The 56,078-nt window shown below is 68.3% G+C and carries 53 protein-coding genes and 2 riboswitches (1 of these 55 running past the window's edge); of the genes, 26 read left to right on the top strand and 27 right to left on the bottom strand.

Annotation, left to right across the window (positions count from 1 at the left end; all coding sequences use genetic code 11):
* Nucleotides 1–793, top strand: the final stretch of a protein-coding gene (locus tag ACWETB_RS09860) for an error-prone DNA polymerase (protein WP_348808560.1). The gene continues 2,474 nt to the left of window position 1, outside the view; only the last 793 of its 3,267 coding nucleotides appear in the window; its start codon lies off the left edge, out of view; the stop codon is at nt 791–793.
* A gap of 174 nt (nt 794–967) precedes the next feature.
* Nucleotides 968–1,195 carry a DUF167 domain-containing protein gene (locus ACWETB_RS09855; RefSeq protein WP_348802631.1) on the top strand — a complete coding sequence of 76 codons (228 nt, stop codon included), beginning with the start codon at nt 968–970 and terminating at the stop codon, nt 1,193–1,195.
* A 232-nt stretch (nt 1,196–1,427) separates the two neighbouring features.
* Here ACWETB_RS09855 and ACWETB_RS09850 read toward each other — a convergent pair whose 3' ends face one another.
* Together ACWETB_RS09850 and ACWETB_RS09845 are read right to left on the bottom strand one after the other, a co-directional pair.
* On the bottom strand, nt 1,428–1,892 hold the full coding sequence (locus ACWETB_RS09850; RefSeq protein WP_348808559.1) for a tRNA (cytidine(34)-2'-O)-methyltransferase: 465 nt from the start codon (nt 1,890–1,892) through the stop codon (nt 1,428–1,430).
* A 39-nt stretch (nt 1,893–1,931) separates the two neighbouring features.
* Nucleotides 1,932–2,888: a serine/threonine dehydratase gene (locus ACWETB_RS09845; protein WP_452210867.1), complete on the bottom strand. Its 957-nt coding sequence runs from the start codon at nt 2,886–2,888 to the stop codon at nt 1,932–1,934.
* 56 nt (nt 2,889–2,944) lie between these two features.
* On the opposite strand from ACWETB_RS09845, the gene ACWETB_RS09840 reads away from it, so the two are divergent.
* From ACWETB_RS09840 to ACWETB_RS09830, 3 genes are all read left to right on the top strand, one after another.
* Nucleotides 2,945–3,811 carry a bifunctional methylenetetrahydrofolate dehydrogenase/methenyltetrahydrofolate cyclohydrolase gene (locus ACWETB_RS09840; protein ID WP_348802627.1) on the top strand — a complete coding sequence of 289 codons (867 nt, stop codon included), beginning with the start codon at nt 2,945–2,947 and terminating at the stop codon, nt 3,809–3,811.
* Complete coding sequence (locus ACWETB_RS09835) at nt 3,808–4,131, top strand: DUF3017 domain-containing protein (RefSeq protein WP_348802626.1); 324 nt, start codon at nt 3,808–3,810, stop codon at nt 4,129–4,131. The genes ACWETB_RS09840 and ACWETB_RS09835 overlap by 4 nt, the downstream gene beginning before the upstream one ends.
* 107 nt (nt 4,132–4,238) lie before the next feature.
* Nucleotides 4,239–5,738, top strand: coding sequence for an Hsp70 family protein (locus ACWETB_RS09830; RefSeq protein WP_452210864.1), 1,500 nt, complete (start codon nt 4,239–4,241; stop codon nt 5,736–5,738).
* A gap of 38 nt (nt 5,739–5,776) precedes the next feature.
* Here the strand turns inward: ACWETB_RS09830 and metX are convergent, their stop codons facing one another.
* Both metX and ACWETB_RS09820 read right to left on the bottom strand, forming a co-directional pair.
* Nucleotides 5,777–6,925: a homoserine O-acetyltransferase MetX gene (gene metX, locus ACWETB_RS09825; protein ID WP_449743677.1), complete on the bottom strand. Its 1,149-nt coding sequence runs from the start codon at nt 6,923–6,925 to the stop codon at nt 5,777–5,779.
* A gap of 29 nt (nt 6,926–6,954) precedes the next feature.
* On the bottom strand, nt 6,955–8,283 hold the full coding sequence (locus ACWETB_RS09820; RefSeq protein WP_452210861.1) for a bifunctional o-acetylhomoserine/o-acetylserine sulfhydrylase: 1,329 nt from the start codon (nt 8,281–8,283) through the stop codon (nt 6,955–6,957).
* Nucleotides 8,284–8,345: 62 nt separating this feature from the next.
* Nucleotides 8,346–8,463: riboswitch (SAM riboswitch) on the bottom strand.
* Nucleotides 8,464–8,666: 203 nt separating this feature from the next.
* Here ACWETB_RS09820 and ACWETB_RS09815 point away from each other — a divergent pair.
* Both ACWETB_RS09815 and ACWETB_RS09810 read left to right on the top strand, forming a co-directional pair.
* Nucleotides 8,667–10,346, top strand: a complete 1,680-nt coding sequence (locus tag ACWETB_RS09815; RefSeq protein ID WP_452210859.1) for a cutinase family protein — start codon at nt 8,667–8,669, stop codon at nt 10,344–10,346.
* A gap of 116 nt (nt 10,347–10,462) precedes the next feature.
* The gene (locus tag ACWETB_RS09810) at nt 10,463–11,755 is read left to right on the top strand and encodes an MFS transporter (protein WP_348802621.1); all 1,293 of its coding nucleotides are present in this window, start codon (nt 10,463–10,465) and stop codon (nt 11,753–11,755) included.
* Between the two features lie 128 nt (nt 11,756–11,883).
* Here ACWETB_RS09810 and bfr read toward each other — a convergent pair whose 3' ends face one another.
* Together bfr and ACWETB_RS09800 are read right to left on the bottom strand one after the other, a co-directional pair.
* Entirely contained in the window at nt 11,884–12,369 is a 486-nt protein-coding gene (bfr, locus tag ACWETB_RS09805) for a bacterioferritin (RefSeq protein WP_348802620.1), read from the bottom strand.
* A gap of 97 nt (nt 12,370–12,466) precedes the next feature.
* On the bottom strand, nt 12,467–12,646 hold the full coding sequence (locus tag ACWETB_RS09800; protein ID WP_348802619.1) for a (2Fe-2S)-binding protein: 180 nt from the start codon (nt 12,644–12,646) through the stop codon (nt 12,467–12,469).
* Nucleotides 12,647–12,769: 123 nt separating this feature from the next.
* On the opposite strand from ACWETB_RS09800, the gene ACWETB_RS09795 reads away from it, so the two are divergent.
* From ACWETB_RS09795 to ACWETB_RS09785, 3 genes are all read left to right on the top strand, one after another.
* A complete protein-coding gene (locus tag ACWETB_RS09795; RefSeq protein WP_449744865.1) occupies nt 12,770–13,627 on the top strand; it encodes an exodeoxyribonuclease III in 858 nt (285 codons plus the stop codon).
* Between the two features lie 24 nt (nt 13,628–13,651).
* A complete protein-coding gene (trpS, locus tag ACWETB_RS09790; RefSeq protein ID WP_449744864.1) occupies nt 13,652–14,689 on the top strand; it encodes a tryptophan--tRNA ligase in 1,038 nt (345 codons plus the stop codon).
* Between the two features lie 82 nt (nt 14,690–14,771).
* Nucleotides 14,772–15,827 carry a YhjD/YihY/BrkB family envelope integrity protein gene (locus ACWETB_RS09785; protein ID WP_449744863.1) on the top strand — a complete coding sequence of 352 codons (1,056 nt, stop codon included), beginning with the start codon at nt 14,772–14,774 and terminating at the stop codon, nt 15,825–15,827.
* Between the two features lie 13 nt (nt 15,828–15,840).
* Here ACWETB_RS09785 and ACWETB_RS09780 read toward each other — a convergent pair whose 3' ends face one another.
* The 3 genes from ACWETB_RS09780 to ACWETB_RS09770 all read right to left on the bottom strand — a co-directional run bounded on the left by ACWETB_RS09780 (nt 15,841) and on the right by ACWETB_RS09770 (nt 19,007).
* Complete coding sequence (locus ACWETB_RS09780; protein WP_452210855.1) at nt 15,841–17,091, bottom strand: D-alanyl-D-alanine carboxypeptidase family protein; 1,251 nt, start codon at nt 17,089–17,091, stop codon at nt 15,841–15,843.
* Nucleotides 17,092–17,157: 66 nt separating this feature from the next.
* The gene (locus ACWETB_RS09775) at nt 17,158–18,546 is read right to left on the bottom strand and encodes an aspartate aminotransferase family protein (protein ID WP_449744861.1); all 1,389 of its coding nucleotides are present in this window, start codon (nt 18,544–18,546) and stop codon (nt 17,158–17,160) included.
* Nucleotides 18,543–19,007: an Lrp/AsnC family transcriptional regulator gene (locus ACWETB_RS09770; RefSeq protein WP_348802613.1), complete on the bottom strand. Its 465-nt coding sequence runs from the start codon at nt 19,005–19,007 to the stop codon at nt 18,543–18,545. The genes ACWETB_RS09775 and ACWETB_RS09770 overlap by 4 nt, the downstream gene beginning before the upstream one ends.
* A 110-nt stretch (nt 19,008–19,117) precedes the next feature.
* On the opposite strand from ACWETB_RS09770, the gene ACWETB_RS09765 reads away from it, so the two are divergent.
* Both ACWETB_RS09765 and ACWETB_RS09760 read left to right on the top strand, forming a co-directional pair.
* On the top strand, nt 19,118–20,620 hold the full coding sequence (locus ACWETB_RS09765) for an aminobutyraldehyde dehydrogenase (RefSeq protein ID WP_452210852.1): 1,503 nt from the start codon (nt 19,118–19,120) through the stop codon (nt 20,618–20,620).
* Entirely contained in the window at nt 20,617–22,032 is a 1,416-nt protein-coding gene (locus ACWETB_RS09760; RefSeq protein ID WP_452210851.1) for an NAD(P)/FAD-dependent oxidoreductase, read from the top strand. Before ACWETB_RS09765 ends, ACWETB_RS09760 begins: the two co-directional genes overlap by 4 nt.
* Nucleotides 22,033–22,035: 3 nt before the next feature.
* Here ACWETB_RS09760 and ACWETB_RS09755 read toward each other — a convergent pair whose 3' ends face one another.
* The 4 genes from ACWETB_RS09755 to ACWETB_RS09740 all read right to left on the bottom strand — a co-directional run bounded on the left by ACWETB_RS09755 (nt 22,036) and on the right by ACWETB_RS09740 (nt 25,757).
* Complete coding sequence (locus ACWETB_RS09755; RefSeq protein ID WP_452210849.1) at nt 22,036–22,770, bottom strand: type 1 glutamine amidotransferase; 735 nt, start codon at nt 22,768–22,770, stop codon at nt 22,036–22,038.
* Nucleotides 22,767–23,735: a universal stress protein gene (locus tag ACWETB_RS09750; protein ID WP_449744857.1), complete on the bottom strand. Its 969-nt coding sequence runs from the start codon at nt 23,733–23,735 to the stop codon at nt 22,767–22,769. The genes ACWETB_RS09755 and ACWETB_RS09750 overlap by 4 nt, the downstream gene beginning before the upstream one ends.
* Nucleotides 23,725–25,230, bottom strand: a complete 1,506-nt coding sequence (locus ACWETB_RS09745) for an APC family permease (protein WP_449744856.1) — start codon at nt 25,228–25,230, stop codon at nt 23,725–23,727. Before ACWETB_RS09745 ends, ACWETB_RS09750 begins: the two co-directional genes overlap by 11 nt.
* A gap of 140 nt (nt 25,231–25,370) precedes the next feature.
* Nucleotides 25,371–25,757: a hypothetical protein gene (locus ACWETB_RS09740; protein WP_348802607.1), complete on the bottom strand. Its 387-nt coding sequence runs from the start codon at nt 25,755–25,757 to the stop codon at nt 25,371–25,373.
* A 130-nt stretch (nt 25,758–25,887) separates the two neighbouring features.
* On the opposite strand from ACWETB_RS09740, the gene ACWETB_RS09735 reads away from it, so the two are divergent.
* Entirely contained in the window at nt 25,888–26,448 is a 561-nt protein-coding gene (locus tag ACWETB_RS09735) for a Uma2 family endonuclease (RefSeq protein ID WP_348802606.1), read from the top strand.
* 87 nt (nt 26,449–26,535) lie between these two features.
* Here ACWETB_RS09735 and ACWETB_RS09730 read toward each other — a convergent pair whose 3' ends face one another.
* From ACWETB_RS09730 to sdhC, 4 genes are read right to left on the bottom strand one after another with little or no spacing between them, the layout of a single operon-like run.
* Nucleotides 26,536–27,324, bottom strand: coding sequence for a succinate dehydrogenase iron-sulfur subunit (locus tag ACWETB_RS09730; RefSeq protein ID WP_348802605.1), 789 nt, complete (start codon nt 27,322–27,324; stop codon nt 26,536–26,538).
* Nucleotides 27,324–29,078: a succinate dehydrogenase flavoprotein subunit gene (gene sdhA / locus ACWETB_RS09725; protein ID WP_348802603.1), complete on the bottom strand. Its 1,755-nt coding sequence runs from the start codon at nt 29,076–29,078 to the stop codon at nt 27,324–27,326. The genes ACWETB_RS09730 and sdhA overlap by 1 nt, the downstream gene beginning before the upstream one ends.
* Nucleotides 29,079–29,114: 36 nt before the next feature.
* Nucleotides 29,115–29,567 (bottom strand): succinate dehydrogenase hydrophobic membrane anchor subunit, encoded by a 453-nt coding sequence (locus ACWETB_RS09720; RefSeq protein ID WP_348802602.1) that lies wholly within the window; start codon nt 29,565–29,567, stop codon nt 29,115–29,117.
* 12 nt (nt 29,568–29,579) lie between these two features.
* Complete coding sequence (gene sdhC, locus ACWETB_RS09715) at nt 29,580–29,987, bottom strand: succinate dehydrogenase, cytochrome b556 subunit (RefSeq protein ID WP_348802601.1); 408 nt, start codon at nt 29,985–29,987, stop codon at nt 29,580–29,582.
* Between the two features lie 224 nt (nt 29,988–30,211).
* Between sdhC and ACWETB_RS09710 the strand changes: the two genes are divergently transcribed.
* The 3 genes from ACWETB_RS09710 to ACWETB_RS09700 are packed head-to-tail and all read left to right on the top strand — an operon-like array spanning nt 30,212 to nt 33,071.
* A complete protein-coding gene (locus ACWETB_RS09710; protein WP_449744867.1) occupies nt 30,212–30,631 on the top strand; it encodes a cytidine deaminase in 420 nt (139 codons plus the stop codon).
* Nucleotides 30,628–31,944: a thymidine phosphorylase gene (locus ACWETB_RS09705; protein ID WP_452210844.1), complete on the top strand. Its 1,317-nt coding sequence runs from the start codon at nt 30,628–30,630 to the stop codon at nt 31,942–31,944. Before ACWETB_RS09710 ends, ACWETB_RS09705 begins: the two co-directional genes overlap by 4 nt.
* Complete coding sequence (locus tag ACWETB_RS09700) at nt 31,941–33,071, top strand: adenosine deaminase (protein WP_348802599.1); 1,131 nt, start codon at nt 31,941–31,943, stop codon at nt 33,069–33,071. The genes ACWETB_RS09705 and ACWETB_RS09700 overlap by 4 nt, the downstream gene beginning before the upstream one ends.
* An 87-nt stretch (nt 33,072–33,158) precedes the next feature.
* Here ACWETB_RS09700 and ACWETB_RS09695 read toward each other — a convergent pair whose 3' ends face one another.
* From ACWETB_RS09695 to ACWETB_RS09685, 3 genes are all read right to left on the bottom strand, one after another.
* Entirely contained in the window at nt 33,159–34,466 is a 1,308-nt protein-coding gene (locus ACWETB_RS09695) for a primosomal protein (RefSeq protein ID WP_452210842.1), read from the bottom strand.
* 101 nt (nt 34,467–34,567) lie between these two features.
* Nucleotides 34,568–35,530, bottom strand: a complete 963-nt coding sequence (locus tag ACWETB_RS09690) for a C40 family peptidase (RefSeq protein WP_348802596.1) — start codon at nt 35,528–35,530, stop codon at nt 34,568–34,570.
* Entirely contained in the window at nt 35,530–35,928 is a 399-nt protein-coding gene (locus ACWETB_RS09685) for a type VII secretion target (RefSeq protein WP_348802594.1), read from the bottom strand. The genes ACWETB_RS09690 and ACWETB_RS09685 overlap by 1 nt, the downstream gene beginning before the upstream one ends.
* A 107-nt stretch (nt 35,929–36,035) precedes the next feature.
* Between ACWETB_RS09685 and upp the strand changes: the two genes are divergently transcribed.
* Complete coding sequence (upp, locus tag ACWETB_RS09680; RefSeq protein WP_348802593.1) at nt 36,036–36,659, top strand: uracil phosphoribosyltransferase; 624 nt, start codon at nt 36,036–36,038, stop codon at nt 36,657–36,659.
* A 36-nt stretch (nt 36,660–36,695) separates the two neighbouring features.
* Here upp and ACWETB_RS09675 read toward each other — a convergent pair whose 3' ends face one another.
* The 3 genes from ACWETB_RS09675 to ACWETB_RS09665 all read right to left on the bottom strand — a co-directional run bounded on the left by ACWETB_RS09675 (nt 36,696) and on the right by ACWETB_RS09665 (nt 39,093).
* The gene (locus tag ACWETB_RS09675; protein ID WP_449744851.1) at nt 36,696–37,475 is read right to left on the bottom strand and encodes an ABC transporter ATP-binding protein; all 780 of its coding nucleotides are present in this window, start codon (nt 37,473–37,475) and stop codon (nt 36,696–36,698) included.
* An 89-nt stretch (nt 37,476–37,564) separates the two neighbouring features.
* The gene (locus ACWETB_RS09670) at nt 37,565–38,218 is read right to left on the bottom strand and encodes a hypothetical protein (RefSeq protein WP_348808543.1); all 654 of its coding nucleotides are present in this window, start codon (nt 38,216–38,218) and stop codon (nt 37,565–37,567) included.
* A gap of 71 nt (nt 38,219–38,289) precedes the next feature.
* The gene (locus ACWETB_RS09665; protein ID WP_449744850.1) at nt 38,290–39,093 is read right to left on the bottom strand and encodes a purine-nucleoside phosphorylase; all 804 of its coding nucleotides are present in this window, start codon (nt 39,091–39,093) and stop codon (nt 38,290–38,292) included.
* 160 nt (nt 39,094–39,253) lie between these two features.
* Between ACWETB_RS09665 and ACWETB_RS09660 the strand changes: the two genes are divergently transcribed.
* Nucleotides 39,254–39,961 carry an enoyl-CoA hydratase/isomerase family protein gene (locus tag ACWETB_RS09660; protein ID WP_452210838.1) on the top strand — a complete coding sequence of 236 codons (708 nt, stop codon included), beginning with the start codon at nt 39,254–39,256 and terminating at the stop codon, nt 39,959–39,961.
* Nucleotides 39,962–40,010: 49 nt separating this feature from the next.
* Nucleotides 40,011–41,204 (top strand): amidohydrolase, encoded by a 1,194-nt coding sequence (locus tag ACWETB_RS09655; RefSeq protein ID WP_449744848.1) that lies wholly within the window; start codon nt 40,011–40,013, stop codon nt 41,202–41,204.
* Nucleotides 41,205–41,232: 28 nt separating this feature from the next.
* On the opposite strand, the gene ACWETB_RS09650 is transcribed toward ACWETB_RS09655, so the two are convergent.
* Nucleotides 41,233–41,718: a gamma-glutamylcyclotransferase gene (locus ACWETB_RS09650; protein WP_348802586.1), complete on the bottom strand. Its 486-nt coding sequence runs from the start codon at nt 41,716–41,718 to the stop codon at nt 41,233–41,235.
* 235 nt (nt 41,719–41,953) lie between these two features.
* Here ACWETB_RS09650 and ACWETB_RS09645 point away from each other — a divergent pair, with 235 nt between their 5' ends.
* The 3 genes from ACWETB_RS09645 (at nt 41,954) to ACWETB_RS09635 (ending at nt 45,325) form a co-directional block, all read left to right on the top strand.
* Nucleotides 41,954–43,357 (top strand): NAD(P)H-quinone dehydrogenase, encoded by a 1,404-nt coding sequence (locus ACWETB_RS09645; protein ID WP_348808539.1) that lies wholly within the window; start codon nt 41,954–41,956, stop codon nt 43,355–43,357.
* Nucleotides 43,358–43,503: 146 nt separating this feature from the next.
* Nucleotides 43,504–44,880 carry a hypothetical protein gene (locus ACWETB_RS09640; protein ID WP_452210836.1) on the top strand — a complete coding sequence of 459 codons (1,377 nt, stop codon included), beginning with the start codon at nt 43,504–43,506 and terminating at the stop codon, nt 44,878–44,880.
* Nucleotides 44,873–45,325 carry a hypothetical protein gene (locus ACWETB_RS09635; RefSeq protein ID WP_348808537.1) on the top strand — a complete coding sequence of 151 codons (453 nt, stop codon included), beginning with the start codon at nt 44,873–44,875 and terminating at the stop codon, nt 45,323–45,325. Before ACWETB_RS09640 ends, ACWETB_RS09635 begins: the two co-directional genes overlap by 8 nt.
* 44 nt (nt 45,326–45,369) lie before the next feature.
* Here ACWETB_RS09635 and glpK read toward each other — a convergent pair whose 3' ends face one another.
* Nucleotides 45,370–46,878 carry a glycerol kinase GlpK gene (gene glpK, locus ACWETB_RS09630; protein WP_449744846.1) on the bottom strand — a complete coding sequence of 503 codons (1,509 nt, stop codon included), beginning with the start codon at nt 46,876–46,878 and terminating at the stop codon, nt 45,370–45,372.
* A 68-nt stretch (nt 46,879–46,946) separates the two neighbouring features.
* Between glpK and glpD the strand changes: the two genes are divergently transcribed.
* On the top strand, nt 46,947–48,707 hold the full coding sequence (gene glpD, locus ACWETB_RS09625; protein WP_452210833.1) for a glycerol-3-phosphate dehydrogenase: 1,761 nt from the start codon (nt 46,947–46,949) through the stop codon (nt 48,705–48,707).
* Nucleotides 48,708–48,820: 113 nt separating this feature from the next.
* Nucleotides 48,821–49,243, top strand: coding sequence for a pyridoxamine 5'-phosphate oxidase family protein (locus tag ACWETB_RS09620; RefSeq protein ID WP_449744866.1), 423 nt, complete (start codon nt 48,821–48,823; stop codon nt 49,241–49,243).
* A gap of 10 nt (nt 49,244–49,253) precedes the next feature.
* Here ACWETB_RS09620 and ACWETB_RS09615 read toward each other — a convergent pair whose 3' ends face one another.
* Nucleotides 49,254–50,039 (bottom strand): DNA-formamidopyrimidine glycosylase family protein, encoded by a 786-nt coding sequence (locus ACWETB_RS09615; RefSeq protein WP_449744845.1) that lies wholly within the window; start codon nt 50,037–50,039, stop codon nt 49,254–49,256.
* A complete protein-coding gene (locus ACWETB_RS09610; protein WP_452210831.1) occupies nt 50,026–54,684 on the bottom strand; it encodes an ATP-dependent helicase in 4,659 nt (1,552 codons plus the stop codon). Before ACWETB_RS09610 ends, ACWETB_RS09615 begins: the two co-directional genes overlap by 14 nt.
* 120 nt (nt 54,685–54,804) lie before the next feature.
* Nucleotides 54,805–54,891, top strand: a riboswitch (cobalamin riboswitch).
* Between the two features lie 61 nt (nt 54,892–54,952).
* Here ACWETB_RS09610 and ACWETB_RS09605 point away from each other — a divergent pair.
* Together ACWETB_RS09605 and ACWETB_RS09600 are read left to right on the top strand one after the other, a co-directional pair.
* Complete coding sequence (locus tag ACWETB_RS09605; RefSeq protein ID WP_348802574.1) at nt 54,953–55,174, top strand: CbtB domain-containing protein; 222 nt, start codon at nt 54,953–54,955, stop codon at nt 55,172–55,174.
* A gap of 25 nt (nt 55,175–55,199) precedes the next feature.
* Nucleotides 55,200–56,021, top strand: a complete 822-nt coding sequence (locus ACWETB_RS09600) for a CbtA family protein (RefSeq protein WP_348808531.1) — start codon at nt 55,200–55,202, stop codon at nt 56,019–56,021.
* Nucleotides 56,022–56,078: the final 57 nt, after the last annotated feature.

Raw genomic sequence — 56,078 nt, 5'->3', positions numbered from 1 at the left:
GTCGCTGGTGGCCGATGCGCGCCGACACGGTGTGCGGGTTCACCGACCCGACATCAACCGTTCACGCGCCGAGGCGACCCTGGAAAATCATGGGGAGGAGGTCCGGCTGGGCTTGTCTGGGGTTCGTGGGGTGGGCGACGAGGTGGCCGAACGGATCATCGAGGCGCGTTGTGCCGACGGCGACTTCACCGGTCTCGCCGATCTGTCCCGACGAGCCGGGTTGACCACCCGGCAATTGGAGGGACTGGCCGGGGCGGGGGCCTTCGAGACGTTCGGACTCAGTCGGCGGCAGGCGTTGTGGGAGGCCGGTGCGGCGTCGACGGCGCGTCCGGAGCACCTCGATCTCCCTCAGGCATCAACGACCCCGATGCTGCCGGGACTCACCGATGTGGAGTTGGCCGCCACCGACGCGTGGGCCACCGGTATCACACCGGCGTCCTATCCGACCCAGTATCTGCGACCGCGATTGGCGGCGTTGGGGGTGATCCCCGCCGACGGTCTGTTGGCCGTCCCGGACGGTTCCCGGGTCCTGGTGGGCGGGGCGGTCACCCATCGTCAGCGCCCGGCCACGGCCTCGGGTGTGACATTCATCAACCTCGAGGACGAGACCGGCATGGTCAACGTCGTCTGTTCGGTGGGTTTGTGGTCGAAGTACCGGGAACTGGCGCATACGGCCACCGCACTGCTGGTCCGGGGTCGGGTGCAGAACGCCGAGGGCGCTGTCACGGTGGTCGCGGATCGCTTGCAGCGCATGGATCTTCGCGTGGGGTCTCGTTCGCGTGACTGGCACTGAGCGGAGAATCCGAGCGGATGGGGCACAATGTGTGCCACGAGTGAAATCACGCGTGCGACGACACGCGACTTCGTGGATCATGACCCGGGGTTCGTGGCATATCCGGCAGACGAGCCGTCCAGATATGACAGTGACAGTGTTTCTGTGTGAGAACGACGTGAGGGGAAGCGACGCATGCCGCAACAGGTGATCGTCACGGCCAAGCCGAGCAGCCGAAAGGGGCCGCTGGTCGAGACCGGACCCGATGGTGCGATCACCATTTTCGTGCGGGAGCCGGCCACCGAGGGCAAGGCCAACAAGGCCATCGCCGAGCTGCTCGCCAAGCACCTCGGAGTACCCAAGAGCCGTGTTGCCCTGGTCGGCGGTGCCACGTCCCGCACCAAGCGGTTCCGGGTGAGCTGAGCGGTGGACGCCACCCGGGGGCGGGCGATGGCCACCGACGAGATCCTTCATCGGCGCCGGGGCGAGGTGGCTTCGGCGACCTGACGACGAACGCGAAGCCCTCGCTCTGTGGTGGTCGGAGGCAGACACCCGACATCATCGCCGACAACGTCGACAATTTTCTGGAGACCGCGCTTCTCGAACTCGCCGACCGCTACGGCGTGTCCGTCGACTGACCGCTCGCCGCGAGGCCTCAGACCGAGCCGGCGAATCCCTGCTGACGCCACGCCTCATACACCGCGATGCTCGCTGCGTTGGCCAGATTGTGTGACCGCCGTCCGGCCAGCATCGGGATCCGGATGCGATCGGTGACCTCGGGTTCGTCCAGCACCTCGGCGGGAAGTCCGGTCGGCTCAGGCCCGAACAGCAACACATCGCTGGGCGCGTACTCGACGTCGGTGTGAAACCGCTCGGCGTGCGCGGTGAACGCGAACACCCGCTCCGGCTTGAGGGCGGTCCACGCGGTCTCGAGATTCGGGTGGACGGTCACCGTCGCCATCTCGTGGTAATCCAGCCCGGCACGTTTCACCTGCGCATCCGACATGGAGAACCCCAGCGGTTCGATCAGATGCAGTTCGCAGCCGGTGTTGGCGGCCAGCCGGATCGCGTTACCGGTGTTCGGTGGTATGCACGGCTGGTAGAACATGATGCGGAACATGGGATCCCATTGTGCCGGGCGCGTCGCACCCGGTGACCGTCAGAGCCCGGTCAACCCGGTGTTGGCCCCGCACAGGACCACACACAGGGTTGAATCATCATCGGCCGCAACAACTCCCGTGGTGACCGCGGCGACGGCGGTGGCGGTGCCGTGCTCCACGACGATCCGGAACCGTTCCCACAGCATCGTCCGAGCGCTGATGATCGCGGCGTCCGGCACGACGACGCTGTCCACGGCCCGCCCCGCGATACTCGCCCAGCAGATCTCGCCCACCCGGGTGGCGCCGAGCGAGTCGGCGGCCACGCTGTCGAGGTCGACGTCGACCGGGCCTCCGGCCGTGATCGCCTGATGCAGGCAGGAGGCACCGACGGGCTCGGCACCCACGAGCCGGTCGCCGGGCCGCAGTGTGGCCGACATCCCACCCAGCAGGCCACCTCCACCGACACACACGACGGTGGTCAGCGGGCCGTCGACGTCGTCGACGAGTTCGAGGCCGATGGTGCCTGCTCCGGCCACGATGTCTGGTCGGTCGTAGGCGTGCAGCGCCAGTGCGCCGCTCTCCAGCGCCATCCCGGCGGCCGCGTCGGCGGCATCCTGATAGCGGGAACCGATCAGGTGGACCGTCGCGCCGAGGGCACGCAGTGCCGCAACCTTGACTGCGGGTGCCGACTCCGGGACGACGACCGTGCACCTGGTGCCGGCGAGGCGGGCCGCCCAGGCGGCGCCGATCGCGGCATTGCCGCCCGAGGCCACCAGGACGCCTGCCTCCGGGAGCCGTCCCTGGTCGCGTGCGCGGATCACCGCGTTGACGCTGCCGCGCGGTTTGAAGCAGCCACCGATCTGGGTGAACTCGAGCTTGAAGACCACCGGAACCGGCCCACGGCCGGTGGCGAGCTCTGCGTGGAGTAGCGGAGTACGGCGGACCGTCCCCGCGATCCGCGACTGCGCCGCGCGGACGTCGTCCGGCGTCACCGCCGCGACCATCGATGCCGACATGCCCAGAACGCTACCGCCGGGCCGGGCGCCGCCGCACAGGTGGAACAATGGTCGCCGTGAGTGCGATACGACTGGACGGCAAGGTCACCCGCGACGAGATCTTCACCGACCTCAGCGCCCGGGTAGAGAAGCTCCATGCGGCCGGCGTACATCCCGGGCTGGGGACCATTCTCGTGGGAGACGATCCGGGATCGCAGTCCTACGTCAAGGGCAAGCACGCCGACTGCGCGCGCATCGGCGTGGACTCGATCCGCAAGGATCTGCCGGCCGACGCCACCACCGACGAGCTCAACGCCGCCATCGACGAACTCAACGCCGATCCGGCCTGCACCGGGTACATCGTCCAGCTGCCGCTGCCGGCACACCTCGACGAGAACGCGGCGCTCGAGCGCATCGACCCGGCCAAGGACGCCGACGGTCTGCATCCGATCAATCTCGGCCGACTGGTCCTGGGCAAGGAGTCGACGCTGCCGTGCACGCCGCGCGGGGTCATCCACCTGCTGCGGCGTTACGACATCCCGATCGCCGGTGCCCGGGTGACGGTCATCGGTCGTGGCGTGACGATCGGGCGGCCCATCGGATTGTTGCTGACCCGCCGCAGCGAGAACGCCACCGTGACGCTGTGTCACACCGGCACCCGCGACCTCGCCGCCGAGGTGTCGCGCGCCGACATCGTCATCGCCGCCGCCGGGGTACCCCACCTGGTGACCGCCGACATGGTGAAGCCGGGCGCCGCGGTCATCGACGTCGGAGTGAGCCGCACCGATGACGGACTCCGTGGAGACGTGGCACCCGACGTGTGGGAGGTGGCCGGCCACGTCTCACCCAATCCGGGCGGTGTGGGCCCCCTGACCCGGGCGTTCCTCCTGGTCAACGTCGTCGAGCGGGCGGAGGCGCAACTCGCGGAGAAGCTGGGTCGATGACCGCCGACGCCACCGACCGGACCCGGCGGATTCACCGGGCGCGCATCGTCCGGGCGTGCATCGTGCAGATTCCGTATCTGCTGGTGATGCTCGGTGTGGTGGTGGCCGCGGGGTTGGTGCTCTTCGATCGCTGGCGGCGTGGTGCGTTCGTGTTCGGTTCCGCGCTCTTGCTGGGTGCACTTCTGCGCGCCCTGATTCCAACCACCAGGGTCGGATTGTTGCAGGTCAGGGGCCGGTTGTTCGACGTCGCCGCGATGGCGACGGTGGGTGGACTGATGCTGTGGCTGGCCACCTCGATCGACCCTTTGGGCACAGATTGATTACACTGGTGACCTCAGCGTGACATTCGGGGCCAAGAAGCGGCGCTCATCAGATCGAGGAATGACACGGTCGTTAGCGACACTAAGTAGGGATTGGCATCTCATCCATGTTGGAGACCAACAGCCAGGGCACTGACGGCGACGCGACGTCGCTGGGTGTCTCGGTGGGCGAGGGCATGATCCATTACGTCCTGATGACCCTTGACGACGCCGGCCGGACCGATGTCACCTCACGCGTCTTCGAGGTCGACCCCACCGACGGCCTCGACTCCGTCGGTCGCGTCAATGCCGGGATCGACCTCATGCTCGACGCGGCGCGGGCGGCCGATCGCCGTGTCGGACCGATCGGCGTCACCGCTCGGACCGCCACGCAGCGCCGCCGCCTGCGCTCGGGCGGGACGGGGACACGCCGACAGGTCTACCTGAGTTCCGACGAAGAGGCGGTGGCCGAATACCTCACCCGCACCGGCCAGATCGACCGCTTCACCGCCGTGGTGGTGGCCGATTGCGGTGACACCGGAATGTCGCTCTACACGGTGGATCCCGCTGCCGGGACGATTGCGTCGATCGAACGAACCGTGGTGATCAGTGGTCGTGCGCTGGATCGATCGCTCGCCGATCATGTTGCCGCGCAATCGGTCTCGGTCGGCCGGGAGGCGCAGACGCGACGTGGGCGGGAGTTGCTCGTCGGTGCTTGCCGGACCGCCAAGGAGGAGATCGGCGACGCGGTACCCGCATCCGGTGCGGGTGGTCTGCGTCTGACCCGGGCGGCGGTCGCCGAGGCGGCCGCGCCGATGGTGGCGGATGCGCGTGGAGTGTTCACGCGCTACGTCTCCGCGGTCGGTCGGCGCGGTCCGGCACCCGACGCGGTCGTCCTGGTGGGTGGCCTGGCGAATCTGCCGGTGATCCACGAACTCGCCGGCGACGTCGATCTGGAGGTGCTTGTACCGCCCTCCCCGGAGATCGTCGCCGCGACCGGCGCGGCGATGCTCGCCTCGTCGTCGTCGTCGACCGGCGGTCTCGGCTTCATCGGCGGGCATCGCGGGTCACGCTGGTCGCTGGCACCGGCGGCCCTGGTCGGTTGTCTGATCGCCGCCGTCGTGATGGCCGCCGTCGCGGTCGGCGCAACGCTGTCCACCGGGGATTCCCCGGCGCCGACGTCCACGGAGGGTGCCGAGGAGGTCGCGACCACCGACTACACCGGGTGGACCTCGACGACACGTTCGACGACATCCGCCGAGATCAGCGCGGTGCTGCCGCCGACGATCGCACCACCGCCCGGCGGGTTTCAGTCACCGGGTTGGGCGACGACCGAACTGCCGCAGACCACGATCTCGGCAACGACGCTGACGCTGGTGCCGAACACACCGAGCACCACCACCGCGTCGCCGAATGTCACGTCGCCGAGCACCACGACCCCGACAACGCCACCGCCACTGCCGATTCCATCGCAATGGTTGCCGCCGGGACTGCTGCCGCTCATGCCGCCGCAGACGAGCACCCCGGCCCCGGACACGCCGGATCTGACACCCTATCCCGTCCCGGCGCCGCGGCAGCAGGCCGTGCCGTCCGCTGCGCCGACGACGACCACCACTCCGGCCGGCTGACCCGACTCGACGGCTGCGGCCGTGCCGATCGGCGACGATCAGCGGCGCGCGAGATCCACTGTGCGCTTGAGGAGATCGGCGATGGCGTCGAACTCGGTGAGAAAGCCGTCGTGGCCCTTGTCGGACCGGATCACCTGCAGACCGCCCACGCAGTTGCCCAGGCCGTCGGCGAGCTCCTGTTGTAACCGCAACGGGTACAGGCGATCCGAATCGATACCGGCGACGATGATCGGCACCTGACACGACCCCAGCGCCGCGGCGATGCCGCCTCGGCCGCGTCCGACGTCGTGATGGTTGAGAACCTCGCTCAGCACCACATAACTGCCCGGATCGAAACGTTCGATGAGCTTGTCCGCCTGGTGCTCGAGGTAGCTCGCGATCGCGTATCGCCCACCGCGCAAGGGGTTTTCACCATCCTGTGCAGAATCGCCGAACCGCTCGTCGAGTTCCAGTTCATGTCGATAGGTCAGATGCGCGATACGACGCGCGATCCCCATGCCGATCATCGGTGAACGGCCGGTGCCGTGATAGTTGCCGCCCTGCCAGTCCGGGTCGGCCGTGATCGCCGCGATCTGTGTTGTCTGCGTGCCGATCTGATCGGCGGTGGCGCGGGCACCGACCGCGAGCACCAGCGCGGTACGCACCTTGTCGGGGTAGGTGATGGCCCACTCGAGCGCACGGGCCCCACCCATCGAGCCGCCGAGAACCGCACCGATGCTGCGGATGTCGAGCGCCTCGAGGAGGGTGGCCTCGGCCCGCACCTGATCGAGCACGGTGATCTGCGGGAAGCGTGAACCCCATGGCCGCCCTTGGGGATCCGGCGAGGACGGACCGGTCGAACCGCGGCACCCGCCGAGCACGTTCGCCGAGATCACACACCATTCGTCGGTGTCGATCGCCGCACCCGGACCGATCAGGCCGTCCCACCATCCGGGGGAGGGCTGCTCGTCGGTCGCGGGTCCGGTGACATGGGAATCACCGGTCAGCGCATGCAGGGTGAGGACCACATTGTCGCGTTCGGGTGACAACGTCCCCCAGCGCTGGAACGCCAGGGTGACGTCGTCGAGCACCTCCCCGTTGTCCAGAGCCAACGACCCCACCCGCATGCGGACCATCTGCCCGTCGGGGACCTGCTCCCACTCGGGTTGATGCGCCGCGGAGGCCTGGGGGTCGATGCTCACCGACACGGGGTGTGTGCTCCTGTCTCGAGTCCGAATTACTGTGCGGCGGCGAAACCCTGGGCGAGGTCGGCCAGGATGTCGTCGATGCCCTCGATGCCGACGGCCAGGCGGACCAGACCGGGGTTCACACCCGCGGCCAGCTGCTCCTCGGGGGTGAGCTGACTGTGGGTGGTCGAGGCGGGATGGATGACCAGCGAACGCACATCACCGATGTTGGCGACGTGGCTGTGCAGCGTCAGGGCCTCCACGAAACGCTTGCCCGCGTCGACACCGCCGACGATCTCGAAGCCGATGATCGCGCCCTGGCCCTTGGGTGCCAGTTGCTGTCCGCGCGCGTACCACGGCGACGACGACAGGCCGGCGTAGGCGACCGAGGAGACCTGCGGATGGTCGTTGAGGAACTCGGCGACGCGCTGTGCGTTGGCGACGTGCCGTTCGATGCGCAGGCTCAGGGTTTCCAGGCCCTGGGCGAGCAGGAAGGCGTTGAACGGCGAGATCGCCGCACCGGTGTCACGCAGCAACTGCACGCGGGCCTTGAGGGCGTAGGCGGGCGCGCCGAGATCGGCGAACACCGCGCCGTGGTAGCTCGGGTCGGGGGTGGTGAAGCCGGGGAACAGGTCGACCCCGTCACGCTGCACCCGCCAGTCGAAGGTACCGCCGTCGATGATCACGCCGCCGATCGCGGTGCCGTGTCCACCGATGTACTTCGTCGCCGAGTGCACGACGATGTCGGCGCCGTGCGCCAGCGGGTTGAGCAGGTACGGGGTGGCGACGGTGTTGTCGACGATCAGCGGCACACCGTTGCGGTGCGCGACCTCGGAAATGCCTGCGATGTCCAGGATCTCGTTGTTCGGGTTCGAGATCGACTCGCCGTAGAAGGCCCGGGTGTTGGGCCGCACGGCGGCCTGCCACGACTCGAGGTCTTCCGGGTCCTCGACGAAGGAGACCTCGACGCCGAGCTTGGGCAGCGTGTAGTGGAAGAGGTTGAAGGTGCCGCCGTAGAGCCGCGGGCTCGACACCACGTGCCCGCCGTTCTCGACGATGTTGAGGATGGCGTAGGTCTCGGCGGCCTGCCCCGACGCGACGAGAAGTGCGGCGACACCGCCCTCGAGAGCGGCCAGGCGCTGCTCGACGACGTCCTGGGTCGGGTTCATGATGCGGGTGTAGATGTTGCCCGGCTCGGCCAGCCCGAACAGGTTGGCGGCGTGGGTGGTGTCGTTGAAGGTGTACGACGTGGTCTGGTAGATCGGCAGCGCGCGAGCGTTGGTGGTGGCGTCGGCGCTCTGACCCGCATGGATCTGTTTGGTCTCGAAGCTCCAGGTGTCCACAGGATTCACGGTGCCGTCGTTGGCTGCGTCAGACATGGAAATAGATCACTTTCTACGGTCGGCAGGGTTACTGGAACCCTGATGGGGTCCGACCTTCGGACCCGCGCTTGCCGGGGACGCACTGCGTCCCACAACCCGGTCATCACCCGGAGCACCCCACCGCGGTTGGAGGGTTGCCGATCAGCAAGCCGGGGCTTGTCGCTGATGCTCATGACCTGGCGACAAGGATATAGCACGGCCACGCCGGGCTGATAACCCTCCTGCTCACGATGGTTGGAACGGTGGCGGGCGCAGTGGCCATCGAAACGGCACCGCGCGGTGCGCTCGAGAGCGCGGTGGTGTCCTCCGGCCGGAGGAATTGTGGATCGTGAGGCCGGTTTTCGATATCCACTACTGGACATCGGCCTACGCTGCACGCTATGGCAGGGTTCGGGGACCGACGTCGCATTCGACTCGCAGCTCTCACGGTCGGCGTGGGCGCGGTGGCGGCATCGCTGGTGACGGCGACATTTCTGGGGCGTGGGGTGGCGCTCGCCGATGACAGTCCGTACACGTGCACCGGTCCCGGTGCGGTGTTTGTCGTCGGCGGGACGTGGAACCCCGACAGCTACCTGCTCGGCATCAACCAGCGGTACGGAGCCCAAGGTTACGAGATCGTTCAGGTGCCGTATTCGGCGACCATCTGGCCCCTCGGTTCGGTCGGCTACAACGCCAGCGAGGCCGAGGGTGCGGCGAACCTCGAGCGGGCGGTGGCCGATTACCAGCAGGCATGCGATGCGGATGGAACCAAGAAGGTCGCGATCGTCGGATACTCCCAGGGCGCGCGAATCGCCGGCGACGTCCTCACCGACATCGGACAGAACCGCCCGCTCGAGGACGGTACCGTCATCGATTCGAGCAGGGTCACCGGTGAGCTCTACTCCGATCCCCGGATGGTGGGAACCCTGTGGGGGCAGGGCATCGAATCGGCCCTCGTCGGGGTCATCCCCGGCCTGACCATGTCGGGTCCGCGTAGCGGCACCGATTACGGCGGCCTGCCGGTGACCACCTACTGCATCGAGGGCGATCCGATCTGCGACCTACCGGATGTGCTGCACGACCCGATCGGCGTCGTCGACGACTTCTTCGGGTACTGGGTCAAACACAATCAGTACCCGTATCACATGTATCAATACCCCGGCGACTACGTGATCTGGGATTTGGGGCCGGTCGACGGTGAGATGACGTGCACGCAGACCGGCACCCTCGAGAATGTGCAGACGTGCACCATCTCGTCGCCGTCATCGTCGGCCATCATCGTGCAGAACCTCGTCGACGCGCTGGGCCTCGACTGGTCGGTGCCCGATCTGCTGCCGTACCGGTTCCGGTTCCCGGACATCATCGGAATCACCCTGTCCGACTTCCAGGTCCCGATCCGCTGGGTGATGGACTGGCTGCCACCGCTGCCCGAGCTCGGTTACGGCGCCTACCTGCCCAACCTGTTCGACTTCCAGGACACCCTCAACGGTGTGCTGCAGTGGGATTCGGCACTGTTCAAGCAGGGCGTGGTGGCGCTCGCGGCGAGTGCGACGAGCATCGTGCTGCTGCCGGTGAACTTCGTCCGGTACTGGGCTGAACGGATCGTCGAGGGCATCACCACGGTGCCGTGGGGCCCCGACTCGTCGTCGCAGTCGACGGCGGCGCTGTCCTCGTCGCCGGTGGCCGCGATGTCGTACGGCGTCAGCGCGCTGTCGGCGGGGGAGACCGAGGATGAGGCCCAAGGCAGCGGCGACGCGCAGACCGACGGCACGAAGGGGAGCCTCGACGGCGGCGATACGTCCGCTCCGGGAGAGGTGGTGCCGGACTCACCGGCGACGCCGGTGACAACCGGCGAGACGACGCCGCCGACCACGCCGGAGCCCACCGGTAGTGCCACGTCGCCGGCCACGCCGGAGCCCACCGGGAGCGCGACGCCGCCGGCCACGCCGGAGCCCACCGCTGACCCCACGCCGTCGGTTACTCCGTCGCCCACGCCCGAGACCACGGGCAGCGCCGGCGCCGTGCCCACCGCCGACGCCGCGGCAGTCGACGCCTCGAAGGAACCGGTCGGCGTCGGCTGACCCGACGACGCCCGCCTCGGGCGCTCGGCTCCGTGCGGCGCGCGCCGTTTGCCATGTGAACGACCTCACGCCGCCGAATGGGAATCCTCGGCGCCCGCGCGGTGGTTGGTGGACCTATGCCCGAGTCCGTCCACACGCCTGCCGACTCCGTCGTCGAGTCCTCCTCACCCTCGGAGACCTCGGCGAGCGCGCCGCCCTCGCCCGCCCGTCCGATCCGGTGGGCGATCCTGGCGATGGCTCTCGGCGGGTTCGGCATCGGGACGACCGAATTCGTCGCCATGGGCCTGCTGCCCAACATCGCCCATGCGATGTCGGTGAGTGAACCCAGCGCCGGCATCGTCATCTCCGCCTACGCCCTCGGTGTGGTGATCGGCGCACCGCTCATCGCCGCGCTGACCGCGCGGATGTCGCGACGCACCCTGCTGATCGCTCTGATGGTGGCCTTCACCATCGGCAATGCGGCGACGGTGGTGGCCCCGACGTTCGGTCTGCTCATCGCGGCGCGGTTCGTCGCGGGTCTTCCGCACGGCGCGTACTTCGGGGTGGCCGCACTGGTCGCCGCCCACCTGGCCGGACCGCGGAAGCGGGCCGCGGCGATCGGTCAGGTCATGCTCGGGCTGGCCGTGGCGAATGTCGCCGGGGTGCCGATGGCCGCGTGGCTCGGTGAGCACTTCGGCTGGCGTAGCGCGTTCGTGGTCGTCGTGGTGGTCGGCGTGGCGACGATCGGTGCGCTGGCGATGAATCTGCCGTCGCTGCAGGACATGCGCGTCACCAATCCGATGACCGAGCTCGGCGCGCTGCGTCGACCGCAGGTGTGGTTCACCCTGTTCATCGGCGTCGTCGGATTCGGCGGCATGTTCGCCTTCTACACCTATCTGAACACCGCGTTGACATCGCTGGCCGGGCTCCCGGTGTCATTGGTGCCGATCGCGCTGATGCTGTTCGGTCTCGGCATGGTGGTGGGCAACATCGTCGGCGGCATCGCCGCCGACCGCAACGTCGCGCTGTCGATCCTGGTGGGACTCACCGGCACCGGACTGGTGCTGCTCCTGTTCGCGCTCCTGGTGCAGAACGTGTGGGCGGCCCTGATCCTGACGTTCTTCGTCGGCGTCGGCGGTACCTCGATGGTGCCGGCGCTGCAGACCCGGCTGATGGATGTCGCCGAAGATGCGCAGACGCTGGCGGCGGCGCTCAATCACTCGGCGCTCAACATCGCCAACGCCGCCGGCGCCTGGCTGGGTGGTGTGGTGATCGCGGCCGGATACGGCTACCGCGCCCCGTCGATCCTCGGCGCCGCCCTGGCGGTGGCGGGAATCGTGGTCCTGGTGGCCGCGCTGGTGGCGCAGCATCGTCGGGTGCGCGGCATCTGGATGCAGAGCCGGCAGACCTCACCCGCCGAGACGGTGTGAATCGCGGACCCGGGGGTCAGACACGGGGGTCAGACACCAGTGGCGCCCCCTGTCGGACAGGCGGCGCCACTGATATGCGGGGGAAGTCTGGAGAGCGGGAAGTCTGATGTGCGGGGAGTCCGGGCGACTCAGCCGACGTCCGGCGGGGTCGCGACGATCTTGGCCATGTACAGCTGCTCGCCGAGCTTGTCCATCAGTTCGAGCTGGGTCTCGAGGTAATCGATGTGGTGTTCCTCGTCCTTGAGGATCTCCTCGAACAGCTTTGCCGAGGTGATGTCACCTTTGCTGCGGCACAAGGCAATTCCAGGCTTCAGCCGGTCGACCACCTCGAGTTCGATGGCGAGGTCGGATTCGAACTGCTCGCGCAGGGTCTGCCCGATGCGCAGCGGCAGCAGCTTCTGATAGTTCGGCAGGCCTTCGAGGAACAGGATGCGGTCGGTGAGGATCTCGGCGTGGGTCATCTCCTCGATCGATTCGGCGCGGGTCTTGCCGGCCAACTCCGTGAAACCCCAGTTGTCCTGCATCTTCGCGTGCAGAAAGTACTGGTTGATGGCGGTCAGCTCACTGGTCAGCTGCTCGTTCAACAGGGCGATGACCTCGTCATCTCCACGCATGACACAACTCCGCTCGGGTCAAAGAATGATGAGTCGAACGGTAACACGACCAATGGCCCCATGTGAGGCATTCACATGAGGTCGAACTCGGCGTGTGTCAGGCGGCGCTGGTGACGGCGGTCCTTTCGCTGAGAATCTCGGAGAGTCGTTCGAGGCAGGTTCCGCATCCTTCACCGGCGCCACAGCGATCGCTGATGGCGTCGACGGTCCGCGCACCCTGGGAGCAGTGCTCGTGGACCTCGTCCTCGGTCACCGCGCGGCAGATACAAACGAACATCGGAACTCACCTCATCTGACTATTAGGTGAGGATTACATAAAACCCCGTGGTGCACAAGGGTTGCCTAACCTTGGACCCAGTCCAGATTGGGATGTCGGAGCGTAGACGTAGGGTGTGGAGCCGTGACAACCACGATCACCACCGTCAACGTGAACGGCATCCGGGCGGCCACCAAGGCGCGATCCGAGATCAATCCCGGCCTCCTGACCTGGCTCGATTCGGCAGATCCGGACATCGTGCTGCTCCAGGAGATCCGGGCGAGCGAACAACAGGCACGGGAGGCGCTCGGGCCGATGATCGATCGAGGTTGGCAGCTGACGATGACCGAATCGGTGGTCAAGGGCCATGCCGGGGTGGGAGTGATGAGCAAGGTCACACCGACGGCGGTGCGGACAGGCTTTGGCAGTGCCGAGTTCGACCCGACCGGGCGTTACCTCGAGGCCGACTTCGCCACCGGCGTCGCATCTGGAGCGGGACCGCTGACCGTCGGGAGTCTCTACCTCCCGAAGGGGGCGGGGGCCCCGACGCCGTCGAGCACCGACAAGGACGTCGCGAAGTTCGAGGAGAAGAAACGGTTCCTCACCGAATTCGGCGACTACCTGACCACCGCGGCACGACGCCGCCGCGACGTCGTGGTCGGCGGCGACTGGAACATCGCCCACGCCGAGTCCGACATCAAGAACTGGAAGGGCAATCTCGGTAACCCCGGGTTCCTGCCCCATGAACGGGAGTGGGTGGCGCACCGCCTCGGAACCGGCTGGGTCGACGTGGTGCGCGAACTGCATCCGGGCGTCGACGGCCCGTACAGCTGGTGGTCGTGGCGGGGCAAGGCCTTCGACAACGACTCGGGGTGGCGGATCGACTATCAACTCGCCAATCGGGCCCTGGCCCGGCGGGCGGTCAAGGCCTTCGTCGACCGCGCCGACTCCTACGACCGCCGCTGGTCGGATCACGCGCCGGTCACCGTGATCTACGAGTGAGTGCGTTTGAGAGAATCTGGTGTCATGAGTGACGTTTCGGATTCCGCCGCGCCGCGCCGGCGTGTGCTGTCGGGCATTCAACCCACCAGCGACTCCTTCCACCTGGGCAATTACCTGGGCGCGGTCAAGCAGTGGGTGGAACTGCAGGACGATTTCGACGCGTTCTACTTCATCCCCGACATGCACGCGTTGACCGTCGAGTTCGACCCGAAGACCCTCGCCGACCGCACCCGGCTGTCGGTGGCCCAGCTGCTCGCGGTCGGCGTCGACCCGGCTCGTGCGACGGTGTACGTGCAGTCCCACGTCCCCGAGATCGCGCAGCTGACCTGGGTCCTGCAGTGCATCACCGGATTCGGTGAGGCCAGTCGCATGACGCAGTTCAAGGACAAGAGCGCCAAGCAGGGCACCGACGCGACCGGCGTGGGCCTGTTCACCTACCCGATCCTGATGGCCGCCGACATCCTCGCCTTCGACGTCGATTTCGTGCCGGTCGGCGAGGATCAGCGTCAGCATCTGGAACTGACCCGTGATCTCGCGCAGCGGTTCAACAAGCGATTCGGGAAGGCATTCGTCGTCCCGCGGGCGCACATCGTCTCCGAATTCGCCAAGATCTATGACCTGCAGAATCCGACGGCCAAGATGAGCAAGTCCGCCGACACCGACAAGGGTCTGATCAACCTCCTCGACGACCCGAAGCGTTCGGCGAAGAAGATCCGTTCGGCGGTCACCGACACCGATTCGGTCATCCGGTTCGACCCGGCCGAGAAGCCGGGAGTGAGCAACCTGCTGACCATCCAGTCGGCGCTCAGCGGGGTGGGCGTCGACGATCTCGTCGCCAAGTACGAGGGCAAAGGGTACGGCGACCTCAAGGTCGACACCGCCGAGGTACTCGCCGACTTCGTGACGCCGCTGCGTGGCCGCGTCACCGAGTACCTCGACGACCCTGCCGAACTCGACGCCATCCTGGCACGGGGCGCCGGCCGGGCCCGCGACGTCGCGGCCGCCACGCTGGCATCGGTATACGACAAGGTGGGGTTCCTCGCGCCTACGGTAGGGGAGTAGACCCGCCGTCGGTGTAGTCCACGCCCGGCGGGTCGCGTGATCGCGGAGCGTGCGCTCCGCACCGAGGCGGAGGGTGGCACATATGGGTGCGATGATCGACCGGATCAAGCGACTGATCGCGCTCGCGCAACAGCAGTTCGCCGACGCACGCCGACGATGGCCATGGCTGGAGCACCTGATCGCGATGCAGCAGCGATACACCACCCGGCGCGGCAACCTGTATGCGGCGAGCATCAGCTTCAACGGCATCCTGGCGCTCGTCCCGATCGTGATGGTGGCCTTCGCGATCGCCGCCTTTGTGCTGGCCAGTAGGCCGGACCTGATCGACCAGATCCAGGAGTCGGTGGTCAAGGAACTGCCCGGCGAACTCGGCAGCCAGGTCGAGCAGGTCATCGATTCCGCGATCGCCTCACGCACCGCGGTGGGCGTCGTCGGTCTTCTCGGTGCCGCGCTGACCGGCATCGGCTGGATCGCCGGGGTCCGAGCGGGGATGACCGAGATGTTCGGTGGGCGCCTGAATCGTAATGCGTTGGTGTCCAAGGGAACCGACCTGCTGACCTTCGCCCTCCTCGGAGTCGCGTTCGCGGTGACGATGGCGTTCACCACGTTGGCCAACGGTGGCGGCATCGTGTCGACGATCCTGCGCTGGGTGAAGGCCGATGACGCCGCCTGGGCGCCGGTGGTGGTGCGTGGTGTGGCGGTGGTGATCTCGGTGCTGGCGAGCTGGTTGTTGTTCACCTTCATCTTGTCGCGTTTGCCGTTGGTGCCCTTACCCTTCCGCAACACCCTGAGGGCCGGCCTGATCACCGCGATCGCCTTCGAGATCGTCAAGGCGGTCGGCGGGATCTACCTGAAGTCGGTGCTGAGCAGCCCGGCCGGGGTGGCGTTCGGGCCCATCCTCGGCGTGATGGTCTTCGCCTACCTGGCCTCTCGCATCATCCTGTATGCCACCGCATGGTGCGCGACCGATCCGGTCAACGCCCCGTACCAGGTCGCCGACGAGGTCGATCCGGCCGAGCAGGCCGTCGTCGTCCGCCCGACGGTGGAGGTGAACCCGATGCCACGCGCCGCCGTGGTCGCCGGGGCTGCGGCGTTCGGCACGCTGGTCGGCTTGGCGCTCAGGAGGTTTCGCGACTGATCGGTACTGCTGGTCATCGGCTGCGGCGGCGGACCATCATGCGCCGGGCGGCGGCCACGAGGGCGACGACGGCCAGCGCCGCGACAAGTCCGATGAGCAGGCGTGTCGATGTGCTCCGGTTGGTGGCCGGGTCGGCGAGGCTCGCATTCTGTGGCGCCGCACCGGCGGTGGGACTTGCCGACGCCGGCCGGTCATCGGCCACCAACTCGCCGACGCGGATTCCCGCAGGTGACCGGAATCCGTAATCGAGAAGAGACGCGCCCTGTGTCCAGTAATTGTCGTCGGCGGTGGACAGCCCGTACATCTGCACGATCAGGATGCGACGATCCCCCTGCTGTGCGGCCCCGACGAAGGTCTTCAGGGCGTCGTCGGTGTACCCGGTCTTGCCGCCGAGCATACCCGGATAGCCTTCCAGCAGAAGGTGATTGGATGTCTGCATCTCATAGCCCGGGTGGTCGTTGTCGCCGGGGACGTCGGCCCGGGCCGGATAGCCGGGGAAAAAGTACGTCGGCTTGGCGATGATCTCGGCGAAGGTGGCGTTGTCCATCGCGGCGCGGAAGATCAGTGCCAGGTCATAGGGTGAGGTCGACATCCCGGCGGCGTCGAGTCCGGACGGGCTCGCCGCGCGGGTGTCGAGGGCGTGCAGGTCGCCGGCCAGCGTGTTCATCTTCGTCAGCGCCGCGTCCACGCCGCCGAGCTGTCGGGCCAGCGCATTCGCGCAGTCATTGCCCGACACCACGATGAGACCGCTGAGCAGGTCGCGGACGGTGTAGTGCCCGCCCGGTCCCATCCCGCAGGAGTCGCCTTCGGCGCTCCAGTCCTCGACGGTCGGCTCCACCACGCGATCGAGATCGAGTCCGCTGTCGAGGACGGTGAGCGCGAGCAGCACCTTGATCGTCGACGCCGGCCGATAGCGGCCATGCGGGTCCTTGGCCGCGATGACCGCTCCGGAGTCCATGTCGGCCACCAGCCAGCCGGCCGAGGTGAGCCGATCGGGCACCGGCCCGGCCGCCGGATCGGCGATCACCCCGCAGCCGGCGAGCGCGTCGCCGCCCACGGTCTCGGACGGGACCGGTAGCGGGGTGGGCGCCGCCGAACCGGGTGCGACGACCTCGGAGGTGTCCACCGCCGGGGGCGTGGCGACCCGGTGCGGGCAGTGATCGGTCACCGGTGTGGCCACCGGGGCCGCGAGGGCGGGAGCACCGGACAGGCCGGTCACCACGGCGGCGACGGCAAGGGCCAGGAGGCGGTGGCGCGAGGTCACCGGTGGGAGGTTACCAGCGGTGACCCCGGCCCGACGGTCCGGTGTAGACGGATCGGTGGGGTCGTCTCAGAGCAGGGTGTAGGCCTCCGTCAGCACCGTCCGCAGGATCTGCTCGATCTCGTCGAACTCGGCCTGCCCGGCGATCAGCGGCGGGGCCAGCTGGACGACCGGGTCACCCCGATCGTCGGCGCGACAATACAGACCGTTGTCGAACAGCGCCGAGGACAGGAATCCGCGCAGGATGCGCTCGGATTCGGCGTCGGAGAAGGTCTCCTTGGTGGTTTTGTCCTTGACCAACTCGATGCCGTAGAAGAACCCCTCGCCGCGCACATCGCCGACAATCGGCAGGTCGTGCAGTTTCTCCAGCGTCGCGCGGAAGGCCGGTGCGTTGGTCTTGACGTGATCGTTGAGCCCTTCACGTTCGAAGAGATCGAGATTGGCCAGGGCCACCGCCGCCGACACCGGATGGCCACCGAAGGTGTAGCCGTGCGGGAAGGTGGTGGAACCGTCGTTGAACGGTTCGAACAGTCGCTCACTCGCGATCATCGCACCGATCGGTGAGTATCCCGAGGTCATGCCCTTGGCGCAGGTGATGATGTCGGGTTGATAGCCGAAGTCCTCGCAGGCGAACATCGAACCGATGCGGCCGAACGCGCAGATCACCTCGTCGGAGACCAGCAGGACGTCGTACTCGTCGCAGATCTCGCGCACCCGCTCGAAGTATCCCGGCGGCGGTGGGAAGCACCCGCCCGCGTTCTGCACCGGCTCGAGGAAGACCGCGGCGACGGTGTCGGGGCCCTCGAACTCGATGGCCTCGGCGATACGGTCGGCGGCCCAGCGGCCGAACTTCTTGGGATCGGCGGCCAATTCGGCGTCGGGTGCGCGGTAGATGTTGGTGTTGGGGGCGCGGAAACCGCCCGGGGTGAGCGGCTCGAACATCTGCTTGAGGGCGGGCACGCCGGTGATGGCGAGTGCTCCCTGCGGGGTGCCGTGATAGGCGACCGATCGGGAGATCACCTTGTGCTTCAACGGTTTACCGACGAGCTTGTAGTACTGCTTGGCGAGTTTCCAGGCGCTCTCGACGGCCTCGCCGCCGCCGGTGGTGAAAAAGACCCGGTTGAGATCGCCCGGCGCGTAGGCGGCGAGTCGCTCGGCGAGTTCGATCGCCGGTGGGGTCGCATAGGACCAGACGGGGAAGAAGGCGAGCTCCTTGGCCTGCTTGGCGGCCGCCTCGGCGAGTTCGGTGCGACCGTGCCCGGCCTGGACGACGAAGAGGCCGGCGAGGCCGTCGAGGTAGCTGCGGCCGCGGTCGTCGAAGATGCGGACCCCCTCACCCTTGGTGATCACCGGCGGGGCGATGCCCTCACCGTGCCGGGCGAAGTGTCCCCACAGATGTGCGGCGCTGCGTTCGCCCCATGAACTGGAGCCGGCGGATTGTTGTGCGACTGCGGTCATCGTGTACCCCAATTGTATTGCTGTTTGACAAGTTTCAGATAGACGAGCGTTTCGGTGGCGGTCACCTCGGGGTGGCGGCGCACCGTCTTGTTCAGAATCGACAGGAGGTGATCGTCGTCCTCACACACGACCTCGATCAGGATGTCGAAGGACCCGGCGGTCAACACCACGTAGTCGATCTCGGCGTGGTCGGCCAGTGCGCGGGCCAGCGCCTCGGTGTCCCCGGTGCAGCGGATGCCGATCAGGGCCTGGCGCGAGAAGCCCAGCTTCAACGGATCGGTGACAGCGACGATCTGCAGCAGGCCGCTGTCCCCGAGCTTCTGGACGCGGTTGCGGACGGCGGCCTCGGAGAGGCCGACCTCTTTGCCGATGGACGCGTACGAGCTGCGTCCGTCGGCCTGCAGTAGCTCGATGATGCGTTTGGCGGTGTTGTCCAGATGTGCGGGTGGTGTGTCAGGCACACGACGATCCTGACGGATTTCGTGGTTTGGCGCAACATTTTATGACGATTTCGCAATCAGGATTCCGTTGACTGTCGCGAATTCGTTGTCCTGCCGGTAGTATCGCCGTCGTGCCGTACACCGCAACCGTCCCGTCCGGCTGGGTTGCCGGAGCAGCCGTGCCGGGCTCCGGTCCCGACCACGTCGTCGTCAATCCTGCCACCGATGAGGCGCTGGCGACCCTGACTCTGGCGAGTCCCGCCGACGTCGACGCCGCGGTGGCCGCGGCTCGTGACGCCCAACGGGAGTGGGGCGGTGCGACGCCCGCGGAACGGTCGGAGGTTCTCATGGCCCTCGCCGACGCCCTCGATGCCGAGTCGGAGTCGTTGGCGGCGGAGGAAACCGCGCACACCGGCAAGGCGATCAGGCTCGCCCGCGAGTTCGATGTACCGGGCAGCGTCGACAACGTCCGGTTCTTCGCCGGTGCCGCACGGCACCTGGAGGGCAAGGCGTCGGCGGAGTACTCCGGTGATCACACCTCGAGCATCCGGCGTGAGCCGGTGGGCGTCATCGGGTCGATCACCCCGTGGAACTATCCGCTGCAGATGGCGGTCTGGAAGGTGCTGCCGGCGCTGGCCGCCGGATGTGCGGTGGTGCTCAAACCCGCCGAGCTGACTCCGCTGACCACCCTGACGCTGGCGCGGCTGGCCACCCGGGCCGGTGTGCCCGACGGCGTGCTCAACGTCGTGGTGGGGACCGGGGCGCAGGCCGGAGCCGCGATCGCGGGCCATGCCGGCGTCGACATGGTGACCTTCACCGGATCGACACCGGTGGGCCGGATGGTGATGGCCCAGGCTGCGCGCAACGGTACGCGCGTACAACTCGAACTCGGCGGCAAGGCACCCTTCGTGGTCTTCGACGATGCCGACCTCGACGCGGCGATCGCCGGTGCGGTGGCCGCGTCACTGATCAACGGCGGGCAGGACTGCACCGCCGCCACCCGGGCCATCGTCGCCGCCGACCTCTACGCCGACTTCGTCGCCGGCGTGGCCGAGCTGATGTCGGGTGTGACGGTGGGCGATCCGACCGATCCCGCAACGGATCTGGGTTCGCTGATCTCGCGGGCGCATCGCGACAAGGTCGCCGGCATGGTGGAGCGGGCGCGCGCCGACGGCGCCCGCATCGTCGTCGGCGGTGCGGTCCCGGAGGGGCGTGGCGCCTTCTATCCGCCGACCCTGGTGGCCGACGTCGCGGAATCATCGGAGATCTACCGCGACGAGGTCTTCGGTCCCGTGCTGACGGTCTCGTCGTTCTCCGACGACGACGATGCGATCCGCCGGGCCAACGACACCGTCTACGGCCTGGCGGCCTCGGCGTGGACCCGCGACGTCTACCGGGCGCAGCGGGCGTCGCGGGAGATCCACGCCGGCTGCGTGTGGATCAACGACCACATCCCCATCATCAGCGAGATGCCGCACGGTGGTGTCGGCGCCTCGGGATTCGGCAAGGACATGTCGATGTACTCACTGGAGGAGTACCTGTCGGTCAAACACGTCATGAGCGACATCGCCGGTGTCGTCGACAAGGACTGGCACCGAACGGTGTTCGCCAACCCGGGGCGCGCGGTCCGATGACCTGGGCAACGCGGCCGGGCCGGCGGGCGGTCGAGATGGTGGCCCAGGCGTCGCCGGAATCCTTCTGGCTCGACCGGCCGGAGCGGCCCGCGGCGTGCGACCGGCTCTCCGACGAGGTCGACGCCGATCTGCTGGTGGTCGGTGGGGGATTCACCGGCTTGTGGACGGCGGTGACCGCGGCCGAACGCGACCCGGGGCGTCGGGTGGTCCTCGTCGAACGCGACCGGATCGCCGAACACGCCTCCGGTCGCAACGGCGGATTCTGCTCGGCCAGCCTCACCCACGGCATAGGCAACGGTCTGGAACGCTTCGCCGACGAGATGCCGACCCTGACGCGACTCGGCCGCGAGACGCTCGACGGTATCGAGGCGGCGATGGACCGTCTGGGTATCGACGCCGACGCCGAACGCACCGGTGAACTCGACATCGCCAACTTCGACTGGCAGGTCGACGGACTTCGCGAATTATCTTCTGCAGCAGCGTTTCTCGGTCAGGAACTGACCATGCTGCCGGGCCCGCAGGCCCGAGATCGGGTGAACTCGCCGATGGTGCGTGCCGCGGTGCACGACCCGGATGTGCTCATGCTCGATCCGGCCAAGCTGGCGTGGGGCCTCGCCGAGGCGGCGCAGCGGCTGGGCGTGCGGATCTACGAGGGCACCGAGATCACCGGGATCGGGCGCGAAGGTGAGTGGCTACGTGCACAGACCGGTTATGGTGACGTGCTCGCCCGCCGGATCGTGCTGGCGACGTCGGCCAGTCCGTCGGTTCTGCGCCGGCTGCGTCTGTTCACCGTCCCGGTGTGGGATTACGCCCTGATGACCGAGCCACTGACCGCCGAGCAGCGTGCGTCGCTGGGCTGGGCCGGGCGCGAGGGACTGGCCGATTCCGGACCGAGGTTTCATTACTTCCGGCTCACCGCCGACGATCGTATTCTCTTCGGTGGTTGGGATGCGTTGTATCACTACGGGTCCGACGGGGCGCGGCGGCACGAGTTCGAGCCGGGGGAATTCGCGCTCCTGGCCGAGCACCTGCTGCAGTTCTTCCCGCAGCTCGAGGGTATCCGCGCCACCCACACCTGGGGCGGTGCGATCGACACGTGTTCGCGGTTCTGCGCGTTCTGGGACCGATCCTTCGGCGGCCGCGTGGTCAGCGCGGTCGGCTTCACCGGGCTCGGGGTGGGTGCCTCGCACTTCGCCGCGGCGACCGCGCTGGATCTCCTCGACGGCCTCGACACAGAACGCACGGCTCTGAACATGGTGCGGTCCAAGCCGATTCCCTTTCCGCCGGAGCCGCTGCGGTGGGCCGGGATCACCATCACCCGTCACCAGCTGGCGCGCAGCGAACGGCGTGAGGGGCGTCGTGGCGCGTGGCTGAGCGCGATGGACAAGCTGGGGCTGGGCTTCGACAGCTGAACCTCAGACCCGTCGGAGATCGGCACACCCGGCGACGACCACCTCGACCCACCGGCGGATCGCCGTCGCGGCCAGTGGACGCGTGATCTGTTGCGCCCGTGCGACATCGGCTCGGATACCGGCGGGTCCGTCGGGACCCAGAGCGCTCTCGAGTTCACGACGGTACTCGGGGACCCCGAGCCACTCGTCGAACAGGGCGGTGTCGACCTCGAGGTGGAACTGCACGCCGTAATGCGGTCCGTGCCGGAACAGTTGATGAGCACAGAGCTTCGACGACCCGAGAAGTGTTGCGCCACCGGGCAGGTCGAAGGTGTCGTAGTGCCAGTGCATCGCCGGGATGGTGGCGGTGCCGGCCCACACCGGATCGGTGGCGGCGTCCGCGGTGAGGGTGACGTCGGCGATCCCCAGTTCCGGTTCCGGACCGGTCCGCACCGCCGCGCCGAGCGCCCGGGCGAGCAGCTGCGAGCCCAGGCAGACTCCCCAGATCGGGATGCCGGCGGCGATCGCGTCGGTCAGAAACGCGATCTCGGCGTCGATCCAGGGGAGGGTCGGGCCGTCGTTGGCACCCATCGGACCGCCCATCACCAGGATCGCGTCGAAGTCGGTGGGATCGTCGGGCATCGGTTCGCACCAGGAGCGCACCGTGCGGACGTCGGCGACCTCGTCGAGCCCGGCCAGGTAGGCTCCCGGCGACTCGCACTCGGCGTGGCGGAGTTCGAGCACCCGCGCCCGGGTCATGCACCCGTCCGCGGGATGACGATGACCGGCGCGGTCGTCCAGCGCAGGATGCGCGCGGCGGTACTGCCCAGGAACACCCGATTGGCCGCGCCGAGGTGCCCCGAGCCGACGGCGACGAGATCGTTCTGGTCCCACTCGAGATTGTCCAGCGCCTCGTCGAGGGTCGGGCCATCGGCGACGAGCACCTCGATGTCCAGGTCGGCCTCGACGGCCGCGCGGGTGTGTTCGAGGAGGTCGCGGGCCACCTCGACCTGCTTGGCGCGGGCCGCGCGGGAGGTGTCGTCCTCAAAGGGCGAATCCAGGGACACCAGCGACACCAGGCGCAGATCGAGGTGTGCCGACTCCGCCAGCTCGATCGCGAACGGCAACGGGTCCGATGCCGACGGCCGGACCGGCACGGCGACGGTCACCATGTCCAGGGCGACCTCCGAGCGGGTGGCGTACCCGCGTGGCGCCAACGCCACCGGCAGCGGTGCCGAGTGCAGTAGTTCGGTACTCACCGTTCCCAGGTTGTGCCGGCTGAACAGGCCGTCACCGGTACCGCCCACCACGATCAGGTCGGCCCCGTTCTCCTCGGCGATCTCGATCAGTCCGGCGGCGAAGGACTCGTTGACGGTGACGATCGCCCGGGTCTCGATGTCGTCGGGAACCAGGGTCGCGCCCTCGGCCAGCCACCGGCCCGCCTGTTCCTCGAGGCGTGCCTCGTACTGCTCGAGTCCGGGCGAACCGTCGTAGGGCACGGGATGCACCACGCACACCAGGTCGATGGACGCGCCGGTCTTGCGGGCCAGTGCCGCCGCGAGTACGACACCGTCGTTGCCCGACGGGGTCGCCAGATAGCCGACGACGAGGCGTCCCCGGCAGGCCGACGACCGCGCGGGGGTCGAGGTGTCGGGGGTCGGGTTCTCGGGGGTCGGTGACGATGGGGTGTCAGTAGACGGCGACGATGGGGTGTCAGTAGACATCGGGCACCTTCACTTCGGTGTTCGCGGTCAATGTCTTGCCCTGAAAGAACTCTCGGCGCTGGGCGAAGCACGCCAGCATCAGTGGGATGCCCAGGACGAGCATGCCGACGCCGAGGATGAACACGCCGCCGATGGGGCCCACGGAGGTGTAACCGTAGTCGGGCTGGACCATGTCGATGGCACTCTTGACGAACGCCCAGGTCATCGCGATCCCCCCGAGGAGGGGGAACAGGCCGCGCATGAAGAAGTTCCGGGCCGAGTCGAACAGGGTGCGGCGGAAGTACCAGACCGAGGAGTATGCGGTGATGCCGTAGTAGAACGCGACCGCCAGCCCGAGTGAGGCGATCGAGTCGGCCAGGGTGTTCTGGCTCGCGATCGACAGGACCAGGTAGAACACCAGCGCGGACACCCCCATCACCGCGGTACCGAAGGCCGGGGTCATGTAGCGCGGATGGATCTTCGAGAACCGATCCGGGATCGCCTTGTACACCGCCATCGACAGTGAGCCACGGGCCGTCGGCAGGATCGTCGACTGCGTCGAGGAGATCGCCGACACGCTCACCGTCAGCAACAACGCCGATGCCATGATGCCGCCGGCCACCGGCTCGCCGAGGATGGTGAGCACGTCGTCGACGTTGTCCTCGTTGTTCAGTCCGATGCCGGTGTCGCCGAAGCCGGCGAAGGACTGGATGGCGTAGGCGACGAGCACGTAGGTGGCCACCAGGATCACGCAGGTGATCACCGCCGCACGCCCGGGGGTCTTTTCCGGATCCTTGGTCTCCTCACCGACCGCGAGACACGCGTCCCAGCCCCAATAGATGAAGATGCACAGGATCACCGCCGCGGCGATCTCCGACTGACTCAGCCCGCCCGGCCACAGCCAGTTCCATTCCGGTGAAATCGCCTGCGGTCCAGCTGTTCCCAGTCCCACCTTGATCAGTGCGATGACGCTGGCCAGCACGAGCACCCCGAACTGGATGAACATCAGCGCCACGAGCAGCCGCTCGCTGATGACGATGCCCCGGATGCTCACCCAGGTCATGCCGGCGATGAAGACGCAGCCGAGCAGAACCTTGATCCAGAGGGTGTCCGCCAGCGACTCCAAGCCGAGGAACTCCAGCAGATAGACCGCGGCGATCTCGGCGACATTGGCCAGCACGATGATCGCCGACACCGCCAGACCCCATCCGCCGATCCACCCGATCCACGGTCCGAAGGCCTTGGTTCCCCAGGTGAAGGTGGTGCCACAGTCGGGGGTGTCGCGCGAGAGTTCCCGGTAGGCGAAGGCCACCAGCAGCATCGGGATGAACGCCACCACGAACATCGCCGGCGCCTTGGTGTGCACCGCGGCGACGACGAATCCGAGGGTGGCGGCCAGGCTGTAGGCCGGCGCCACCGCCGACAGCCCGATGATCACGTTGCCGACGAGGCCGATGGAGCCGGCGCGTAGTCCCTTGTCGCCGCCCTGGAGCTCGGCCTGAACACTCTCGGTCATGTGCTACTCCCACCTTGCGTGCGCATGCAGGGACTCAGACTAAGGTTTCCGTTGCCGACGCGCAGCGCTATCGCGGAATCAGTGGTTTCGAGTGAACAATATCCCGATATCAGTGACCGTTGGCGATCTCTGATCGGGATTTACTCACACACGGCCATCGCTCGGTCGCCCTGTGCGGTGTCCTCGGCGACGGTGGCGTCCCCGCGGGTGATGGCGCATGCCGCGTACTCGCCGCCGCTGACGAAGACGACGCGGACGATGGTCTCGGCATCATTGGGGATGTAGGTCAACGTCGCCACGTGGTGTCCGCTGTCCTCGTCGACATCGGTCAGGGGCACGTCGAACTGATGCCGGGGACGGCCGGCGGAGTCGTACCAGAGCAGTTGCTCGTTGATCTCGGTGTCCGAGGTGAGCGTGATGGTCACCGGGTCCGGTGGTTGCGCTGCGGCGTGTGGTGGGGAGCCGAGGAAGCTCATGAGAAGGACGGCTGCGAGCAGGGCGGTTCCGCGGGTGATCGTGTGTGTCATGCCGGGTTGGACGCAGCCCGAGCGCGATCGGTTCCATCCGATCCGGTTGTCCACAGGCCGGCAAGAACGGTGCTGGTCTCGCAAGCTGTCCGGTCCATACTCGTCGCCATGATCAAGGAGGCGCCCTACCATGACATCCATGACCAGCGAGACCTGGACCCTGCCGCGGGGCCGCGAACTGACCCGCGCGGATCTCGACGCGGCTCCTGATGACGGCTGGCGCTACGAACTCATCGACGGGGTCCTCATCGTGAGTCCGGCTCCGCGGCCGCGACATCAGCGTGCCATCCGCGATCTCTTTCTTCGTGTGCATGCGGCCTGCCCGGCCGACCTCGAGGTGCTCTTCGCTCCACTGGACGTGATCCTGTCGGAGAACACCGTGATCCAGCCCGATCTGCTGGTCGCGCCGCGTGCGGCGTTCACCGACGACGGACTTCCCGGACCGCCGGTGCTGGCCGTCGAGGTGCTCTCACCGTCGACGCGGGGGGTGGACCTGCTGCTGAAGAAGGAACGGTTGCAACGCGCCGCCTGCGCCCACTACTGGGTGGTCGATCCCGACGAGCCGTCGATCCTCGCGTGGGAACTGATCGACGGTGCCTACCGCGAGGTCGGGCGGGTCACCGGGGAGGACACGTTCACCGTCGAGCGGCCGTTCCCGGTGAGCGTGGTCCCGGCCGAACTCGTCGGCTGAGCCCGAGACACCACATCTCTCGAGACACAACGAAGGCCCGTGCCGTGCGGCGCGGGCCTTCGTTGGGCTGCAGAGGTGGTCTGCGTGTCAGCGCGAGAACATCAGAGCGCGCTTGACCTCTTGGATGGCCTGGGTGACCTGGATGCCACGCGGGCAGGCGTCGGTGCAGTTGAAGGTGGTGCGGCAGCGCCACACCCCGTCGACGTCGTTGAGGATGTCGAGTCGTTCGACGGCACCCTCGTCGCGGCTGTCGAAGATGAAGCGATGAGCGTTGACGATGGCGGCGGGGCCGTAGTAGCTGCCCTCGTTCCAGAACACCGGGCAACTCGTGGTGCAGCAGGCACACAGGATGCACTTGGTGGTGTCGTCGAAGCGGGCGCGGTCGGTGGCCGACTGGATGCGTTCGCGGGTCGGCTCGTTGCCGGTGGTGATCAGGTACGGCTTGATCGCGCGGTAGGCGTCGAAGAACGGCTCCATGTTGACCACGAGATCCTTCTCCACCGGAAGCCCCTTGATGGGCTCGATGGTGATGGTGATCTCTTTGCTCTTGTCCTTGGGGAGCAGATCCTTCATCAGGAGCTTGCAGGCCAGCCGGTTGACGCCGTTGATCCGCATCGCGTCGGAACCGCAGACGCCGTGCGCGCAGCTGCGACGGAACGTCAGGGTGCCGTCGAGGTAGCCCTTCACGTACAGCAGCAGGTTGAGCAGCCGGTCGGTCGGCAGGGCGGGGACGCGGAAGCTCTCGAAGCCCTGGGCATCGGGATTCTCCGGGTTGAACCGGTAGATCTTCAGCGTCACCATCGTCGCCTCGTCGGGGACGGCGGGCAGTGGCGGCTCGTCGGAGGAGGGAGCCGGGTTGTCCATGACGGCGGTCATCAGTACTTACGCTCCATCGGCTCGTAGCGGGTTTGGATGACGGGCTTCCAGTCCAGCTCGATGTCGCTGAGCAGGTCGGTGCCCTTCTTATAGGCCATCGTGTGCCGCATGTAGTTGACGTCGTCGCGGTTCGGGTAATCCTCGCGGGCGTGACCGCCGCGCGACTCCTTGCGGTTGAGCGCCCCGACCACGGTGACCTCGGCCATCTCCAGCAGGAAGCCGAGCTCGATGGCCTCGAGCAGGTCGGAGTTGAAACGCTTGCCCTTGTCCTGCACGCGGATGTGGGCGTAGCGCTCCTTGAGGGCGTGGATGTCGGTGAGCGCCTGCTTGAGGGTCTCTTCGGTGCGGAACACCGACGCGTTGGCGTCCATCGAGGCCTGCAGCTCGGTGCGGATGTCGGCGACCCGCTCGTGCCCGTGCTCGGACAGGATCGTCTCCAGCCAGCCGTCGACCATCGCGGTCGGCTCTTCCGGCAGGTCGGTGAACGACGCCGAGTTGGCGTAGTCGGCGGCGGCGATGCCGGCGCGACGGCCGAAGACGTTGATGTCGAGCAACGAGTTGGTGCCCAGGCGGTTGGCGCCGTGCACCGAGACGCATGCGCATTCGCCCGCGGCGTACAGACCGTGCACGACGTCGGTGGGGTTGCGCAGCACCTGACCCTCGATGTTGGTCGGGATGCCGCCCATCACGTAGTGGCAGGTCGGGAAGACCGGAACCCATTCGGTGACCGGGTCGACGCCCAGGTAGGTGCGGGAGAACTCGGTGATGTCGGGGAGCTTCTCGTTGAGCACGTCCTCGCCGAGGTGGGTCACGTCGATGTAGACGTAATCCTTGTTCGGTCCGGCGCCGCGGCCCTCGAGGACCTCGAGCACCATCGAACGGGCGACGATGTCGCGGGGGGCGAGGTCCTTGATGGTGGGGGCGTAGCGCTCCATGAAGCGCTCGCCCTCGGCGTTGCGCAGGATGCCGCCCTCACCACGGACGGCCTCGGAGATGAGGATGCCCAGACCGGCCAGGCCGGTCGGATGGAACTGGTGGAACTCCATGTCCTCCAGGGGAAGTCCCTTGCGGAACACGATGCCCATGCCGTCACCGGTGAGGGTGTGGGCGTTGGAGGTGGTCTTGTACATACGTCCCGAGCCGCCGGTCGCGAACACGATCGACTTGGCGTGGAACACGTGGATCTCGCCGGTCGCGAGTTCGTAAGCGACGATGCCGGTGGCCACCGGTTCGCCGTTCTCGTTCTCGGACAGGCACAGGTCGAGTGCGTAGAACTCGTTGAAGAACTCGACGTCGTGCTTGACGCAGTTCTGGTACAGGGTCTGCAGGATCATGTGACCGGTGCGGTCGGCGGCGTAGCAGGCGCGACGGACCGGGGCCTTGCCGTGATCGCGGGTGTGACCGCCGAAGCGGCGCTGGTCGATGCGACCCTCGGGGGTGCGGTTGAACGGCAGACCCATCTTCTCCAGGTCGAGCACTGCGTCGATGGCCTCCTTGGCCATGATCTCCGCGGCGTCCTGGTCGACGATGTAGTCGCCACCCTTGACGGTGTCAAAGGTGTGCCACTCCCAGTTGTCCTCTTCGACGTTGGCCAGTGCGGCGCACATGCCGCCCTGGGCCGCGCCGGTGTGGCTGCGGGTGGGGTACAGCTTGGTGAGGACCGCGGTGCGGGCGCGGGGAGCGGCCTCGATGGCCGCGCGCATCCCGGCGCCGCCGGCGCCGACGATCAGCACGTCGTAGCGGTGTTCCTGCATATGTATTCGTGTCTCCTGTGGTCGACGTGGGGCGCGTCAGCTCGCGCTGTTGACGTCAAAGGTCAGAAGGGCGTAGGTGCCGAGCACCAGCACCAGGATCATCGAGATGCCGAGCAGCACGTTCAGCCAGAACCGGGTGGAGTCCTTGCGCGAGTAGTCGGCGATGACGGTGCGCACACCGTTGCCGCCGTGCAACTGGGCCAGCCACAGCATCGTGAGGTCCCAGATCTGCCAGAAGGGTTCCTTCCACCGGGCGGCGACGAAGGACGCGTCGATGCGGTGCACGCCGTTGTCCCACGCCAGCATGATGAACATGTGGCCGATGGTGAGGATGATCAGCGCCAGGCCGGAGAAGCGCATGAACAGCCATGCGTACTTCTCGAAGTTGCCGCCCTTGCGGGCGCGCGGCGAGCGCGGGTTGTCGAGACTGGCCGGCCGGTCGTAGTCGGTGCCGAGTGTCTTGGCGAGGTGCGGGGAGGATGCAGTCATCGGTGATCTCTCCTAGAACGAGTGCGTGATCAGGATCTGGAGGAGGCGGACCGCCGCCGCCGCGAACACGATCGCGAAGATCGACAGGATCACCCACAGCATCTGTCGCTGGTACTTGGCACCCTTCGACCAGAAGTCGACGAGGATGATCCGCACACCGTTGAAGGCGTGGTACAGAACACAGGCGACGAGACCGATCTCCATCAGGCCGATGAGCGGCGTCTTGTAGGTCTCGATGATCTCGGAGTACTTGTTCGGATCGATGCGGATGACCGCGGTGTCCAGAACATGCACGAAGAGAAAGAAGAAGATGGTGACACCGGTGATCCGGTGGAGCACCCATGACCACATCCCGGGGTCGCCTCGATACAGAGATCGCTTACGCACCGGCTCCGGTGCGGTTTCGGTCGGGGTGCTCATTGCGAAATTGGCCTCCAACATCGTCGATGGACGCAGGGAGCCGCCTTGTGGAGGCTCCACCATGGACCCATGCAAGAGACTTTAAACCTATGCTGAGGGCAGCCGTGAATTGCCCGAACAGATCTGGGCCACAAGAGATTCCGACTTAGGTTTGCCTTACCATTGCAACGGTGACCGCAGAGTCGTCTGTGTCCGGTTGTATCCCCGTTCAGAAGGAGTTTCCGCTGACTGCCGACATTGATTGGAATATGCTGCGCCACAAGGCAATTGAAATGGTGGGGCGAGCCTACGCGCCGTACTCGAGGTTCCCGGTCGGTGCGGCCGGGAGCACCACCGAGGGGCGAAACGTCGCCGGCTGCAATGTGGAAAATGTCTCATACGGACTCGGCGTCTGCGCCGAGGTGGCGTTGGTGACCGACCTCATCGGATCGGGTGGCGGTCGGCTGCGTGCGGTCAGCGTCAGCGACTCCCGCGGCGAGGTGCTGATGCCGTGCGGCCGGTGCCGGCAGGTGCTCTTCGAACACGGTGGCGTGGAGCTGCTCATCGACCACCCCGCCGGTCCGCGCGCGCTCGGTGAGTTGCTGCCCGACGCGTTCGGACCGGACGATCTGGCCGCAGGGGAACTCGGCGAGGCGTCCCGGTGAGCGGGGAGAGCGTCGGGATCGACCCGATCTCGGTGATCACCACCAAACGGGACGGCCGGGCACTGACCGATGCGCAGATCGACTGGGTCGTCGACGCCTACACCCACGGTGTGGTGGCGCCGGAACAGATGTCGGCGTTGCTGATGGCCATCGTGCTGCGTGGGATGGACCGCCGGGAGATCTCCACCTGGACCCAGGCGATGATCGACAGCGGCACCCGGGCCGACTTCTCCGGACTGAGCCGGGCCGGCCGACGGTTGGTGACCGTCGACAAGCACTCCACCGGTGGGGTCGGCGACAAGATCACCCTTCCGCTCGCGCCGCTGGTCGCCTCCTACGGGGTGGCGGTACCGCAGCTGTCCGGGCGCGGCCTGGGCCACACCGGCGGAACCCTCGACAAACTCGAGTCCATTCCGGGATGGCGGGCCGATCTCACCGTCGAGGAGATGATCACCCAACTCGAACAGGTCGGCGCGGTGGTGTGCGCGGCCAGTCCCGGCCTGGCACCGGCCGATCGCCTGCTCTACGCGCTGCGCGACGTCACCGGCACCGTCGAGTCGATCCCGCTGATCGCCAGTTCGATCATGAGCAAGAAGATCGCCGAGGGCACCGGCGCCCTGGTGCTCGACGTGAAGGTGGGTTCGGGTGCGTTCCTGCCGGGCGAGGACGACGCGCGCGAACTGGCCGCCACCATGGTCGACCTGGGCGAGCGGGCCGGGGTGGCGACCTCGGCGTTGCTGACCGACATGGACACGCCGCTGGGCCGGGCGGCCGGCAACGCCGTCGAGGTGGCCGAATCCGTCGAGGTGCTCGCCGGTGGCGGACCGGCGGACGTGGTGGAACTGACGGTGGCGTTGGCCGTCGAGATGCTGACCCTCGCCGGTGTCTCCGACGTCGACCCGGCGGAGAATCTGCGCAACGGCCGGGCGATGGACTCGTGGCGGGCGATGATCACCGCGCAGGGCGGAGATCCGGACGCCCCGTTGCCGCGGGCACGGCACACCGACGTGGTGACCGCCGAGCGGGCCGGGATCGTCGCACGGGTGGACGCCCGGGCCGTCGGCGATGCGGCCTGGCGACTCGGCGCCGGACGATCGGTCCCCGGCGAATCGGTGCAGGCCGAGGCCGGTGTCATCGTGCACGTCGCACCCGGCGACGAGGTGCGCGCCGGCGAGGTGCTCTTCGTCATGCACACGCAGACCCCGGAGCGGTTCGCCGCCGCGCGGGCCGCGCTGGTCGGCGCCGTCGACATCGGGGCGCACACGCCCGTCGTCCGGCCCCGCGTGATCGAACGCGTTAGGTTCGGGGCATGACGTCAATGCCGCCGCGTTCACCGCTGGATCCCGCCGCACTGCTGCTCGCCCCGAAGGTGCTGTTGCACGATCATCTCGACGGCGGACTGAGGCCGTCGACGGTGCTGGAGCTGGCGCGGGAGACCGGCTACGACGAACTGCCCGCCGATACCGCGGACGATCTCGCCATCTGGTTCCGCGAGGCCGCCGACAGCGGCTCGCTGGAAAGATATCTGGAGACCTTCGCGCACACCGTCGGCGTGATGCAGACCGCCGACGCGCTGGTCCGGGTGGCCCGCGAATGTGTGGAGGATCTCGCCGCCGACGGCGTCGTGTACGCCGAGGTGCGCTACGCCCCCGAACAGCACCTCGAGGCCGGACTCGACCTCGACGAGGTGGTCGAGGCGGTGCTGACCGGATTCGCCGAGGGGGAGGCGATCGCCGCGGCGTCGGGCCGTCGGATCATGGTGCGCTGCCTGGTCACCGCGATGCGGCACGCCGCCCGCTCCCGGGAGATCGCCGAACTGGCGGTGCGCTACCGCGACCGCGGGGTGGTCGGATTCGACATCGCCGGCGCCGAGGCGGGCCACCCGCCGACCCGGCACCTCGACGCATTCGAGTACATGCGGGCCAACAGTGCGCCGTTCACCATTCATGCCGGCGAGGCGTTCGGCCTGCCGTCCATCCACGAGGCCATCGGCTTCTGCGGCACCGACCGGCTCGGTCACGGGGTGCGCGTCATCGACGACATCGTGCTGCCGGCCGGGTCCCGGCCCGACGACGAGGCGTTCCCCGGAGCCGAACTCGGCCTCATCGCGAACATCGTGCGCGACAAGCGAATCCCGTTGGAGCTGTGCCCGAGCTCGAACGTGCAGACCGGCGCGGTCGCCTCGCTGGCGGAGCATCCGTTCAACGTGCTCGCGCGGTTGCGTTTCCGGGTGACGGTGAACACCGACAACCGGCTGATGAGCGACACCACGATGAGCAAGGAATTCGCCAAGCTCTCCGAGCAGTTCGGTTACGGCTGGGCCGACTTCGAACGCTTCACCGTCAACGCGATGAAGTCGGCGTTCATCCACTTCGACGAGCGTCTCGCGGTCATCGACAACGTCATCAAGCCCGGCTATGCGGTGCTGATCGAGGGCTGATCAGGTCGGCGGGAAAGTGGGTCGTGCGTGAGAAGGTGGGTGCGGTAGCACCCACCTTCTCCAACACGACCCATTAGTGGCGCGGCGTCAGCGCTTCTTGACGAGCCGATCCTCGAACTCGTGCTCGAGGGCGCGCCACGCCTCGGCCTCGTTCTCGAACGGCGGGCTCGGGGCCAGCCGCTTGGGATCGGGATTGATCGCGTAGTCGACGAACCAGCCCAGCGGGGTGGTGGACCCGAGTGCCTCGCCGACGGAGTCGTCGTCGGCGTAATCGGCTGCGTCGGTGAACAATTCGACGGCCAGCTCGAGCTGGTTGCGGTCGATGCGGCGGGGGCCGTCGGAGATGTCCTCACTCAGCCCGGGCAGCACGTAGACGTTGTCGTCGATGACGTCGAACTCCAGTGAACCGTCGGTGGCGGCCACCCGCACCTCGTCGAAGGTCGACACACCCGACAAGTCGTGGCTGTTCTCGTCGGCGAGGAACTTCGACAGCACCCGCGGCGAGGTGAAGACGAAGATCTTGCCGTCCTTGCCGAGGAAGACCGGGTCGTCACCGAGGTAGCAGCGCAGCGACAGGTATTCCCCGGCGCCGGTGACGATGCGGATCGGGTCGATGCCGACCGAGGCCCAGAAATCGTCGTCGTCGATCTCGTCGTTCTCGTTCTCGTCCTCGTCGTCGGAGTCGTCGAGGTCGTCGTCGGTCTCCTCGGTGGCCTCGTCGTCCTCGGATGCCTCCGCGTCGGCGTCGCCGACGAGGTCGAGATCCTCATCCGGCTCGTCCTCGTCCTCCGCCGACGCCGCGGCCTCGAGTTCGGCGGCGGCGGTGGTGACGGCGTCGTCGGGCACGTCGGGGGTGGTGATGACCTCGTCGATGGCGTCGAGGACGTTGTCCCAGTGCTTGGCGATGAGACGGCCGATGCGCACCCACAGGTCGGTGCCGTCGCGGCCCTCGAAGTTGCGGGTGCCGGTGGTCACCGCACCCAGGATCGGGTTGCCGTTGAAGAACTTGGTGATCACCACCAGCTCGCACACCTCACCGAGGATGCGCACGATCTCCAGCGCGTCCTCGAGTTCGGCGATGACCTCGGGGGTGGGATCCTCGGCGGCGAGCTCCGGCACGCCCACCAGGTCATAGGTGTGCCGGTCGTCGGGAACCAGCTCGTCGGCCTGCAGACCCTTCACGGTCTCCCACGCCGGATGCTCGACGAGGTCGTTGTCGTCGTCGGTGCGGATGAACGCGACGAGTTCGGCGACGCCCGGGAAGACGTAGAGGTCCTCGTCGAGACCCAGGAACGCCTCCCACTCGTCGTCGCCCTCGCGCCAGCGGGGCGCCCACAGCGTGAAGCTGTTTCCGTCGGTGAGTCCGAGCTCGATGGGGACGATGTCTCCGGCCATGACGTCACAGCGTAGCGATCATGCCTGTGACATCCATACCGACCCCACGACGAGTTGATGAACACCTCGGTGCACCGACGACGAGGACGTCATCGCGGGCATCACCGCGGCCGGAAGAAACCCTGGAATCCCTGCCCTGCGTTGCTGGTGCGCAGCGGTGACACCTGGACCGGATCGCCGGCTTCGACGAGTTGGTTGTTGCCGATGTACATCGCGACGTGCCCGTCCCACACGGCGAGGTCGCCGGGCAGCAGGTCGCCCTGCGCCACCGCGATCCCGGCGGTGTCCTGCTCCTGGGCCAGCCTCGGCAGCTCGAGTCCCGCCTGCCGGTAGGCCCATTGGGTGAGGCCGCTGCAATCGAATCCGCTCGGGTCGGTGCCGCCCCACACGTAGGGCACACCCTGCTGACTCAGCGCGGCCCGGACCGCGGTGGCGGCGCGTTCGTTCGGTGCGTACGCCACCGACCCGTCGGGAAGGGTGATCGCGACACCGCCGTGATCGGTGCCGGGACCGGCGGGCACCGAGGCCGGGGTGGGCAGCGATGCAGGCACACCGGCGGGGGCCTCGGTCTGCGCCGACGCCATCAATTCGCGGGTGTCGCCGGCGAGTTCGGCCCGGGTCCGGGCGACGACCGTCACGCCGCGTTCGATGTGGTCGAGGGCCACGGGCAGCAGCATCATGAGCCCGGCCGGGGTGAACAGCCCGTCACCCAGAGCCCGCGCCGCCGCGGCAAACGAGTCGAGCAGTCCGTTGAGTTCGGCGGCCGCCCGTTCGACACGGCCGGCCGCGGTCCCGGTGATGCGGACGATGTCGGCGGTGTCCTCCTCGATCGCCACGGTCGTGGTGGTGGCGCGTCGTGCGGCGGCGGTCGCCGCGGTCCCGCCCGCACCGTCCCATGCGGCCTCCACGTTCGACGCCGCGGCCATGGCCTCGTCCCGGATCGCGGCGAGATCGGGCGCCAACGCCGCGATCGCGGTCACCGGGTCGTTTCCGGGAAGGACACCGGTGCCCAGGGCGGGCATCAGCATGCGCAGGGGCGCGATCAACACATCGGCGGTCAGCATCAGAGTCGCACCCCGGTCATGTCGGCGGCAGTCATGTCGGCGGCGGGCATGGTGGGAGCGGGCATGGTGCGGGTCGGCATCGTGGGGCCCGGCACAGCGCCGGTCAGCACCGCGCCGGCCGTGTCGTCGGTGCTCGTGTACCCCGACGCCGCTGCCGAACTCTGAGCGGAGATGGCGAGGTGGGTCTCGGCGATGCGGCGCAGGCGGGTGCGTCGGACGTCGATCACCTGTCCGAGTGCGGCCAGGAAATCCGAACCGATCAGGCCGAAGGTCAGGGCCAGCGGCGTGAGGTCGGTGGCGGCGGTGTGCATCCCGAGGCGGGTGGCGGTGGTGGCCTCGTGGCCGGCGAAGGACTGCACGGCTGCGGGGGAGACGGAGAGTGGCGGAGTGGTGGTCATGCAGGGTTGGACGCGGCGAAACCCCCGACGGTTCCATCGTGGCCGGTATTGATGTGGACGATTTTCGTTGCCGGGCCCCGGCCAGGTGTGCGCACTATGGTTTGCTCATGGCTGTTCACATCGTCGATCACCCGCTCGCCGCGGCACGACTGACCACGATGCGCGACAAGACGACCGCCAATGCGGGTTTCCGGGCGGCATTGTCGGACCTGACGCAGATGCTCGTCTACGAGGCACTGGCCGACGCCCCGACGGTCGCCGAGACGATCGACACCCCGATCACCCGGTGCGCCGGGTCGCGACTTGCCAAGCCGCCGTTGTTCGTTCCGGTCCTGCGGGCGGGACTCGGCATGGTCGAACAGGCGCATGCGATGGTCCCGGAGGCGCTCGTCGGGTTTGTCGGCGTGGCCCGCGACGAGTCCACCGCCACCCCGGTGCCGTATCTGGAATCGTTGCCGGACGACCTGTCGGATCAGCCGGTGTTCGTGCTGGATCCGATGCTGGCCACCGGCGGATCGTTGCTGTACACGATCGAGTTGCTGGTGGCCCGCGGTGCCACCGACATCACCGCGCTGTGCGTGGTTGCCGCCCCCGAAGGTGTTGCGGCACTGGAGAAGTCGGGTCATCCGATCCGGTTGTTCGTGGCCGCGGTGGACGAGGGCCTCAACGACGTCGCCTACATCGTTCCCGGCCTCGGCGACGCCGGGGATCGTCAGTTCGGTCCGCGCTGAGCAGATACCTCAGGCGGCCACCGCCGAGCAGATATCTCAGGCGGCGACCGCCGACCAGCGCCCGCCGTGCCTGCGCACCGTCACCGGATGATCGAAGGCGGTACTGATGGCCGCCGACGTCAGCGTGTCGTCGACCTCGCCGGCCGCGATCGCCTCGCCCTCACGCAGCAGCATCGCGTGGGTGGTGCTCGCCGGCAGATCCTCGAGGTGATGGGTGACCAGCACACTCGCCAGATCCGGCACGTCGCCGCGGAGCCGATCGATCGCCGAGAGCAGTTTCTCCCGCGCGGCGAGGTCGAGGCCGGTGGCCGGCTCGTCGAGGAGCAGTAACGCCGGCTGCGGCATCAGCGCCCGTGCGATGAGGGTGCGCCCCCGTTCACCCTGACTCATCACCGGCCACACCGAGTCACGTCGCTCGGTCATCCCCAGCAGGTCCAACAGGTCGTCGGCGCGCCGGTGTTCGGCGTCGGTGTAATGGTGTCGGCGGTCGAGTTCGGGTGTGTTCGTCAATCCCGTCAGCACCACATCGTGCGCGCTGATCGGCACGTCGATGCGCCACCGCGGATCGACATGTCCGATGTGCGTGCGCAATTCGCGCATGTCGACGCGACCGAGCCGCTTGCCGAGCACGTCGACGACGCCGGTCGTCGGATGCGATCGGGCACCGAGGATGGCCATCAGGGTCGACTTCCCGGCGCCGTTCGGGCCGAGCAGCGCCCAATGCTGACCCGGGTGCACGGTCAGACTCACATCGTGCAACAGCGCACGCGAACTGCGGATCACATCGAGATGGCGGGCATCGAGAACCGGGGGCACCCGTTCAGTTCTAGACCCAGGGGTCTGCGGTTCTGGACCCAGGGGTCGGTGGTTCTGGACCCAGGGGTCGGCGGCGCGGACGGTCGGCGTCAGCTCGCCGCCCAGTATTCGAGCATCGGTTCGGTGGACTGCGTGACGCCACCGTCGGCGATGACCAGCGCGGACGGCGACACCGTGTAGGTCACCGATCCGTTGCGGGCGATGAAGGTGTTGCCCACATGCTGGGGGAACCCGACCTCGATCTCACCCGCGTCCGCGGCGCCCTTGTAGTAGTACCGCCCGGTCTGGTCACCCACCTGGCAGATCACCACCCGGGATCGGGCGGTGCGCCCGATCGCCACCGCCGGATCGTCGGCGGCATTACAGCGCGGGCCGGACAGGAAGCCCTGCCAGTCGGCCCCCGACACGGTCGGTGACGGGCGGGCCTGGGTGAGGGTGGTGGTCGTGGTGGTGGTCGACGTCGATCTTCCGCCGGGGACCTGCGTCACCCCGGGCGCGGTGGTCGTGGTGGTCGATGACGACGCGGCCGCCTCGTCGGAGCCGCCGCTGTTGTGCAGCAGCAGATAAGCGCCCACGCCTGCGCCGAGCACCACGACGACGCCGAGCACGATCGCCGCGATCACCAGGGGCGACGACCACGGCGACCGCGGCGGCGGGGGACCGTAGCCCTGCGGCGGCGGCGTCGGATATCCGTATCCGCCGGCGGGTGGGTACCCGCCGGAATTGTCGGGCGGATAGGTCATCGCATCCCCTTGCGTTCGGTCGGTGGTCCGTCGGGCGCTGATCCGTCACGGTCGGTGGGTACTCGCATAGGTCACAGGGTCCCGATGATGCTCGCCAGCAGTTCGCCCATGCGGGTGGCCGACGCGCGGCCCACCTCCAGCACCTCGGCATGGTCGAGCGGTTCACCGGTGATCCCGGCCGCCAGGTTGGTGACGAGTGACACCCCGAGGACCTCCAGCCCGGCCTCGCGGGCCGCGATCGTCTCGTGGACCGTCGACATGCCGACGAGGTCGGCGCCGAGGGTCCGCAGCATGCGGATCTCCGCGGGCGTCTCGTAGTGCGGGCCCGGCAGTCCCGCGTACACGCCCTCGGTCAACGTGGCGTCGACGCCGCGGGCGATCTCCCGCAGCCGCGGGGCGTAGACGTCGACCATGTTGACGAAACGCGCGCCGACCAGCGGGGACCGGGCGGTCAGGTTCAGATGGTCGGAGATCAGCACGGGTTGACCGACGCTCATGCCCTCGCGGAGCCCGCCGGCGGCGTTGGTCAGGATCACCGTGTGCACCCCGGCCGCCGCCGCGGTGCGGATCGGATGCACCACCCGGGCCAGATCGTGTCCCTCGTAGGCGTGCGTGCGGCCGAGCATGATCAGCACCCGCCGGTCGCCGATGTGCACCGATCGGATGGTGCCACCGTGACCGGCGGCCGAGGGGGCGAGGAATCCCGGGACATCCGACATCGCCACGGTCGCGATCGGTGTGCCGAAGGCGTCCGCGGCCGGCGCCCACCCCGAACCCAGGATCACCGCGATATCATGTGCGGCACAATCGGTTTCGGCAGAAATCGTGGCGGCGGCGGCGATCGCCGCGGCGTCCGCGTCGACGGTGGGATCCATGCCGCCAACCCTAGTGGCCCGAGCCGACGATCTCATACGACGACGCGCACGGGCGGCGAGATCGTCGTCGATGTGCGCGGCAACGATGGATGAGTGGTTGCGGGGACCCCGGCGTCGACGGCGCCGAAGATCGCCTGGCCTCAGGCGATAAGGTCTCTGCATGCCATTTCTGAGCGAACAGCCCACCGCCGCCGGCGTCGCGGAACTCTTCCTGGGCACCCCGGGTGTCGAACTCGACGAGGCGAATCCGGAGAACCGTTTCCGCCTCGAGTGGATCGACACCGTCACCGCGCTACTCGACGAGGCGGTCTCCGGCGGGGCGAAGGCCGTGGTGATCACCGCGACCGGCAAGTTCTTCACCAACGGCCTCGACACCGACTACATCGCCACCAACGCCGCTGACCTCCCGGCCTACCTGGACCGGGTCCATGCGCTCTACCGCACGGTGCTGACCCTGCCGGTGCCGGTGATCGCGGCCGTCAACGGTCACGCCTTCGGAGCCGGGGCGATGCTGGCGCTCTGCGCCGATCACCTGGTGATGCGCACCGAACGTGGTTTCTGGTCGCTGCCCGAGGCGGCCCTGGGCATGCCGTTCACCAAGGGGATGGCCTCGTTGGTCCGCACCCGGCTGACCGATCGGGCCGCCACCGAGGCGATGCTCACCTCACGTCGTTACGGCGCCGACGACGCGGTGGCCGCCGGTATCGTCGACGAGGCGGTGCCGGCCACCGACCTGCTCCGACGGGCCGCCGAGGTGGCCGCAGCACGCGCGCCGCTGGCCGGCCCGACGCAGACACTGATCAAGCAGGGACTGCGGCAGCCGTTACTCGCCGACCTGGCCGTACCCACCCCGCCGTCGCTGCTCTGATCGGCCCACGATGAGCGGGAATCTCCGACCAGCGGAAGGAACAGTGGCGGTGACACAGGCGGGCATCGGTGACCCATCCGGCGGCGTGATCGACGCCTGGCTGGCGGCGCACCGCGATCGGCTCATCGGGTGGCGGCGGCGGATCCACGCGACTCCGGAACTCTCGCGGCAGGAGGTCGCCACCACCGAACTGGTGATGACCGAACTGGCCACCCTCGGGCTGTCGCCGCGTCGACTGCCGCTGGGCACCGGCGTGGTCTGTGATCTGGGGCCCGCCACCGGGCCGCGGCTGGCGTTGCGCGCGGACATGGATGCCCTGCCGATCACCGAGCACACCGGTCTGCCCTTCAGCTCCACCACCGACGGCGTCTCGCATTCCTGCGGTCACGATGCGCACACGGCGATCCTGTTGGGTACCGCCGCGGTGCTCGCCTCGGCGCCTGCCCTGCCCGTCGGGGTGCGACTGATCTTCCAGCCCGCCGAGGAGGTGATGCCCGGCGGCGCGCTCGACGCGGTCGCGGCCGGGGTCACCGAAGGCGTGAGCCGCATCTTCGCGCTGCACTGCGACCCGCGGCTGCCCGTCGGCTCGGTGGGACTGCGGGAGGGGGCGCTCACCTCGGCCGCCGACCACATCGAACTACAGTTGCGCTCACCCGGCGGACACACCTCGAGACCGCATCTCACCGGGGATCTGGTGTACGCGATGGGGACCGTCATCACCGGACTGCCCGGAATCCTCTCGCGGCGGATCGATCCGCGGTCGGGGACCGTGATGGCGTGGGGGGCGGCGCACGCCGGCAACGCACCCAACGCGATCCCGCAGGAAGGGCAACTGCGGGGAACCGTGCGCACCGGTGAACATCTCACCTGGGCGGAGATGGAACCGTTGGTGCGCAGCGTCGTCGGTGAACTCCTGGCGCCGCTGGGGGTGTCCTACGACCTGTCCTACTTCCGGGGTGTCCCACCGGTGGTCAACGACGCGACAGCGATCGAGATGCTGACCCGGTCGGTCGCGGCCATCGGCGAGGATGCCGTGGCCGACACCCCGCAGTCGCCCGGCGGGGAGGACTTCTCCTGGTATCTCGAGCAGGTGCCCGGGGCGATGGGACGCCTGGGCGTGTGGAGCGGTTTCGGCCCACAGGTCGATCTGCACAGCCCCAACTTCGACATCGACGAGCGCGCCCTGGACGTGGGTGTACGGGCGCTGGCCGGGGTGATCTTCGGCGTCGATTCCGGGGGCTGAGCCCTCGGCCGGTTCGGCCCCGCGCCGCTCAGGCTTCCGCGGCGCCCGGGCCGGGACCGACGTTGCGCGACTCGCGCAGACGGAGATCCTGCACGTATTCAGCAGGCGCACCGGCGATTTCGGCCGCCTCGGCCATCACGCCCAGGTAGCGCGCAGAGGGGAGTCCGCCCTCGTAGGCGTCGAGGACGTACAGCCAGGCCAGCACACCGTCACCGCCGTCGGTGTCGACGCGGGCGCGGATCTTGCGGTGGATACCGAGCTCGGAGCCCTCCCACCGATCGAGGTTGTCCTCGTCCTCGGTGGGGACGTCATAGAGCACCACGAACACCTTGGCGTCCGGGTCGTCGCGGTCCTCGGTGACGGTGGCCAGTGATCCTTCCCACCCGATGTCACCGCCGGCGAAGGTCAGTCGCCACCCGTGCAGCCACCCGGTCCCCGACATCGGCGAATGCGGCGCGCGCTCCGCCATCTGTTCGGGATGCATGTTGCTGCCGTAAGCCGCGTAGATGGGCATAGTCGCCTCTGACCTGCACTTTCCCGTCGGGATGGGCCCGACCTCATCGTTTTGCGCACCGCGTGGCCCTCGGTGGCCACGATGATCGTATTACGCGCACGCCGATCGCACGACGCTCACGAACACACCCCACCCGGCCCCACGGGTCGCCCGCGCGGCGGTCCGCCGGTCCGATGGCCTAGGTTGGTGAGCGGAGAAATCGCATGCCCGGCGCACCCGCGGAGGAGACACACCAGTGACCAGGATCGTGATCATCGGCGGAGGTCCGGCGGGCTACGAGGCGGCGCAGGCCGCCGCGGCCTATGGCGCCGACATCACCCTGATCGACTCCGACGGCATCGGTGGGGCGTGTGTGCTCTGGGACTGTGTCCCCTCCAAGACGTTCATCGCCTCGACCGGTATCCGCACCGAGGTGCGTCGTGCCGCCGATCTGGGTATCAACATCCGCACCGACGACACGCTGGTGACGCTCCCGCAGATTCATCAGCGCGTCCGCGACCTGGCGTTCGCGCAGTCCGCCGACATCCGATCGCGACTGGTCAGCGAGGGCGTCAAGCTGGTGTCCGGGCACGCGGCACTCGACCAGACCCAGGTCGGGGTGTCCACCCACGGCGTCACGGCGACCCTGCCGGACGGGTCCACCGAACACTTCGAGGGTGATGTGGTGCTGATCGCCACCGGCGCCTCACCCCGGGTACTGCCCGACGCGCAGCCCGACGGCGAACGCATCCTCACCTGGCGTCAGCTCTACGACCTCGAGACCCTGCCCGAGCACCTGGTGGTGATCGGATCCGGTGTGACCGGTGCGGAGTTCGTCCACGCCTACACCGAACTCGGCGTCAAGGTCACGCTGGTGTCCAGTCGCGATCGCGTTCTTCCCCACGAGGACGAGGACGCCGCCCTCGTGCTCGAGGAGGCGCTCGCCGAGCGTGGTGTGGAGCTGGTCAAACACGCCCGGGCGGATCGGGTCGTGCGGACCGGCAACACGGTGACCGCACACCTCGCCGACGGCCGGACCGTGACCGGCTCGCATGTGCTGATGACGGTGGGATCGGTGCCCAACACCGACAACCTGGGGTTGAGTGGTGCCGGCGTGGACACCCACCGTGGCGGATACATCACCGTCGACCGCGTCTCGCGGACCTCGGTCGCCGGAATCTACGCCGCCGGCGACTGCACCGGACTGTTCCCGCTGGCCTCGGTGGCCGCGATGCAGGGCCGGATCGCGATGTATCACGCCCTCGGCGAGGGCGTCAGCCCGATCAAGCTGAAAACCGTTGCGTCCGCGATCTTCACCCGTCCGGAGATCGCCACGGTCGGGGTGTCGCAGAACGCGATCGACTCCGGTGAGTACCCGGCCCGCACGGTGATGCTGCCGCTGGCGACCAATCCGCGCGCCAAGATGAGCGGCCTACGACGCGGCTTCGTCAAGATCTTCTGCCGACCGGCGACCGGTGTGGTGATCGGCGGCGTGGTGGTCGCGCCGACGGCGTCGGAGCTGATCCTGCCGATCGCGGTCGCGGTGCAGAACAAGCTGACGGTGTCCGATCTGGCCCAGACCTTTTCGGTGTATCCGTCGCTGTCCGGGTCGGTCACCGAGGCGGCCCGCCAGCTCGTGCGCCACGACGACCTCGACTGACCGGGCGGGCCGGTCGAGGCGGACCGATCCCCGATCCACAACCGAACGCCGGGCACGCCGCGACGGCACGCACGGCGATAGAGTGCGTGCACGGGTGCCGGACCGTTCGCGTCCTGCACCGGCGACGATCCCGGGGGGCGACAGCGATGACATCTGGGCGGGGTGAGCGGCCCACCGCCGGCGCGGAGCATTGCCGTCCCGGTGCGCAGACCCCGTGGGGATCGATGAGCATCGGCGAGATTCTGCACATCCTCACCACGATGAGCGAGAGTTCGGCCCGCGGTGACGCCGAAGCCGTGACCATCGCCATCGCCACCATCGCGGGCATCGCGGATGCTCTCGCGGGCGCCTTCGACAACGTCGGTGTGCTGCGGGGCCGGGCCGCCGAGGGTGCCGTCGACGCCGCGGATCGTCTGGTGGCCGAGATCCGCGCGACCGCCGAGGGTGCTGCGACCAGCGCCGCGGCCATCGGTGCCGCCGCCGGAGTCCTCGGCGCCACCCGGGCGCAGGAGCCGGTCCTGGTCGAGCATCAGCGTCGACTGCAGGAGCATCCCGAGGACGCGGCGACCGTGCGCGCGCTGGTCACCCGGCTGATGACCGGCAGCTACAGTTCTCCGATGCTCGAGGCGGCCGACGCGTTGCCCGAGGTCACGAGTGTGGAGAAGGACAACTTCCACTCCGGTGGGGTTGCCGGTGGCACGACGACGGGTGCCGGCTCCACCTTCGGCCCGGCCGGGGGTGGCCAGTCGGGCGCCATCGCCGACATCGACGGCGCGGATCCGTCGGCACCCGGCGGGGTCATCGAACTCTCTCCGACGACCACCGACCCGGACACCGCGACACCGGCCGCCCCGGCGACCGGGACCACCCCGGTGACGACGTCGACCACCACCGGGTCCCCGTCGGCCGATGACGGGGAGGATCCGTCCACCCTGACCCGTGGCGGGCTAGGCGACCCGGTCGGCGTCGGCGCCGGGGCCGGTGCACCCGGCGGGCGAACCACCGGATCGGGTGAGGGCGGCGGCGGGCGCGGGTCGAATCCGGTCGGTCCGGTCGGCGGCGCGCCGTCCGGGGTGCCGAGCGTGGTGCCCCCGTTCCTCGCTGCCGGTTCCGCGGGGCCGGTGGCCTCCGCTGCGCCCGCCGGGTCGGGCGCCCCGTCGTCGGGTCCGGGATTGCGTGGTACCCCGCCCGGTACCGGCCCGGGCGCGGCGCCGACGGGTCGCGATCGCGACACCCGGCACCGGCCCGCCCCCTACCTGCATCACGGCGAGCACGGCCGCGACATCGTCGGAGATCTGCCGCTCGTCGGACCGCCGGTCATCGGCGACTGGACTCCGCAGGCCTATCCCGCGACCGCGGATCCGGGCGGTTCGTCGGCGGCCACCGTGCCCGTCAGCGATCGCGAACCGGTGGGCGCCGCCGGCTCGGCGGGCGATGCGGTTCCCGTCGACTCCGCGGCAGGCGGTGGTGACGGTGATGCCGTCCCGCCGACGCGAGCCGGGGGCGCCGATCGCGATGGCTGAGAACATGATTCGCGGTCGGCTGGCACGACTTCCGGGTGCGGCGGTAGCGGAGCTCGTCGCCCGGGTAGGTGCCGCCGACATCGACGACTGCCTGCGAATGCTGGTGATCTCGGCGATCGACGTCACCGAGGCCAATGCCGATGCCGTTGTCCGGGAGGCCCTTTCGCAGTGGCGGGAGGAGGGTCGGGTGTCGCCGGCGACGCGTTCACGCTTGGTCGCGGCGCTGACCCGTCGTGACATCGACGCCGCCGTCGCGCACCGGTCCGGTGACATCGCCATGCAGCGAGCGGCATTCGTGCGGGCCCGGGCGGTGCATGCGCTGAGCATCGCCGTCGATCCCGACGTCGATGCCGCCGAGCGACTCTCCGAAGCGGCCTACGAGGCAGCGATCGCGATGGGCGGGACCGCGGGCGTCGTCGCGGTCCTCGTCGAATTCGTGGTGTGACCGGCTGGAGCTCGATCGCGCCCGATCGTCCTCGACCGGCCGGGTCAGGCCAACCCGAAACTGTGCTCCACAGCGCGATTCCACTCCCGGTACAGGCGGTCGCGCTCGTCGGTGTCCATCGCGGGTGTCCACCGGGTGTGTTCGGCCCAATTCTGCCGGATCTCGTCCTCGTCGTCCCAGTAGCCGACGGCCAGTCCGGCCGCGTATGCCGCGCCGAGGGCGGTGGTCTCGTTGACCACCGGCCGCACCACCGGCACATCGAGGATATCGGCCTGGAACTGCATCAAGAGATTGTTGACCACCATGCCGCCGTCGACCTTGAGGGTCGACAGGGTGACACCGGAGTCGGCCTGCATCGCCTCGATCACCTCCCGGGTCTGAAAAGCGCTGGCCTCCAACGCGGCCCGGGCGATGTGCCCCTTGTTGGCGAAGCGGGTCAGGCCGGCGATGACGCCGCGGGCATCGGGTCGCCACCGCGGCGCGAACAACCCGGAGAAGGCGGGGACGAAGTACACGCCGCCGTTGTCGTCGACGCCGGCCGCGAGTTGCTCGACCTCACCGGCGGAGGAGAAGAGGCCGAGGTTGTCCCGCAGCCACTGCACCAGCGAACCGGTGACGGCGATCGAGCCCTCGAGGGCATAGTGCGGCGGTGCCTCACCGATGCGGTAACACACGGTGGTCAGCAGTCCGTGATCGGAGAACACCGCGTCGGTTCCGGTGTTGAGCAACAAGAAGTTCCCGGTGCCGTAGGTGTTCTTCGCCTCGCCGGGTGACAGGCACGCCTGGCCGAACGTCGCCGCCTGCTGATCGCCGAGGATGCCGGACAGGGGCACCCCGTGCAGGGTTCCCTGTTCGCGTAGCGTCCCGTACACCTGCGAGCTGCTGCGGATCTCGGGGAGTGCGTCGACGGGTATCCCCATCTCCGCGCAGATCTCCTCATCCCAGGACAGTGTCCGAAGATCCATCAGCATGGTGCGCGACGCGTTGGTGACGTCGGTGATGTGCAGGCCGCCGGACGCGCCTCCGGTGATGTTCCAGGCGATCCAGGAATCCATTGTGCCGAAACAGAGTTCGCCGGCCTCGGCACGTTCGGCAACGCCCTCCACATTGTCGAGCAGCCAGCGCATCTTGGGCCCGGCGAAGTAGGTCGACAGCGGTAGCCCGGTGCGGTCGCGGTACCGGTCGGCGCCGGCATCGCCGGCGAGCCGGTCGCACAGTTCGCCGGTGCGGGTGTCCTGCCAGACGATCGCGTTGTGCAGCGGTTCGCCGGTGGTGCGGTCCCAGGCCAGGGTGGTCTCCCGTTGATTGGTCAGTCCGCACGCGACGATGTCGTCGGAGGTCAGATCGGCCGACGCCAGTGCGGATGCCACGACGCGGCGGGTGTTGCGCCAGATCTCGGCGGCATCGTGTTCGACCCATCCGGCGCGGGGGAAGATCTGTCGGTGTTCGAGTTGTTCGGCGGCGATGACCTGTCCGCGGCGGTCGAAGACCATGGCCCGCGTCGACGTCGTTCCCTGATCGATGGCCGCGACGTATCCGGAAGCGCTATCCACGGGGGTCAGTGTCGCACGGTGCGGGTCGCAGACGGTGGGTTCCGCCGAGATCAATTACGCTGGCCGGTATGGACACCGAGCCGAATGAGACCGGATTCAACCCGGACCGACCAGCGGATATGGGTCCGCTGTATCGGGCCGAGGCCTGGAAACGACTCTCGAGTGAGCAATTCGACATCGTCGTCGTCGGCGGCGGTGTGGTGGGCGTCGGCGCCGCACTCGACGCGGCGACCCGCGGCCTGCGGGTGGCGCTGGTGGAGGCCCGCGACATCGCGTCGGGAACCTCGAGCCGATCGTCGAAGATGTTCCACGGTGGGCTGCGCTATCTCGAGCAACTCGAGTTCGGTCTGGTCCGCGAGGCTCTGCGCGAACGTGAACTGTCGCTGCGGCTGCTGGCCCCGCACCTTGTCAAACCCCTCCCGTTTCTCTACCCGCTGACCCAACGCATCTGGGAACGCCCGTATGTGGCCGCCGGAATCTTCCTCTACGACCGTATGGGCGGCGCGAAATCGGTTCCCGGACAACAGCATGTGACCCGTTCCGGGGCGCTGCGGGTGGCCCCGGCGCTCAAGCGGGATTCGTTGATCGGCGGCATCCGCTACTACGACACCGTTGTCGACGACGCCCGGCACAGCCTGACCGTGGCGCGCACCGCAGCCAACTACGGCGCGGTGATCCGCACCTCGACGCAGGTGGTCGGATTCCTCCGGGAGGCCGACCGGGTGATGGGCGTCAAGGTCCGCGACACCGAGAACGGCGAGACCGCCGAGGTCCGGGCGCACTGCGTGATCAACGCCGCCGGCGTGTGGACCGACGAGGTACAGGCGCTGTCGCATCAGCGTGGCCACTTCCGGGTACGGGCGTCCAAGGGTGTGCACATCGTGGTGCCCCGTGACCGCATCGTCAGCGAGACCGCGATCATCCTGCGCACCGAGAAGTCGGTGCTCTTCGTCATCCCGTGGGAGACGCACTGGATCATCGGCACCACCGACACCGACTGGAATCTCGATCTGGCTCATCCGGCCGCGACGCGGGCCGACATCGATTACATCCTCGAGCATGTGAACACGGTGCTGGTCACCAAACTCACCCACGACGACATCGAGGGGGTGTACGCCGGTCTGCGGCCGCTGCTGGCCGGGGAGGACGAGGCGACCTCGAAGCTCTCACGGGAACATGCGGTCGCGCGGGTGGCGCCCGGACTGGTGTCGATCGCCGGCGGCAAGTACACCACCTATCGGGTGATGGCCGCCGACGCCGTCGACGCCTGCGATGACTTCATCCCGACCCGGGTGGCCCCGTCGATCACCGAGCGGGTGCCGCTGATCGGCGCCGACGGGTACTTCGCGCTGATCAATCAGTGCGAGCACCTCGGCAAGCGGTTCGGCTTGCATCCCTACCGGGTTCGACGACTGCTCAACCGGTACGGCTCGCTCATCGACGACGTGCTGTACTACGCCGACGCCGATCCGTCGTTGCTGCGCCCGCTGGTCGCCGCCCCGCAGTATCTGCGGGTGGAGATCGTCTACGCGGCGATCGACGAGGCGGCCCTGCATCTCGAGGACGTGCTGGCCCGGCGGACCCGGATCTCCATCGAGTACTCCCATCGTGGTGTGGGCTGTGCGCAGGAGGTCGCCGAGTTGCTGGCGCCGGTGCTCGGCTGGGACGACGAGCGGATCGCCTTCGAGGTGGAGACCTACAACGCCCGGGTGGCCGCCGAGGTGGCGTCGCAGCAGCAACCCGACGACTCGTCGGCCGACGCATTACGCGCCGCCGCGCCCGAGTCGCGCGCCGAGATCCTCGAACCGGTGCCGGTGCCCCAGACGTGATGTGACATGCCGTGGACGGTGCGGACACGGCTTTAAGAGTTTCGGCAGGACCTTTGGCTCTGGGACCGGTAACGTCGAGGATGCGACGATGAGGTATGGGAAAAGGACAGGTCATGGTGGACAACCCGATTCAGGAACTTCCCGCTGACGAGGCCTGGAAGTTGCTCGGCTCGAAGCAACTCGGTCGCCTCGCGGTGAGCGTTGGTGGACAACCGGACATCTTCCCGGTGAACTATTACTCCGACGAGGGCCGTATTCTCTTCCGCTCCGCGGAGGGCACCAAGCTGTCCGAACTCGTCGTCAACGAGCATGTGGCCTTCGAGGTCGACGAGTACACCGACGACGGCGGGTGGAGTGTGGTGGCCAAGGGCGCCGCACGGGTGCTCGCGCGCGGCGACGAGATCGCCGAGGCCGACACCCTGCCGCTCACACCGTGGGTTCCCACCATCAAGTACAACTACGTCGAGATCAGTGTCGGCGACATCACTGCCCGGCGTTTCGAATTCGGACCGGAGCCGGAGCGCTACCCGGTGTAGGGCGTGTCTCTCACGTCTGGCACCGCGGGCACCAGTAGATGACGCGGTCCTCGGTGTCGGTCGCGAGAAACCCCCTCTCGATGGGTGTGGCGCATCGACGGCACAGTCGTCCGCGTCGGCCATAGACCCACACACGCGCACCACCCCGGGTGTCACCGGTGGTGGTGCGCGCCGTTCTGAGCCGATTGGCCCACAACATCCGATGCGCCAGATCGACCATCGGTGCAACGTCGACATCTGTGACCGGGGTGCCCGGTAGCACCCCACGCAAGAAGCACAATTCGCTGCGGTACTCGTTGCCGACGCCGGCCATCAGTCGCTGATCGAGCAGGGCGTCGCCGATCGCGCGGTCCGGGTCGCTCTCGATCCGGCGCACCGCCTCGGCGGCATCCCAGTCCTCGCCCAGCAGATCGGGCCCCAGGTAGCCCAGTGCAGTGTCGGGGTCGTCGAGCAATTCCAGGATTCCCAGGGCGAATCCGACCGCCTCGTGCGCTGCGGTGCGCAGGATGATGCGCGCCTGATGCGCCGGGCGGCGCCAGCGTGTGCCGAGCGGTGCGACAATCCAGATCCCCTCCATCTTCAGATGCGAGTGGATGCTCACCTGTTGGCCGCCCTCGGGGTCGGTCACATCGATCAGCAGGTGCTTGCCGCGCGACCGTACCGATGTGACGGTGTGGCCGCTCAGATCGACGGTGGCCAGCGAGGGAACCCGAAAATCGCTGTGGGTCAACATCTTTCCGGCCAATCCGCGCCGTAGTCGGTCGGCGGCGCGGAAGACGGTGTCACCCTCGGGCATGGGTGTGCCGCATCCGGAGTCCGCGGGGAGTGGTGGAGAACCCGGCGTCGACGAAGACGGCGGCGAGGTCCGATCGCAGGGCCTCGACGCCGTCGATCTGATCGATGGACAGCCGTGCGACCCGACCGGTGCCGACCGCCTCGGCCAGTGCGCCGGCGGCGACCCGCACGGCCTGGCCGGAATCACCGAAGGTGAGCACCGTCTTGCCGCCCCGCTCGACGAAGGCCGCGAGCCGGCCGTCCACCAGCACCACCAGGGCGCCCGGCTTGCGGCCCGGGCGATGGCCGGATCGGTTCTCGCCGTCGGGCCGGGATGGCCACTCCAGTGCTGCGCCAAACGGATTGGCGGGATCGGTGGCGGCGATCACCACGGCGGTGCCGCGGTTACGACGGGAGTCCTCGCCCGGTTCGAGGGCATGCCGGCGGAGATCGTCGACGACGGCGGGGGCGGCGAACTGGGCGCCGCCGAGCCCGTCGACGTAGTAGCCACGCCGAACCTGTCCGCTGTCCTCGAAGACGGTGAGGGCCTTGTAGATCCGGGAGAACCCGCCGATGATGCCCTCGGCGACGACCGGTCCGCGCGTCACCACACCGTAGCGGGTGAGCAGTTGGTCGCAACTCACCTGGGTGCGCAGCGTCGGATCCTTGATGGCGGCGGGGCGAGAGAACCACCGTCCGGCGAGCTGCGGCGGGGTGGCCGGCGCACCCGCCGTGGAGATGAGGTGGCGCGTGGTCAGCCGCGACGGCCGCAGGCGGGGCGCGCGGGCCCGCGTGCGGTGGGCCGGTACGGCGGTGGAGGGGGAGCCCGACGCCCGGCGCGGCATGAGCAGCGCGCGTACCGGTGCGAAGGAATCGTTGGACACCCGGCCCGACCAGACGAGATCCCAGAGTGCGGCCTCCACCTCGGCGCCGCCGGCCCCGGGACGCTCCGGCCCGGCATCGGGTGAGTCGAGGATCTGTGCGTAGCGCAGGCCACCGCCGCCGGCCAGCCGGTCGATCACCAGACGGTGCGCATCGGTCACATCGATCTCGTCGGATTCACCGAGGATGACCTCGGCGAGATCGGTGGGACACAGGCGAATCCAGCCGTCGGAGCCGCCGATGCGGCCGGCGCCCGACCAGGTGACCTCGCCGGAGGACAGAAGTTCGTCGAGCATCGCGGGGGAGTAGTCGGTGACGCGTGCCGGCAGGATCAACGATTCCCACGCGGAGGCGGGCAGTGGATAACCGGCCAGCTGATCGATCACCACGGCGACGCCGTCGACGCCGGACAGCCGGTCGTCGGTGGGGGTGACGTGCTGCCAGGACAACAGGAAACGGGTGAGGGTGGCCGGATCGACCGGCGCGATGTCGGCACGACCGGCGGCCAGGGATCCGCGTCGGATCTGGCCGAGGACCTCGCTGTGACACCACTGGGTTCCCGTGGTGTCGGGGAGGAAATCGCCCTCGATGACCTTGCGGTCACCGGCCAGGCGGACCAGGGTGTCACGCACGACGGCCGCCCCCAATCCCAGGGAGTCGGCGGCCTGCTCGACGGTGAACGGACCGTGGGTGCGGGCGTAGCGGTGGACGACGTCGCCCAAGGGATCGGCGACCGCCTCCAGAAAGGCCACGGGCACGCCCATCGGAGCCGGGACGCCCAGCGCATCGCGCAGTCGTGCGGTGTCCTCGATCGCCGCCCACAGCGGTCGACCGCGGTGACTGATCGAGATGATCGCACCGTCGCGGTGAAGTCCGGCGAGAACCGTTGCTGCGGAAGTGTTCTGGTCCTCCGGACTGCCTCGGTATCGGGCGGCCACCTCGTCGGTGGTCAGTGGCCCGAGCCAGCGCAACAGGTCCACGACATCCTCGGCGTCACGCGCGGCGCGCGCCGGGTCGGTGCGTTGCAGGCGTGCGGTGACCTCGGCGATGACCGCGGGATCGAGGAGTTCACGCAGGTCGACCCGGCCGAGGAGTTGCGCGAGCAACGCGGTGTCGAGGGACAGGGCCGCCGCCCGGCGTTCGGCCAGCGGGGCGTCGTCGTTGTACATGAACGCCCCGACGTAGCCGAAGAGCAACGACGCCGCGAACGGCGACGGGGCCTCGGTCTCGGTCTCGACGAGCCGGATGCGACGAGTGCCGATGCCGCGTAACAACTCCGTCAGCGCGGGCAGGTCGTAGACGTCCTGCAGGCATTCCCGGACCGCCTCCAGGACGATCGGGAAGTCGGGGAATTGCGAAGCGACGGCAAGTAATTGGGCGCTGCGCTGGCGTTGTTGCCACAGCGGTGCGCGACGGCCCGGATCGCGCCGGGGCAGCAGCAGGGCTCGGGCCGCACATTCGCGGAAACGGGAGGCGAACATCGACGAGTCTGCCAGTGCATCGGTGACGAGTTGCTCGATGTCGTCGGGGGAGATGGTGAACACCGCGGCGCCCGGTGGGGTGTCGTCGGTGTCGGGCAGGCGCACGATGATGCCGTCGTCGGAGGCGGTGACGGCGCCGTCGAGCCCGAGGGAGGTCTTGAGCTGTGCCGAGATCGCCGACGCCCACGGGGCGTGTACCCGTAACCCGTAGGGGGAGTGCAGGATCACGCGCCAATCGCCGAGTTCATCACGGAATCGTTCGACCACCAAGGTGCGATCGCTGGGCAGGTATCCGGTGGCGTCGCGCTGTTCGGCGATGAGTGCGGCGAGATTGTCGCGGGCGAAGGTGGTCAGACCGAGTTCGGTTGCGCGACGATCGAGTTCGGCGTCATTGGCGATCTCGGCGGTGAATCTGCCGATGGCCGCACCGAGTTCGGCGGGGCGGCCGACGGAGTCACCGATCCAGAACGGCAGACGTCCGGGCTGGCCGAAGGCGGGGGTGACCAGCACACGGTCGTGGGTGATGTCCTCGATGCGCCAGCTGGTGGCGCCGAGGGCGAAGACGTCGCCGACGCGGGATTCGTAGACCATTTCTTCGTCGAGTTCGCCGACGCGGCTGAGTTTTTCACCGACAAGGAACACACCGAACAACCCGCGGTCGGGAATCGTGCCGCCCGAGGTGACCGCGAGGCGTTGTGCCCCCCGCCGGCCGCTGAGCAGGTTGCGGTCCCGATCCCAGGTCACCCGAGGGCGGAGTTCGGCGAATTCGTCCGACGGGAACCGTCCGGAGATCAGGTCGAGCGTCGCCTCGTACACCGAGCGGGCGAGCTCGCGATACGGCGCGGCGCGGCGCACCACGTCGAACCAGGCATCAACGTCGAGGTCGTCGACGGCAGCGGCGGCGATGGTCTGCTGGGCCAGCACGTCGAGCGGGTTGATGGGGATGCGCAGTTCCTCGATCTCCCCGGCGCGCATCCGGGACACCGCGACGGTGCAGTGGATGAGGTCGGTGCGGTGTTTGGGGAACAGCACACCTTGGCTGATCTCGCCGACCTGATGGCCGGCACGCCCGATGCGTTGCAGGCCACTGGCCACCGACGGCGGCGCCTCAACCTGCACGACGAGATCCACCGACCCCATGTCGATGCCGAGCTCGAGGCTGCTGGTCGCCACGACGCACCGCAGCCGACCGGTCTTGAGGTCGTCCTCGATCTCGGCGCGCTGCTCCTTGCTGACGGATCCGTGGTGGGCGCGTGCCAGCACCGACGGAGCGCCGGTGGTGGCGCCGCTGCCCAGTACGAGGGCGGGGGCGCCACCACCGACCCGGGTGTTGCGGGGTGGTTCGCGCACCGGGCTGTCGCCGGCGGCCCGGGTCTCGGCGATCTCGTTGAGCCGCGCGGTCAACCGTTCGGCGAGGCGGCGCGAGTTCGCGAAGACGATGGTGGTGCGGTTGGCCTCGATGAGGTCGACGATCGCGGACTCGACGTATGGCCACAGCGAGCCCGCGGTCGGGGAGAAGGCGTCGTCGAGGTCGGCGTCCCCGGCGTCCGGCGGCGGCGGGATGTTGGACATGTCCTCGACCGGCACGTCGACGCGCAGGTCGAAGGTCTTGGCGGCGGGTGGCCGCACGATGGTGGCGCCGGCCGCTCCGGTGAGGAAGTCGGCCACCACCTCCGGTGGCCGGACCGTCGCCGACAATCCGATGCGCTGGGCGGGCCGCTCGAGCAACTCGTCGAGGCGTTCCAGCGAGAGTGCGAGGTGGGTGCCGCGTTTGGTTCCGGCGACTGCGTGGACCTCGTCGACGATGACGGCCTCGACGCCGGTCAGCGTCTCCCGCGCCGACGACGTCAGCATCAGATACAGCGACTCGGGGGTGGTGATGAGGATGTCCGGCGGCGTGCGGACCAGCAGACGGCGGGTGGCCGCCGGGGTATCACCCGAACGCAGGCCGACGGTGATCGCCGGTTCGGGTTCGCCGAGTTCCTGTGCGGCGCGGGTGATGCCGGTCAGCGGCGCGCGCAGATTTCGTTCCACGTCGACGGCGAGGGCCTTCAGCGGGGAGATGTAGAGCACCCGGGTGGTGCCGCGGGACCGCTCCGGCCGGGCGGCGAGGCGATCGAGGGCCCACAGGAAGGCCGAGAGCGTCTTACCCGACCCGGTGGGCGCGATGACCAGGGTGTTGTCACCGTCGGCGATGGCCGACCACGCGCCGACCTGCGCCGGCGTGGGCTCGGCGAACGCGCCGCCGAACCACCGTCGGGTGGGAGCGGTGAAGCGGTGCAGAACCTCGGCCGGGGTGGGCATGAATCCATCATCCACGAGGGCACCGACAGTCGGCGGTGCCGACATCGCCGCAGGTGTGCTCGCAACATCAGGTCGTGACCCCGGGGCGATCCGGTATATGGTCATTTCAGACTTTGGACGGGAAACCCGGTGAAAGCCCGGGACGGTCGCGCCACTGTGAGCCGTATGCCGGGGACGCCTCCCCGGGATGGGGCGAGTCAGAACACCGCACAATGTCGAGCCCGACACCCCGTAGGGACGCGTCATCCCACGAAAGGACATCAGTTCGATGGTCGCAACAACTCATCACGGCAAGGGTCTGTCCCTTGCGGTTCCCAATCTTTCGGCTGCGTCGGCCGCACTGTGGCTGACCGCCACCGTCATCCTCGCCGCCATGGCGTACTACTTCATCGGCTACGACCAGGGCGCGTGGTCGGTGTTCGGCAGCGACACCCACATCCATGAGTTCGTCCACGACTCCCGGCACTTCCTCGGATTCCCCTGCCACTGATCCGAGATAAGGGAGACAACCGAACATGGAGAGAAAGTTCATCGGCGCGGGCGTGCTGTCAGGCCTGGTCGCCGGCATCGTCGCATATGTTTTCGCCCGGCTGTTCATTGAGCCGCAGGTCGCCAAGGCCATCGACTATGAGGACGGTCGGTCGCAGGCGCAGGAGGCACTCGAGGCCGCGCATGGTCACGCCGGCCACGAGCACGGTGCCGAGCTCTTCACCCGGTCCGTGCAGGAGAACATCGGCGCAGGCGTCGGCACCGTGATCTTCGCGGTGGCGATGGGCGCCTTTTTCGCGGTCGCGTTCACCATCCTGTGGACCTATCTGGGGCATCACTTCCCGGACACCGATCCCCGGTGGGCGTCGGCGGCCGTCGGCGTGCTGGGTTTCATCGCGTTCTTCGGAGTCCCGTTCTTCGCCTACCCGGCCAATCCGCCGGCAGTGGGTGACGACGACACCATCGGGGCACGATCGAGTGCCTACCTCACCATCACGATCGTCGCAGTGGTGGCGATGATTGCGGCCGTCGTCCTCGCATTGTGGCTGCGGCCCCGGTGGGGTGGCCTCGGCTCGGCCGTGGTTGCGGCGATCGGATTCCTGGTGGTGGTCACGATCGCGATCGCGTTGCTGCCGGAGTTCCACGAGGTTCCCGAACCGTTGATGAACGGTGATCGGATCGTGTTCCCCGGTTTCCCGAGCGCGGTCATCGGAGATTTCCGGGTGTACGCAATCGCCAATCAGGTGATCCTGTGGACCGTCCTGACCACGGCGTTCGCCGGCTTGCTGACGTGGATGAGTCGATCGTCGGCCAACCGATCGTCGGCCATGGCCGACGCGAACAGCTGATACGAAGACCGAACACAGACAACCCCCCCCCCCCCCAGCCCTGGGATGGGTAGAGCA

It is taken from the genome of Gordonia sp. NPDC003950 (assembly GCF_053605205.1).
This window is presented reverse-complemented; position numbering and strand designations above follow the sequence as displayed.

Coding starts and splice junctions, on each gene's coding strand:
- ACWETB_RS09850 (WP_348808559.1), bottom strand. CDS start 1,892: ATGTTCCGCATCATGTTCTACCAGCCGTGCATACCACCGAACACCGGT.
- ACWETB_RS09845 (WP_452210867.1), bottom strand. CDS start 2,888: ATGTCGGCATCGATGGTCGCGGCGGTGACGCCGGACGACGTCCGCGCG.
- ACWETB_RS09650 (WP_348802586.1), bottom strand. CDS start 41,718: ATGCCCATCTACGCGGCTTACGGCAGCAACATGCATCCCGAACAGATG.
- ACWETB_RS09635 (WP_348808537.1), top strand. CDS start 44,873: ATGGCTGAGAACATGATTCGCGGTCGGCTGGCACGACTTCCGGGTGCG.
- ACWETB_RS09740 (WP_348802607.1), bottom strand. CDS start 25,757: ATGACACACACGATCACCCGCGGAACCGCCCTGCTCGCAGCCGTCCTT.
- ACWETB_RS09800 (WP_348802619.1), bottom strand. CDS start 12,646: ATGTTCGTTTGTATCTGCCGCGCGGTGACCGAGGACGAGGTCCACGAG.
- glpD (WP_452210833.1), top strand. CDS start 46,947: ATGGACACCGAGCCGAATGAGACCGGATTCAACCCGGACCGACCAGCG.
- ACWETB_RS09720 (WP_348802602.1), bottom strand. CDS start 29,567: ATGACTGCATCCTCCCCGCACCTCGCCAAGACACTCGGCACCGACTAC.
- ACWETB_RS09835 (WP_348802626.1), top strand. CDS start 3,808: ATGACCGCCGACGCCACCGACCGGACCCGGCGGATTCACCGGGCGCGC.
- ACWETB_RS09735 (WP_348802606.1), top strand. CDS start 25,888: ATGACATCCATGACCAGCGAGACCTGGACCCTGCCGCGGGGCCGCGAA.
- ACWETB_RS09820 (WP_452210861.1), bottom strand. CDS start 8,283: ATGTCTGACGCAGCCAACGACGGCACCGTGAATCCTGTGGACACCTGG.
- ACWETB_RS09810 (WP_348802621.1), top strand. CDS start 10,463: ATGCCCGAGTCCGTCCACACGCCTGCCGACTCCGTCGTCGAGTCCTCC.
- upp (WP_348802593.1), top strand. CDS start 36,036: ATGGCTGTTCACATCGTCGATCACCCGCTCGCCGCGGCACGACTGACC.
- ACWETB_RS09855 (WP_348802631.1), top strand. CDS start 968: ATGCCGCAACAGGTGATCGTCACGGCCAAGCCGAGCAGCCGAAAGGGG.
- bfr (WP_348802620.1), bottom strand. CDS start 12,369: ATGCGTGGAGATGACGAGGTCATCGCCCTGTTGAACGAGCAGCTGACC.
- ACWETB_RS09785 (WP_449744863.1), top strand. CDS start 14,772: ATGGGTGCGATGATCGACCGGATCAAGCGACTGATCGCGCTCGCGCAA.
- trpS (WP_449744864.1), top strand. CDS start 13,652: ATGAGTGACGTTTCGGATTCCGCCGCGCCGCGCCGGCGTGTGCTGTCG.
- ACWETB_RS09660 (WP_452210838.1), top strand. CDS start 39,254: ATGCCATTTCTGAGCGAACAGCCCACCGCCGCCGGCGTCGCGGAACTC.
- ACWETB_RS09695 (WP_452210842.1), bottom strand. CDS start 34,466: ATGGCCGGAGACATCGTCCCCATCGAGCTCGGACTCACCGACGGAAAC.
- ACWETB_RS09815 (WP_452210859.1), top strand. CDS start 8,667: ATGGCAGGGTTCGGGGACCGACGTCGCATTCGACTCGCAGCTCTCACG.
- ACWETB_RS09665 (WP_449744850.1), bottom strand. CDS start 39,093: ATGGATCCCACCGTCGACGCGGACGCCGCGGCGATCGCCGCCGCCGCC.
- ACWETB_RS09685 (WP_348802594.1), bottom strand. CDS start 35,928: ATGACCACCACTCCGCCACTCTCCGTCTCCCCCGCAGCCGTGCAGTCC.
- ACWETB_RS09600 (WP_348808531.1), top strand. CDS start 55,200: ATGGAGAGAAAGTTCATCGGCGCGGGCGTGCTGTCAGGCCTGGTCGCC.
- sdhA (WP_348802603.1), bottom strand. CDS start 29,078: ATGCAGGAACACCGCTACGACGTGCTGATCGTCGGCGCCGGCGGCGCC.
- ACWETB_RS09670 (WP_348808543.1), bottom strand. CDS start 38,218: ATGACCTATCCGCCCGACAATTCCGGCGGGTACCCACCCGCCGGCGGA.
- ACWETB_RS09775 (WP_449744861.1), bottom strand. CDS start 18,546: ATGACCGCAGTCGCACAACAATCCGCCGGCTCCAGTTCATGGGGCGAA.
- ACWETB_RS09605 (WP_348802574.1), top strand. CDS start 54,953: ATGGTCGCAACAACTCATCACGGCAAGGGTCTGTCCCTTGCGGTTCCC.
- ACWETB_RS09760 (WP_452210851.1), top strand. CDS start 20,617: ATGACCTGGGCAACGCGGCCGGGCCGGCGGGCGGTCGAGATGGTGGCC.
- ACWETB_RS09730 (WP_348802605.1), bottom strand. CDS start 27,324: ATGACCGCCGTCATGGACAACCCGGCTCCCTCCTCCGACGAGCCGCCA.
- ACWETB_RS09830 (WP_452210864.1), top strand. CDS start 4,239: ATGTTGGAGACCAACAGCCAGGGCACTGACGGCGACGCGACGTCGCTG.
- ACWETB_RS09610 (WP_452210831.1), bottom strand. CDS start 54,684: ATGCCCACCCCGGCCGAGGTTCTGCACCGCTTCACCGCTCCCACCCGA.
- ACWETB_RS09745 (WP_449744856.1), bottom strand. CDS start 25,230: ATGACCGAGAGTGTTCAGGCCGAGCTCCAGGGCGGCGACAAGGGACTA.
- ACWETB_RS09620 (WP_449744866.1), top strand. CDS start 48,821: ATGGTGGACAACCCGATTCAGGAACTTCCCGCTGACGAGGCCTGGAAG.
- ACWETB_RS09700 (WP_348802599.1), top strand. CDS start 31,941: ATGACGTCAATGCCGCCGCGTTCACCGCTGGATCCCGCCGCACTGCTG.
- ACWETB_RS09750 (WP_449744857.1), bottom strand. CDS start 23,735: ATGTCTACTGACACCCCATCGTCGCCGTCTACTGACACCCCATCGTCA.
- ACWETB_RS09690 (WP_348802596.1), bottom strand. CDS start 35,530: ATGCTGACCGCCGATGTGTTGATCGCGCCCCTGCGCATGCTGATGCCC.
- ACWETB_RS09615 (WP_449744845.1), bottom strand. CDS start 50,039: ATGCCCGAGGGTGACACCGTCTTCCGCGCCGCCGACCGACTACGGCGC.
- ACWETB_RS09755 (WP_452210849.1), bottom strand. CDS start 22,770: ATGACCCGGGCGCGGGTGCTCGAACTCCGCCACGCCGAGTGCGAGTCG.
- sdhC (WP_348802601.1), bottom strand. CDS start 29,987: ATGAGCACCCCGACCGAAACCGCACCGGAGCCGGTGCGTAAGCGATCT.
- ACWETB_RS09640 (WP_452210836.1), top strand. CDS start 43,504: ATGACATCTGGGCGGGGTGAGCGGCCCACCGCCGGCGCGGAGCATTGC.